Genomic DNA, 57,671 nt, shown 5'->3' with positions numbered 1-57,671 from the left:
GCCTGGATCACGCACGGCGGGATCGCCGACTTCTACACGGTCATGGCCCGGACGGGGGAGGAGGGGCCGCGCGGCATCACCGCCTTCCTGGTCCCGGGTGACGCCGAGGGCCTGAGCGGCGCGATGCCCGAGAAGAAGATGGGGATGAAGGGCTCACCCACCGCGCAGGTGCACCTCGACGGGGTCCGTGTCCCGGACGAGCGGCGCATCGGCGAGGAGGGCCAGGGCTTCGCGATCGCCCTGTCCGCGCTCGACTCCGGCCGACTCGGCATCGCCGCCTGCGCGATCGGCCTCGCCCAGGCGGCGCTGGACGAGGCGGTCGCGTATGCCACCGGGCGGCAGCAGTTCGGGCGGCCCATCGCCGACTTCCAGGGGCTGCGCTTCATGCTCGCCGACATGGCGACCCAGATCGAGGCGGGTCGGGCCCTGTATCTGGCGGCGGCGCGGCTGCGCGACGCGGGGCGGCCGTTCGCCAAGCAGGCGGCCATGGCCAAGCTGCACTGCACGGACACCGCGATGAAGGTGACCACGGACGCCGTCCAGGTCCTCGGCGGCTACGGCTACACAGCGGACTTCCCGGTGGAGCGCTATATGCGCGAGGCCAAGGTGCTGCAGATCGTCGAGGGCACCAACCAGATCCAGCGCATGGTCATCGCCCGTCACCTTGCGGGTCCTGAAACGCGCTGAACTGCCCTCTGGTGACCTGCGGGGCCGCCAGCCTGATCCACTCCGGGTCGTGGCGGCCCGGCAGGGTGCGGCCCCGGTCGGCCCAGGCGCGCATCAGATCGCGGTAGATCGGCGGGTCCTGCAGATGCGGCGGCACCGGCAGGGCCGTTCCTGCGGGTGGCGGAACGAACACGCGGCGCTGACGCCCGATCACGGAATAGGTGGGGGTCATACCAGGGCAACGCGGAGGTAGGCGGACAGGTCACCCATCCGCGGAATCGAGCGTGCGTTCCCGGACGTCCGGCTCCCTCTCTGGCCTCCGCCAGCTGTCTGACGTACCGTCAGCCCAGCCGTCTCCAGGGAGGTTTGGCGTGGCCGACGACCGCCCCGTACCACTCGACGAATACCCCGTGCACCAGGTCCCGCTGTCCATGAAGCACATGGCGACCGGGGACCGGAACGCCTACGACCGCTGCATCTTCCACGTCCTCGACCACGAGGGGCGCGCCCTGCTCGTCGTGGGCCTCGGGGTCTACCCCAACCTCGGCGTGATCGACGCATACGCGACCATGCGGACCGGGGACGCCCTGCACGCCGTGCGTGCCTCGGACGCCCTCGGCGAGGACCGCATGCGGCTCGCCGTCGGCCCGCTCAGGATCGAGGTCGAGGAGCCGCTGCGGCGGCTGCGGCTGGTGGGTGACGACGACCTGTTGTCGTACGACCTCACCTGGACCGCCGCCTTCCCCGCCCTGTGGGAACCCCACCACCTTCAGCGCCGCGGCGAGCGGCTCACCCTCGAAGGGCGCCGTTTCGTCCAGGCGGGCGGTGTGGAGGGCGTGATCCGCGCCGCGGGTGAGGAGTTCCGGGTCACCGCCGACGGGTGGACCGGCACCCGCGACCGCAGCTGGGGCGTGCGGCCCATACCGGGGGAGGAGGGCGGCCGCCTCGCGGTGGAGCATCCGACCGAGGGCTTCCACTGGGTGTGGTGCCCGGTGCGCTTCGAGGACCGCTTCCTCATGGTCATCGTCCAGGAGGACGCCGACGGCTACCGCTCCCTGAACGACGCCACCCTGGTCCGCCCCGGCCACCGCGACCGCCAACTCGGCTGGCCCCAGCCGGAGATCACCTACCGCTCCGGCACCCGCCACCCGGACCGCGCCCTCATCCACCTCGGCGACCTGCGCAAACCGCAGGAACTGGAGGTCGAGATCCTCACCTCCTCGCCGCTCGCGATCGGCGCCGGATACCCGCCCGCCGACGACTGGCAGCACGGCACCTGGCGTGGCCGCGGCTGGACGGACCGCCGTACCTACGACCTGACCCAGCCGCACGCCCCGGCCGCCTACGGGGTCACCGACCATGCCGCCCGCTTCCGGCTGGACGGCCGGACGGGCCACGGCATCTTCGAGCACGGCTCGTTCGGGCGGCATGATCCGAGCGGGTTCACGGACTTCACTTCGGTCGCACCATAGGCGGTATGTGACATGGCACCCACTGCACCCCGCCCCCGCACCACCACCCGGGACCCGGAGGAGCTCGCCCGCCGCCTCACCGCCTGGCTCTCGACCCGGCTGCCCGGCGCCAAGGCGGCCGGCGTCACCGTCCCCGAATCCAACGGCATGTCCAGCGAGACCCTGCTCTTCGACATCGAGCACCCCGAACCGCCCGTGCGCCGCTGCGCGTTGAGACTCGCGGCGGACCCGGCGGCGTACACCGTCTTCCCGGTGTACGACATGCCGCGCCAGTACCGCACGATGCGCGTCGTGGCGGAGCACTCGGACCTGCCCGTGCCCAAGGTGCTGTGGCTGGAGGAGGATCCCGGGCCGCTCGGGGCACCCTTCTTCGTGATGGAGCGCGTCGAGGGCCGCGTGCCGCCCGACGTCATGCCCTACACCTACGAGGGCAACTGGCTGCACGCGGCGAGCGACGCCGAGCGCGGGCACCTGGAGGCGGCCTCCATCGGGCTGCTGGCCCGACTCCACGACCAAGTGCCGCCGAAGGCCGCCGAGTTCCTCGCACTTCCCGGCGAGGGCGACGCCCTGCGCCGCCATGTCGCCGCCCAACGCGCCTACTACGACTGGGTCGTCGAAGGACGCGCCCGCTCACCCCTCATCGAGGCCGCGTTCGACCGACTGGAGGCACTCTGGCCGAGCGATCCGGGCACACCGGTGCTCAACTGGGGCGACGCACGCATCGGGAACGTCGTCTACGACGGCTTCGAGCCCGCCGCCGTCCTCGACTGGGAGATGGCTGCCCTGGCCCCGCGCGAGGTCGACCTCGGCTGGACCGTCTATCTGCACCGCTTCTTCCAGGACCTCACGGTCGCCTTCGGCCAGCCGGGGCTGCCGGACTTCCTGCGCCGCGACCGGATCGAGGCCCGTTACGCCGAACTCACCGGCCACACACCGCGCGACATGGACTTCCACACCGTGTACGCCGCGCTGCGGCACGCGATCGTCATGCTGCGGGTCGCCTACCGGCAGGTGCACTTCGGGGAGGCAGCCGTTCCGGCGGATCCGGACACACTGATCCTGCACCACGGCAGCCTGCGGGCCATGGTGCAGGGCAGCTACTGGAATTGAGCGAGGCGGTTCAGGCGGCCTGACGGCGCATCGCCGGCACCCGCATCGGGCGCGAGCCCGGTCCGCCGACGTGCGAGAACGGCTGCGTCCGCCAGTCGAGCCCCTGAGGGAGCGTCAACAGGAGGGCGGTGCCCTGCTCCTGGGGCTCGGCCGACTCGTCCGCGGAGCGGGCCTCGGCCGCCCGGCGGCCGGTGCCGGCGCAGACCGTGAGGCCGAACGGGTTCCACGGCGAGGCGCACAGCGCGTGCTCCGGCAGGACCTGCTCGTCCGCCAGCAGGGCGATGGGCTGCGCACAGTCCGGGCAGATCACCCGGTACATCTCGAAGGTGTCGTACGCGTCGAGTTCGTCCTCGAAGGCGTCGGGTTCGACGCCCTCCGGCTCGGGCTCGACGACCGCCTGGAGCCGCTTGGGTGCGGTACGACCAGGGCGCTTAAGACTCTGCATGGGTTCTCCCCCTCGGGTGGGCCGTTCGGGCACTGCGGCCTCGACCACAGCAAGCACTTCCCGCCCCATGTCGGCGGTAATCACGGGAGCATCACGGAGACGTCTCGGCGGCTGTGTCCTTCGTCACATGCCGCCCGCAGGTGCCCGGCGCGGACGATTTGTCCCCCGGACGGCTCACGGACCGCTCTCGGGCACATCACAAAGCGGGTATGACCTGGACTGCTCAGGTATCCGAGGAGATCAAGCGCACTGTAGGTTCTTGCCTCATGGAGGAGCTGGACCGTCAAATCGTGCAGCTGCTCGTCAAGGACGGGCGGATGAGCTACACAGACCTGGGCAAGGCCACGGGCCTGTCCACGTCGGCCGTGCACCAGCGGGTGCGGCGGCTTGAACAGCGTGGCGTCATCCGCGGCTATGCCGCGGTGGTCGACCCCGAGGCCGTCGGGCTGCCCATGACCGCGTTCATCTCGGTCAAACCCTTCGACCCCAGCGCCCCCGACGACATCTCGGACCGCCTGGCCGGGGTCCCCGAGATCGAGGCCTGCCACAGCGTCGCGGGCGACGAGAACTACATCCTCAAGGTGCGCGTGGCCACCCCGCACGAACTGGAGGAGCTGCTGGCGCGGCTGCGCACGCTGGCGGGCGTCTCGACGCGTACGACGGTGGTCCTTTCCACGCCCTACGAGGCGCGGCCGCCGCGGATCTGACCGGTCCTACGGGCAGGACGGCCGGGCCGGGGCCGACCTGCGTACCGGAGGGCCCCGGTGAGGCGCGAGACTGTTCCCCATGAATGAGCGCAGCCCCGAGCCGAACACCGTCCTGCTCCGCCGCGGAGAGGTCCACAGCCCCGCCGACCCCTTCGCGACCGCGATGGTCGTGGAGCGCGGCCAGGTCGCCTGGGTCGGCTCGGAGGGCGCCGCGGACGCCTTCGCGGACGGTGTCGACGAGGTGGTCGACCTGGACGGCGCCCTCGTCACCCCGGCCTTCACCGACGCCCATGTGCACACCACCTCCACCGGCCTCGCGCTCACCGGCCTCGACCTGTCCGACGCGCCCTCCCTGGAGGCCGCCCTCGCCCTGGTACGGGACTTCGCGGCGGCCCGCCCGCAGGACAAGGTGCTGCTCGGGCACGGCTGGGACGCCGCCCGATGGCCCGGCGGCCGGCCCCCGACGCGCGCGGAACTCGACGAGGCCGCCGGAGGCCGTCCCCTTTATCTCTCCCGCATCGACGTCCACTCGGCGGTCGTCACCACGGCCCTGCTCGACCTGGCCCGCGGTGTCGCCGCGGCGGACGGCCCGCTGACCTCCGACGCCCACCACGCCGTACGCGCCGCGGCGTTCGCAGCCGTGACGCCGGCCCAGCGCACCGAGGCTCAGCGCACCGCGCTCGCGCATGCCGCCTCCCTCGGTATCGGCTCGGTCCACGAGTGCGCGGGACCCGAGATCTCCTCCGAGGACGACTTCACCGGACTGCTCCGGCTCGCGGCCGAGGAGGGGGGACCGCGAGTGGTCGGATACTGGGCGGAACGGGCCGAAGAAGGGGTGGAGAAGGCACACGAGCTCGGTGCTGCGGGCGCCGCCGGTGACCTCTTCGTCGACGGCGCCCTCGGCTCGCACACCGCCTGTCTGCACACGCCGTACACCGACGCCGACCACACGGGCACCGCCTACCTGGATGCCGCCGCGGTGGCCGCCCATGTGGTGGCCTGCACCGAGGCGGGCCTCCAGGCGGGCTTCCACGCGATCGGCGACGCGGCCGTGACCACGGTCGTCGACGGTGTGCGCGCCGCCGCCGAGAAGGTCGGCCTGGCCCGCGTCCGCGCCGCCCGCCACCGTGTCGAGCACGCTGAGATGCTCACCGCCGAGACGATCGCGGCCTTCGCCGAGCTGGGCCTGACCGCCTCCGTGCAGCCCGCCTTCGACGCGCTGTGGGGCGGCGCGGACGGCATGTACGCGCAGCGCCTGGGTGCGGACCGGGCCCGCACCCTGAACCCCTTCGCGGCCCTGCTCAGGGCGGGCGTCCCGCTCGCGTTCGGCTCCGACAGCCCGGTCACGCCGCTCGACCCGTGGGGCACGGTCCGCGCCGCCGCCTTCCACCGCACGCCCGAGCACCGTGTCTCCGTGCGGGCCGCGTTCACGGCTCACACCCGCGGTGGCTGGCGGGCGATCGGGCGGGACGACGCGGGCGTCCTGGTGCCCGGCGTGCCCGCGGACTACGCCGTGTGGCGCACCGACGAGCTGGTGGTCCAGGCTCCCGACGACCGGGTCGCCCGCTGGTCCACCGACCCCCGCTCCGGCACCCCCGGCCTGCCCGACCTCAGCCCCGGCCGCGACCTGCCGGTCTGTCTGCGCAGCGTGGTCGGCGGGCGGACGGTGTTCGTACGGCCGGGCGAGTGATCTCCCGGGGTGGCGCGGCGCCGATCGACGCCCCCGGCGGTGTCGCACGACCTGCGTATCCTCCGCCCTGACCAGGGCATTGATGCAGAATGCGCAGGTCAAACGGCTGTTGACAGCCGATGGCAGGGGGCCGGTAGGTTCGGCCGAGTCCACCACCGGACGCCCGACCGGGGAACTTCCGCGCACTCGTCGCAGCGCCGCTGGGTCAGGGACGGTGTGCCGCACCGGGGCACCGCCACTGGGAGCCAGGCTCAGCGCCCGCGCCGCGACGGGAGGAGAGTTCCGGCCGGTCGGGGAGGTGTGACCCGGGTGGGGCCCGGGCTCAGTAGACAACGGCTTTCGGTCGACCCGCAGCCAGCGGGCCCCAGGTCGGCCCGAAGGGCGCCGGGCCCCCATCCGTAGATCCGCGAACCTGCCCAAAGACGCGCTCTTACCCCGCTCTTGTGGAATCGACACCACTATACGAACGTCCTGTCACGTCATCGCAGGCCGTGGCCACTATGGTGGACATCTGCGTACGGAGACGAAGGGGCAGCAGTGAACGACGGCGACGGGACCCTCACGGCAAAGGCCCAGGGGGGGCAGTTCGGCCCGCTCGGCACGGCCTTGGTGATCATTCCGACCTACAACGAGGCGGAGAACATCAAGTCGATCGTCGGTCGGGTGCGGAAGGCGGTCCCCGAGGCTCACGTCCTCGTGGCCGACGACAACAGCCCCGACGGCACCGGCAAGCTCGCGGACGAACTGGCCGTCGAGGACGACCACGTCCAGGTGCTGCACCGCAAGGGCAAGGAGGGCCTCGGCGCTGCGTACCTCGCGGGCTTCCGCTGGGGCCTGGACAACGGCTACGGCGTCCTGGTCGAGATGGACGCCGACGGCTCCCACCAGCCCGAGGAACTGCCCCGGCTGCTCACCGCGCTCAAGAGCGCCGACCTGGTCCTCGGCTCCCGCTGGGTGCCCGGCGGCCGGGTGGTGAACTGGCCCAAGAGCCGCGAGTTCATCTCCCGCGGCGGCAGCCTCTACTCCCGCCTCGCCCTCGGCCTGCCGCTGCGCGACATCACCGGCGGCTACCGCGCCTTCCGTCGCGAGACCCTCGAAGGCCTCGGCCTCGACCAGGTGGTTTCCCAGGGCTACTGCTTCCAGGTCGACCTGGCCCGCCGCGCGGTCAAGGCCGGCTACCACGTCGTCGAGGTGCCCATCACCTTCGTCGAGCGTGAACTGGGCGACTCCAAGATGAGCCGCGACATCCTCGTCGAGGCCCTGTGGAGGGTCACGGCGTGGGGCGTGGGCGAGCGGGTCGCCAAGATCACGGGCCGCGGCAAGAAGGCCTGACCGTCGTCCCTGCGCACAGGACCCGCAAGCGGTCTCGCAGGCACGGTTGATCATTCGCTTATGCCGCACTGAGCCGGGCCCAGGCACACTGGACGCATGACGACAGGTGCTCCGACCCCCACGCATCCGACCCGGCCCCGGCGCTCCCGGCTGCGGACCTTCCTTCCGCTCGGCGTCGCGGCCTGGGCGGTGCTGGAGATCTGGCTGCTGACCGTGGTCGCGGGCGCGTCGAGCGGGTTGACCGTGTTCCTGCTGCTGCTCGCGGGCTTCGTGTTCGGAGCTGCGGTGATCAAGAAGGCGGGTCGGCGCGCCTTCCAGAACCTCAACGAGACGCTGCAGCGCGGCGGCACCCCACAGGGCGGTGGCGGCAACGGCCTGCTGATGCTCGGCGGCCTGCTCCTGATGATCCCCGGTCTGATCTCGGACGCGGTGGGTCTGCTTCTGCTGATCCCCCCGGTCCAGAAGGCCCTGAGCCGCTTCACCGAGCGCACCCTCGACCGCAAGCTGCGCGCGGCCGGTCCCGGCAGCTTCGGTGACGCCTTCCAGCAGGCCCGCATCCACCGCCCCGACGGCAAGGTCGTCCAGGGCGAGGTCATCAGGGACGAGCGGGATGGCGACGTCCCACAGGGCCCGCGACCGCCGCTGACCCACTGAGACCGCGGCAGGACACACGACTGCGGGCGTCCACGTGAGACCACGTGGACGCCCGCAGTCGCTTGCGTGCGTAGTTGGTCCGCCCGACCCCGGCAGGACTAGGCCGACTTGCGGCTGTCCCGCGGGTGAACCGCGATGTTCATCGCGCCCGAACGGAGAACGGCCAGGCGCTCCTCGAGGACCTCTTCGAGTTCCTCGCGGGTGCGCCGCTCCATCAGCATGTCCCAATGCGTACGCGCGGGCTTGGCCTTCTTTTCCTCAGGGCCGTCGCCGTCAACGAGGAGTGCCTGGGCCCCGCAGACCTTGCACTCCCACTCCGGCGGAATTTCCGCCTCGACCGAGAAGGGCATCTCGAACCGGTGCCCCTTCTCGCATGCGTACTCCACGGCCTGGCGCGGGGCCAGGTCGATGCCGCGGTCCGTCTCGTAGCTGGTCACCACGAGGCGCGTGCCGCGAAGAGCTCGCTCACTCATGAATCGTGCCTCCCGGGCTTGTCGCCCACAGGACAGGTGTCGCTGTCGTCGTCATCCGGTCAACGTCCGGTCGGCGGTAAAGATTCCCGTTGCGTGTCCCGTTCCGGGTCATGCGTCGCCGTCGTAGCCGCCCCTTGTTGTACCCACCAGCGCCCGGTTTGTCACATCTACTAGCAGATGTCACCCAGCGTTTCGGCATCTTTGACGCGCAGTAACGGTACGCCTGGCAGGCCAAACGCGTACACTACAGCCCTTTCGCCGTGAGTGCTAAATCCTCTCGGGAACCGGATTGCCCGCAACCAGGATCGCCTGCCGCACCGGAACCCTTGCGAGCAGGGCAAACCCGATGACGAAGAAGGCCACGAGCGAGATGATCGCGTCGCGATAACTTCCGGTCAGCTGGTAGGTGATCCCGAACAGAAGGGGTCCAAGCCAACTCATGCCCCGGTCGCTCATCTCGTACGCCGAGAAGTACTCGGCCTCCTTGCCGGGCGGGACCAGATGCGAGAACAGGGAGCGGGACAGGGCCTGGCTGCCGCCCAGCACGAGGCCGATCCCGGCCGCCAGCACGAAGAACCACACCGGCGCCCCGGCCGGCAGGAAGTACCCGGCCGCCAAAGTCACCGTCCATGCCACCAGCGAGCCGAGGATGGTGCGCTTGGCTCCGTACGTCCGGGCCAGCCTTCCCATCCCCAGCGCGCCCGCCACCGCCAGCACCTGGACCATCAGCACGGCTGTGATGAGCGTGGACTGGCTCAGGCCCAGCTCCTGAGAGCCGTACACCGACGCCTGGGAGATCACCGTCTGGATGCCGTCGTTGTAGATGAGATAGGCGAGCAGGAAGCCCAGGGTGAGCGGTTTGCCACGCATGTCCCGGACGGTGGACGCCAGCTGCCGCCAGCCGTGCACCGCGGGCGCCGAGGACGTCGTACGGCGATCGCGCAGCCGCTTCAGCGGTATGAGGGTGAAGGCGCCCCACCACAGGCCCGCGGAGGCCAGGCAGATGCGGACCGCCGTCGACTCGGAGACGCCGAAGGAGTCGTGCCCGGTGAACAGCACCAGGTTCACGATCAGCATCGAGGAGCCGGCCGCGTAGCCGAAGGCCCAGCCGCGCGAGGAGACCCGGTCGCGATCCTCGGGCGGCGCGATCTGTGGCAGATAGGAGTTGTAGACGACCATCGAGACGGCCACGGACGAGTTGGCGACGATCAGCAGGAGGCCGCCCAGAAGGTAGCGGTCCCCGGACAGGAAGAACAGGCCCGTGGTGGCCGTCGCGCCCACGTAGGCGCAGGCGGCGAGCAGCGGCTTCTTCCGTCCCGTGCGGTCGGCGGCCGCGCCCACCAGTGGCATCACGAGGATCGACACGATCACCGACGCGGAGACGCAGTACGCGAAGAACGATCCGGCGCGCACCGGTATGCCCAGCGGATGCACGAATCCGTCCGTGTCCGCCGCCGACTTGGCCACCGCCGTCAGATAGGGGCCCAGGAACACGGTGAGCACGCTCGTCGAGTAGACGGAGCAGGCCCAGTCGTAGAAGTACCAGCCGCGCTGCTCGCGCTGCCGGTCGATGACGTCCGTACGCACGGTGTCGGCGCTCACCCGTGCCCTCGCTTCCCCGCTGAAGTGCCGTGCGAAGGCTCGGGGCGGGGGCCGGGTGCTCAGGACCAGACGCCGCGTTCTTCCATGACCTTGCGCAACGTGTCGATGTGATCGGTCATGATGCCATCGACTCCCAGGTCCAGGAGCCGGTGCATGCGGTCGGGCTCGTTGATGGTCCACACGTGCACCTGCAGCCCGCGCGCGTGGGCCGCGCGGACGAAGCGGTGGTCGACGACCTGGATGCCGGACTGCGCCTCGGGCACCTGCGCGGCGACCGCGGAGGCGCGCAGTGCGGCCGGCACGCCCCAGGAGCGCAGCCGCAGGTTCAGCACGCCACGCGTGCCGTACGACGTCGCCAGGCGCGGACCGGCCAGCCGCTGGGCACGTACCACGCGTGCCTCGGAGAAGGAGCCGACGCAGATCCGGTCCCACGCGCGCGTGCGCTCGATCAGGTCCAGGAAGGGGTGGAGGGAGGACTCCGCCTTCAGGTCGACGTTCCAGCGCACCTCGGGGAAGGTCTCCAGTAGCTCCTCGAAGAGCGGCACCGGCTCCTTGCCCGCCACGCGCGCGTGGCTCACGTCCTTCCACGGCAGGTCGGCTATGCGCCCGGCGCCGTCCGTCACCCGGTCCAGGGTCGAGTCGTGGAAGGCGACCAGCTTGCCGTCCGCCGTGGTGTGGACGTCGGTCTCGATGTAGCGGTAGCCCGCCCCCACTGCCCGCCGGAACTGCAGCACGGTGTTCTCCAGGCCTTCCGCGGCCCCGCCCCGGTGGGCGAAGGCGATCGGGCCGGGATGGTCGAGATAGGGGTGGCGTATCCGCGTGGTCACCGTCGAAGTATGGCCCTGCGGGGTTGCCCTTCGGCAACGACCGTGCTGCTGCCGGATGCCGACGGGACGTCGAACACCCGCAGGAAGAGCTGGGCGAGCGGGCCGATCGACACCGCGTAGAGGACCGTGCCGATGCCGACGGTGCCGCCGAGGGTGAAGCCCGTGGCGACGACCGCCACCTCGATCGCCGTCCGCATCAGACGGATCGAGCGGCCGGTACGCCGGTGCAGGCCCGTCATCAGCCCGTCCCGCGGGCCCGGCCCGAAACGGGCGGAGATGTAGAGCCCGGTGGCCACGCCGTTGAGCAGGATGCCGGCCAACAGGAGAGGGATCCGTACGGCCAGGGAGTGCACGGCCGGGACGAGGGCGAGCGTGCCGTCCATGGCGAGGCCGACCACGAAGACGTTGGAGACCGTGCCGAGGCCCGGGCGCTGGCGCAGCGGGATCCACAGCAGCAGCACCGCCGCGCCCACGACGATCGACACGACACCGATGGTCAGGCCGGTGAGCCTGGCCAGGCCCTGGTGCAGCACCCCCCAGGGTTCGAGTCCCAGGCCCGCCTCCACGAGGAGTGCGGAACTCACGCCGTAGAGCGCGAGGCCGACGTAGAGCTGGATCAACCGTCGCCCGAGACGGTTCTTCGTGGACAAGAGGTGCCCCCCTGTGGTCGCAGTGGCCTGGTTCGTGACACCCTGTGGCTTAGGTGGAAACTTCATCCATGGCCAATCCGGGGAAGGTGGACTGATTTCCATGGCGACGTGGACTTCGGCGATGGGGGCCTCGCAGCTCGCCCGGCTGCTCAACTCCCAGCAGGACCGCCCGGCCGGGCCCGGCACCCGCCGCCCGCCCGCCTACCGTGCCCTGGCCGACGGCATCCGGCTGCTGGTGCTGGAGGGCCGCGTTCCGGTGGCCGCCAGGCTGCCCGCCGAGCGGGAGCTGGCCCTGGCCCTGTCCGTCAGCCGTACGACGGTCGCGGCGGCCTACGAGGCGCTGCGCACCGAGGGGTTCCTGGAGTCCCGGCGCGGCGCGGGCAGCTGGACCGCCGTACCGGCCGGAAACCCGCTCCCCGCGCGCGGCCTGGAGCCCCTGCCGCCGGAGGCCCTGGGGTCGATGATCGACCTGGGGACCGCGGCGCTCCCCGCGCCGGAGCCATGGCTGACCCGCGCCGTCCAGGGCGCCCTGGAGGAACTTCCGCCGTACGCCCACACGCACGGTGACTATCCGGCTGGGTTGCCCGCGCTGCGCTCGATGATCGCCGACCGGTACACCGCGCGCGGGATCCCGACGATGCCCGAGCAGATCATGGTGACGACGGGAGCCATGGGGGCGATCGACGCCATCTGTCACCTCTTCGCGGGCCGGGGCGAGCGCGTCGCCGTCGAGTCGCCGTCGTACGCCAACATCCTCCAGCTGATGCGTGAGGCGGGGGCACGGCTGGTGCCCGTGGCGATGGCCGAGGGCCTGGCCGGCTGGGACCTGGACCGCTGGCGGCAGGTACTGCGCGATGCTGCACCCCGGATCGCGTACATCGTCGCCGACTTCCACAATCCGACCGGCGCACTCGCCGACGACGACCAGCGGCGTCAGCTCGTGGAGGCGGCCAGGTCGGCGGGGACGGTGCTGATCGCCGACGAGACGATGAGCGAGCTGTGGCTGGACGAAGGCGTCGAGATGCCGCGGCCCGTGTGCGGCTTCGACCCGGCCGGGTCCACGGTGATCACCGTCGGATCGGCCAGCAAGGCCTTCTGGGCGGGGATGCGCATCGGCTGGGTGCGCGCGGCACCGGATGTGATCCGCAGCCTGGTCGCCGCGCGCGCGTACGCCGATCTGGGCACCCCCGTGCTGGAGCAGCTCGCCGTGAACTGGCTGTTCAGCACGGGAGGCTGGGAGGAGGCCGTGGAGGTCCGGCGCAGCCAGGCCCGGGAGAACAGGGACGCGCTGGTCGCCGCGGTGCGGCGGGAGCTGCCCGACTGGGGGTTCGAGGTCCCGAGCGGCGGACTGACGCTGTGGGTGCGGACCGGGGGTCTGTCGGGCTCCCGGCTCGCGGAGGTGGGGGAGCGGGTCGGGGTGCGGGTGCCGTCCGGGCCGCGCTTCGGGGTGGACGGTGCCTTCGAGGGGTATGTGCGGCTGCCGTTCACCGTGGGCGGTGCGCTGGCCGACGAGGCGGCGATGCGGCTGGCTGCGGCGGTTCGGTTGGTGCAGAGCGGGGCGTCGGGGGGCGGGGAGTCGCCACGGACGTTCGTGGCGTAGCTGCGGGCTGGGTGCCGTTCTCCAGGGCTGCGGCATCCGGCGGCGGAACCTACTGCGCCTCCGCCGCCATGGCGTCCGCGGGCACCGGCTCTGCCTCGGCCGGCTCCTCGTCGATGGGCACGGCCTCGACCGGCACGGCCTCGACCGGCACGGTCTCGAACGGCTTGGCCTCGGCGGACTCCTGGTCGGCCGGCGTGGTCCGCGGCGGCAGCAGCGCCAGTACCGCCTTGCGGTGCGCGTCGCTCGCCGTGTCGTCGTACGGGTCCGGAGTCGACGGCACCTGAAGCCGGTGCACCGGGCCCGTGCCGAGACGGGCGTAGCCGCGGCCGGGCGGGACCTCGGCGGCCGGAGTGGTGGACGGCAGGGCACCGAGGACCCCTGACAGCTGCTCCGCCGTGGCGGGGCCCAGCACGACACGCGCGCGCGTGTGCTGCCGTACGTCGTCGCTCAGCGTTTCGGCGTGGTCGAACTGCTCCCCCACCACCACCGTCACATTCACCGCCCGGCCGTGCCGGAGCGGGACCTGGAGCAGGGACTGCGGGTCCTCACGGCCGTCCGCGGCGGCGAGATGGGTGAAGGCGCTCGGGCGGTCCAGGAGGAGCCACAGGGGACGCTTGGTGTCCTCCGGCGGTGGCTGTCCGGCCTGACGGGCGCGGTTCGCGGCGATCAGACGGCGCTCCGTCTCGAGGGCGGCCCACTCGAGGCTCGTCAGCGCCCCGGTCAGGCCGCACTCGACGGCCAGGACACCGTCCCGGCCAGTCAGGCACGCGTACTCGCCGGTGCCGCCCTCGACGATCACGACGTCGCCGTGCTGGAGCGCCTGCACAGCGATGGAGCGGAGCAGGGTCGAGGTGCCGCTGCCGGGCTGGCCCATGATCAGCAGGTGCGGTTCGGTGGAGCGGATGCCGGTGCGCCAGACGACCGGCGGAACGTCACGTCTGTGCTCTCCGTAGGTGAGGGGAAGCGTGCGCTGGACCTGGGTGGGGTCCGTGAAGCCGAGGACCGTCTCGCCCGGCGCCGTGACGAATCGCTGGGCGGCGATGTCGGTGGGCAGTGGGGGCAGCACCGTGACGGTCAGCTCGTTGCCCTCTTCCTCCCATGCGAAGTGGTATTCGCGGCCGCGCCCCGACTTGGCGTGCAGCAGCTGTTCGATCCGCGCGCGGGACTCGGCCTCGCCGTCGGTGAAGTACGCCGGGTAGCGGATCTGGAGCCGGGTGACACGACCCGACTCGTCGAACTCGTACGCGGGGAAGGCCTTCTCCCACTCGCCGCCGTGGGCGTACAGCGGCGAGGGGTCCTCGGCGATCGAGAAGTACGGGATCAGGGCCTCGTACAGCGACTTGAGGCGCTGCACCTGGGACTCGTCCGGCCCTTCGGGCGCCGCGGGCCGGCGGTCCCGGCCGTGCAGGGCTGCCGCCGTCATCAGGCCGATGACGGCGAGCAGGGGGCCGTACGGCACGAGTGCCACGACCAGGATCACGGAGGCCGCCAGGAACAGCAGCGGCCCACGCCGGTCCTTCGGGGTGTCGGCCCACCTGTGCCGCCCGGCCGCCGCCAGTCGGCGCAGACCTCGGGTGATCGTGATCAGCGGGTGGAGGACGTCGGTGGCGCTGTCGGCCGCCGTCCGCGCCAGCTCCCGGCTCCGGGCGATCTGCATCCGGGCGATCTGCGCGTTGTCCTTGCTCAGGATGCGGGGGAGGGGGCGCCGGGCCACTGCATTCTCCTGGTGGTGCGTGCGTGCGTGCGTGCGGGAGGGCGGCGTCAGAACTTGATGCCGCCGAGGAGACTCGCGAGGCTCTCGCCGCCGGCCTTGATGCTCGGGGCGATCGCCGTGCTCGCGAGGTAGAAGCCGAACAGGGCCGAGACCAGCATGTGCGAGGCCTTCAGGCCGTCCTTGCGGAAGAAGAGGAAGACGATGATGCCGAGCAGGACCACGCCGGAGATGGACAGGATCATTTTTTTCTCCTGGTTCACGGGGACAGTCACCATGAGTACTTCCAGGATCACAGCATGTATCCATAGTATTAAAGGTGCAAATGGATGAATCTCGGCAGATTTCCCTCAAGTGGTCGAGCCGGCTCGGGCCGGCCGGCCCGAACCCCCGTGGCCTGCCTGGTCTGTGGTGATCTTTACCTCCGGCGCACCGGGTCATGTACCGCGGAAGCCAGTACCCTGGCGATTCACCTGAACGGTTGTATTGAGAGGCGGTCCGGCCGATGACAGAAGCCCCCGACCCCGAGGTCGTGGAGCTGGCGACCAAGATCTTCGATCTGGCCCGGCAGGGGCAGACCGAGGCGCTCGTGGCGTACGTCGACGCGGGTGTTCCGGCCAACCTCACCAACGACCGTGGTGACTCGCTCGTGATGCTCGCCGCCTACCACGGACACGCGGACGCGGTACGCGCCCTGCTCGCCCGGGGTGCGGAGGGCGACCGGATCAACGACCGGGGCCAGACCCCGCTCGCCGGGGCCGTCTTCAAGGGCGAGACGGACGTCATCAAGGCCCTCCTGGAGGGCGGTGCCGATCCGGCCGCGGGCACCCCGTCGGCCGTCGACACGGCGCGGATGTTCGGCAAGACGGAACTGCTCGAGTTGTTCGGCGCACACTGATCCGAACGTTCTGACCAGCAAAAACACAGAAAACGGGGGAGGCGGTACAGGGCCGCCGAAATTTCGGTCGCGGCAGGTCGAAGTGCCGAGTCATCATGACGTCGTGATTCACGGACGCGATGGCTGGGCAGGTGTTGCCGCACCGCGCGGGCCGTGATGCGGTCCGCGAGGGCCACTGACGAGAGGCAGAGGAAGATGGTCTACAGCAAGCAAGAGACGGCGGGCGCCCCGACGTTGTGTCACGCGGCCAGGTAATGCGTGTTCCCCGGTTGCGTCGACGCTTGATGTGAGGCTGTTTCCCATGTTCGATCCGGTCATAGCGCCCAGCGGTACGCTGCTCGGCCTGCTCCAGCGGGGCCGCGGCGACGGCACACTGCACGCGCTCACCGCCCCGCGCGCCGAGGCGCTCGCGGCGCTGAACCACTGTGTGCTGCGCGACCCCCGCCACGACTGGCAGGTGGAGAACCGCTCCCTCTACTACGCCCGTCTCTACCTCGACCTGAACGGCGAGCTGGACGAGGTCGAAGCGCACCTCTTCGACGTCGAGGACGTCTTCGACACCGAGGAGTCCCGTACGGGACTGGCCCTCGCCGTCCTCGGCCACCTCGCCTCCTACGGCAGGCGGGACGCGCTCGCACTGCTGCGCAGGTACGCCGCCTCCGGCTCCAACTGGGCCTGGGCCCTCGACGAGCTGGCGCTGCGCGACGACGACGCCGGCCTACGGGCCCTCGCGGCTCCCGTGCTGGCCCGCTTCGCCACCGACGCCGAGGGCGAGGCCGAACTGGCCGCCGTCGTGCGTGACGCCTTCGAGCCCCGGCCGTGGCGGCTGTGGGCGGAGGATCCGCGCGAATCGATCGCCACGCGTGTGCGTGCCGCTCAGGAGACCGGCTGTTTCGACCGCTGGCAACGCCAGATGCGACCGTCCGGGCCCCGCCCGGGGTGGAGCGTGCAGGCCGTGTTCGAGTGGGCCCAACAGGGCATCGAACGGGGCGCCGCGCTGCACGTCCCGGCCGCCCGCTGCCTCACAGCCGTTGCCGGCCCCGAGGACCGGCCCGAGATCGTGCAGGCCGCCAAGGAGGGCACCGACGGAGCCCGCTGCACCGCGCTGCGCTATCTCGCCGACAGCAATGATCCCGATGCCCTCGACCTGATCGAGCAGGCCGTGCTCACCGGCTCACCGGCCGTCGTGGAGGCCGGCGTCGACGCCTTCGAACGGATGCGCAGCGTCGCCGCCGTCGACCGGGCCCGCGGCTGGGCCCACCGGCCCGACCCCCTCGGCGCCGCAGCCGGCCGTATGCTCGCCTGCCGCGGGGGAACCGGGGACAAGGATCTCGTCCTGGGGGCGTTGCGTGAGGCCGTACGGGGCGAGGGGCCGGACGCCCCCACCCTGTGGACCCTGGTCGACGGCACCGGCCGGCTCGGCATCGCCTGCGCCGCCCCCGTACTGCGCCATGTCTATCGCGAAACCGCCTCCTCCCATCTCCGCGGCCGGGCCGCCCGCGCCCTGGCCGCCACCGACCCCTCCTTCCCCGCAGGCTTCGCCGTCGAATGCCTCTGGGACTGTGAGGAGACCACCCGCGAAATCGCCGCCCGGCACGCCGAGACCGGCGACGCACGGGTCGTCGAACAGCTCCGCCGGCTCGCCGCCGACCCCGCCGAGGAAGCCGAAGTGCAGACCGCCGTACGAAGTCGGATCGCACCCGAGGGGCCCGCTGTCTGAGCCGGTCACAGACGGGCCCCCGGGCCGCTGCAGGGCCACTGGATGAACAGCGGGTGACCCGCGGGTCAGGGGGTCATGGACACGGCCTGACCTGCTCGGGTGTGCACAGTAACGCTCACGGGACGTTCATCGTTCGCAAAGATCCACGTTGACGCGACCACGTCCAGCACGGCGACAACACGGGTATGCGTGTCGTCATAGTGACCGAATCCTTTCCCCCCGACGTGAACGGCGTGGCCCACTGCGCGCTCCAGACCGCCCGGCACCTCGTAGATCGCGGTCACCTTCCGCTCGTCGTCGCCCCGGCCGGCACCGCTCTTGCCGTCCGGGCCGGGACCGGGCCCGACGCCCAGGCGCCGTGCCCCGTCGTCCGTGTCCCCTCCCTCCCCCTCCCCGGCTATCCCCAGGTCCGTGTCGCCCTGCCCAGCCGCCGCCTGGCCGCGGCCGTCATGGAGCACCGGGCCGACATCGTCCACCTGGCCAGCCCCTTCGTCCTCGGCGTCCGCGGCATGGCGGTCGCCGCACGGCTCGGCGTCCCGGCCGTGGCCGTCTACCAGACGGATCTGGCCGGATACGCCCGTACCTACATGGGCGCCGGCGAGGCCGCGGCCTGGCGGCGCATTCGCTCCGTCCACTCCGCCGCCGACCTCACCCTCGCCCCCTCCAGCGCCTCGATGCACGACCTGAAGACCCACGACGTGCCCCGGGTCAAGCTCTGGCAGCGCGGCGTGGACACCGTCCGTTTCCGCCCGCACCTGCGCGACGAGGCCCTGCGCCGCGAACTCGCCCCGAACGGTGAGCTGATCGTCGGCTACGTCGGCCGGCTCGCACCCGAGAAGCACATCGAGCTCCTGGCCGGCGTCTGCGGCCTCGACGGAGTGAAGGTCGTGGTCGTCGGCGACGGCCCGAGCCAGCCGAGCCTCGCCGAGGCGCTGCCGGGCGCGGTCTTCCTCGGCCGCCGCACCGGCGACGAACTCGCCCGGATCTACGCCTCGCTGGACGTCTTCGCGCACACCGGCCCCTTCGAGACCTTCTGCCAGACCGTGCAGGAGGCCATGGCGAGCGGCGTCCCCGTCGTCGCGCCCGCCGCCGGCGGCCCCCTCGACCTGGTCGCCCACGGGCGCACCGGGCTGCTGGTCCCGCCCCACGACGCGGACGCCGTACGGGACGCCGTGCAGTCCCTGGCCGCAGACCCGGAGCGGCGGATCACCTTCGGCGCCACCGCGCGCGCCACCGTCGAGGGACGCACCTGGGCCGCCGTGGGCGACCAGCTGATCGGACACTACGCCGACGTGCTCGCCGCGCGGCAGAAGACGGTGGTGGCGGCATGACCTCCCTGCGAATCGTGCGACTCGCCAACTTTGTCGCCCCCTCCTCCGGAGGTCTGCGCACCGCCCTGCGGGAACTCGGCAAGGGCTTCCAGGCCGCAGGGCACGAGCCCGTGCTCATCGTCCCCGGCGAACGCGCCGACGACCGCGACACCGAGCAGGGACGCGTCATCACCCTGCCCGGGCCGCTGCTGCCCGGCACGGGCGGATACCGCGTGCTCACCGACAAGCGGCGCGTGGCCCGGCTCCTGGAGGAGCTGGCACCCGACCGTCTGGAGGTCTCCGACCGTACGACCCTGCGGTGGACCGGCAAGTGGGCGCGGCGCGCCCGCATCCCCGCCGTGATGGTCTCCCACGAGACCGCCGACGGCGTCCTGCGCACCTGGGGACTGCCGGAGGGGGCGGCCCGTCGCGCCGCCGACGCCCTCAACGTGCGTACGGCGCACACGTACGCGCGCGTGGTGTGCACCACGGAGTTCGCCGAGCGGGAGTTCGTGCGGATCGGCGCCCGCAATGTCGTACGGGCCCCGCTGGGCGTCGACCTGGTCGAGCGGCATCCCGTGCTGCGCGACCCGGGGCTGCGGGCACGCTACGCGCGCGTGGCCGAGTCGCTGCTCGTGACATGCACCCGGCTGTCCGTCGAGAAGCGGCCCGGAACGGCGCTGGACGCCCTTGAGGCACTGCTGCGGCGGGGCCGGCGGGCGGTGTTGGTGGTGGCCGGGGACGGGCCGCTGCGGCCGCGGCTCGAACAGCGGGCGCGGGAGCGCGGGCTGCCGGTCACCTTCCTCGGGCACGTCTCCGACCGCGGCGCTCTCGGCGCCCTCCAGGCCTCCGCCGACGTGTGCCTGGCACCCGGGCCCGCCGAGACCTTCGGGCTCGCCGCGCTGGAGGCGATGGCCTGCGGAACGCCCGTGGTGGTGAGCACATCGTCCGCGCTGCCCGAGGTGATCGGATCCGCCGGAGCCGTCGCGGCGGACCACGGGGAGGCCTTCGCGGACGCCGTCGACATGCTGCTCGGACTCCCCGAGCGGGAGCGGCGCGAGATGGCACGCGCGCGTGCGGAGTGCTTCGGGTGGAACACGGCGGTGGACGCGTTTCTCGCCGCGCACGACGCGCCGGTACCGGTGCGTCGTGCCGTGCCCGGAGGCGTGGCATGAGACCGGTGCGTTTCGTCGCCCTCGGGGACTCGCTGACCGAGGGCGTGGGCGATCCCGTCGCCGACGGGTGGCGCGGCTGGGCCGCGCTGCTCGCCGGCGGGCTCGCCGAGGAGCCCGTGGAGTTCACCAACCTCGCCGTCAGCGGCGCCCAGACCCGGGAGGTGCTGGAGCAGCAGACGCCGGCCGGGCTCGCCCTGCAGCCGGACGTGGTGTCCGTGGTCATCGGTGTCAACGACACCCTGCGCTGCACCTTCGACATCCACGCCGTGGCCGAACGGCTCGACAAGGTGTACGCCGCCTTCACCGAGCAGGGGGCGACCCTGCTCACGGCCTGTCTGCCCGATCCCGGCTCGATGCTCGGCCTGCCCGGCTCCCTGGCCCGTCCGCTGGCACGGCGGCAACGGGCGGTCAACCGGGTGGTCCACGCCCTCTCCGACCGCTACGGGGCAGTCCATCTGCACGCGGCCGAGGAAGCCTGGATCACCGACCGCGCGATGTGGAGCGCGGACCGGCTGCATCCGGGCGAGCAGGGGCATCGGCAGCTGGCCGTGCGCTTCCACTCGCTGCTTGTGGAAGCGGCCCGTGCGGCGGGCCCTGCGCCTTCGCCCGAGCCGGAGTTTCCCGTGCCCACGCGGTCGGCGAGCCTGTTGTGGCTGGCCACGGCGGGTACGGCGTGGGTGGCACGGCGGTGCACCGACCTGCTGCCGCAGCTGCTGACTCTCGCCGCCGACGAGATGCGGCACCGGGTGCGGGGGACCAGTGCGCGGCTGGATCTGCGGGCCGCCGCGGCGGTTTCGGCAGCCTTGGCTGCGGTTTCCGTTGTGGAGCAGCCGGATGCGGCGTAGCGCTGCGCGCAGCGGCCGGGGGAATTGGAGGTCGGTGGGTCTCTGCGGGTCCGAAGTCGCTGGTCGCGCAGTTCCTCGCGCCCCTAAGGGCGTTGCTGTGTGCGTGTCCTCATGAAGCGGACCGGTGTGCCCGGTGCTGCTTGGGCTGCGGCAGGCAGGTCTTGTGGGTGGACGACCGCGATCACCGGATAGCCCCCAGTGGTCGGATGATCGGCCAGGAACACGACCGGTCTGCCGTCCGGCGGGACCTGGATCGCGCCCAGCACCATGCCCTCGCTGGGAAGTTCACCCGGTACGGCCCGTTCCAGTGCGGGGCCTTCCGTGCGCAGGCCGATGCGGTTGCTCGCGGCGGACACGCGGTACGGGCGGGCCGTGAACGTGCGCAAGGCCTCCGGTGTGAACCAGTCGTCGCGCGGTCCCAGCGCCACCCGTAGGACGAGTTCGGCCGGAGGTGCGGGCTGCGGAGCGACGTCCACGCGCGCGTGGACGTGTTTCGGCATCCCCAGGGGCAACACCGTGCCGTCCGTGAGAGGTGCGGGGCCGAGGCCGGACAGCAGATCCGTCGAGCGGCTGCCGAGTACCGGCTCGACGGTGATGCCGCCCGAGACGGCCACGTAGCTGCGTACTCCGGAGACGACGGTGCCGACCTCCAGGAGCGCACCCGCGGGCACGCACACCGGTGCTCCCCAGGCGGCCGGCCGACCGTCCACCGTGACCGGGCAGGGGGCGCCGCCGACCGCGACCGTGGCCGTCGAACGCGGCCGCAGGGCACACCCGTTGACCGTGGTCTCCAGGACGGCCGCCTCGGGCGGGTTGCCGACCAGTCGGTTGACGAGCGCCGCCGCCGGGGCGTCGAGCGCACCGGAGCGGGGCACGCCGAGGTGGGCATGGCCGGGGCGTCCCCGGTCCTGCACGGTGGTGAGCGCTCCGGCTCGCACGACGACGAGTGCGCGGTCCGTCACGGGCACCCCACCGGGACGAAGCGCACGCGCGTGCCGGGCGACAGCAGCGCGGCCGGCTCGCGCGCGTGGTCCCACAGCACGGTGTCCGTGCGCCCGATCAGCTGCCAGCCGCCCGGCGACGAGCGCGGGTACACGCCCGTGTACGGGCCCGCCATCGCCACCGAACCCGCCGGGACGGCCGTGCGCGGGGTGGCCCGGCGCGGGACGTCGTACACCGGCGGCAGGCCGGTGAGGTAGCCGAAGCCCGGGGCGAACCCGCAGAAGGCGACGCTGAATTCGGTGGCCGCGTGGATACGGGCCACTTCCCGCTCGCCGACGCCCCAGTGGGCGGCGACGTCGGCCAGGTCGGGACCGTCGTAGCGCACCGGGATGTCCACGACCGCCTGTTCGCGAGGGGGAGCCGGGGGCACCTCGGAGGCGGTCAGTTCGGAAGCCAGACGGACCGGGTCGTCGAGGCCGTCGAGCAGGACGGTGCGGGCCGCGGGGACGATCTCGCGCACCGTGAGCAGGCCCTCCGCGCGGCGTCGCAGCAGCTCCGCGTGCAGGGCCTGTGCCTCGTCCCCGGAGGACACCTCGACGAGCAGGGCGCTGTCCCCGACGGGCAGCGTCCTCATGCGAAGGCCTCCACCCGGATCCCGGACTCCTGCAGGCGTTCCCGGACCCGCCGGGCCAGCTCGACGGCGCCCGGCGTGTCCCCGTGCAGGCACAGCGAACGCGCGCGTACGTCGACGCGCGCCCCGGAGTGCGAGGTGACCGCGCCGAAGCGGGCCAGGCCCACCGAGCGCTCCACCACGGCCTCCGGGTCGGTGACCACGGCGCCGTCGTGGCCGCGCGGCACGAGCGTTCCCTGCGGGGTGTACGCACGGTCCGCGAAGGCCTCCGTGACGGTCGGCAGCCCCGCCTTGTCGGCGAGCTCCAGCAGCCGCGAGCCGGGCAGGCCGAGCACGGGCAGCGACGCGTCGGCGAGCCGTACGCCGTCCACGACCGCACCGGCCTGCTCCGCGTCGTGCACGACGCGGTTGTAGAGCGCGCCGTGCGGCTTGACGTACGACACGCGCGTGCCCGCCGCGCGCGCGAAGACCTCCAGGGCGCCGATCTGGTAGGCCACCTCGGCCGCGAGTTCAGCGGGCGGCACGTCCATCGCGCGGCGCCCGAACCCCGCAAGATCCCGGTAGGAGACCTGGGCGCCGATCCGGACGCCGCGCTCGGCCGCCAGTTCGCACACCCGCCGCATGGTGGCTGCGTCCCCGGCGTGGAAGCCGCAGGCCACGTTGGCGCTGGTGACGACGGACAGCAGTTGCTCGTCGTCGGTCAGCTGCCAGCGGCCGAAGCCCTCGCCGAGGTCGGCGTTCAGATCGATCGAGGTCATGGTCCTTCGTGTTTCTCTCAGGCCACGCGGTACTGCTCGTCGCGGGCGTCGGTCAGGAACATCTGGCCGGGTGCATGGGTGATGGCGAAGGGTGGGAGCGAGGCCATCACGGCCGCCTGCGGGGTCACTCCGCAGGCCCAGAACACCGGGATGTCGTCCGGTTCGAGGTCCACCGGGTCGCCGAAGTCGGGGCGGCCGAGGTCGTCGATGCCCAGCCCCGAAGGGCTGCCGCAGTGTACGGGGCTGCCGTGCACCGCCGGGAGCAGACTGCTCTCCCGGATCGCCGCCGCCAGGTGCTGCGGCGGCACCGGCCGCATGGACACCACCAGCGGTCCGTGCAGCCGCCCCGCCGGACGGCACTGACGGCTCGTCACATACATCGGGACGTTGCGGCCCTGCTCGACGTGGCGGATCGGCACGCCCGCCTCGGTCAGCGCCCACTCGAAAGTGAAGCTGCAGCCGATCAGGAACGACACCAGGTCCTCGCGCCAGTGCGCACGGACGTCCGTCGGCTCGTCCACCAGCGCGCCGTCCTGCCACACCCGGTAGCGCGGCAGATCGGTGCGCAGGTCCGCGCCGTCCGCCAGGATCGTCGTGACGGAGCCGGCGTCGGTGACGTCGAGCACCGGGCAGGGTTTGGGGTTGCGCTGGCAGAACAGCAGCATGTCGTACGCCCAGTCGGCCGGCACCGAGATCAGGTTGACCTGGGTGTGTCCGGGCGCCACCCCCGCGGTGGGTCCGCTCAGTCCTTCCCGGAAGCGGGCCCGGGCGGCTTTCGGACTCCACGCGTGCGCGTGCTCGTCGATGACGGTCACAGGGCGGTCTTCCGTACGGTTCACGCGAGCTCCTTCCCACGGGTCTCCGGCAGCCCCAGCAGCGCCAGCGCCGCGAGGCCGTAGCCGATCGCACCGAACACCAGCGCGCCGCCCACACCCCAGCTGTCGGCCAGGAAGCCCACGGCCGTGGGGAAGACGGCGCCCACGGCGCGCCCGGTGTTGTACGTGAAGCCCTGTCCCGTGCCCCGTACCGCCGTCGGGTACAGCTCGCTCAGGTAGGAGCCGAAGCCGCTGAAGATCGCCGACATGCAGAACCCGAGGGGGAAACCGAGCACCAGGAGCAGGGTGTTGGCGCCGTGCGGGATGTTCGCGTACGCCAGGATGCACACAGCCGACAGCAGGGCGAACAGCCAGATGTTGCGCCTGCGGCCCAGCAGGTCGGTGAGGTAGCCGCCGGTCAGATAGCCCAGGAAGGCGCCGGAGATCAGGAACGTCAGATAGCCGCCGGTGCCGACGACCGACAGGCCCCGGTCGGTCTTGAGATACGTAGGTACCCAGGTGGCGAGCGTGTAGTAGCCGCCCTGGACGCCGGTGGACAGGAGCCCGGCGAAGACGGTGGTGCGGAGCAGACCGGGTTTGAAGATCGCGGTGAACGAGCCCTTCTGTGTGCTCCGTTCGCGAACGGCCGCCGCCTCCGGGGCGTCGTGCACCCGACGGCGCATCCAGATCACCAGCAGTGCGGGCAGCGCGCCGGTCCAGAACATGATGCGCCAGGCCAGATCGGCGCCGGCGAACGAGAAGACCAGGGTGTACACGATCGCGGCCAGCGCCCAGCCCACGGCCCACGAACTCTGGACGGCGCCGAGGGTACGGCCCCGGTGCCTGGCGCTCGCGTACTCCGCGACGAGGATCGCGCCGACCGCCCACTCACCGCCGAAACCGAGGCCCTGCAGAGCGCGGAAGACCAGCAGCGTCTCGTAGTTGGGCGCGAAGCCGCAGGCCACGGTGAAGACCGCATAGGTGATCACGGTGATCATCAGTGCCCTGACCCGGCCGACCCGGTCCGCCACCACGCCCGCGACGGCGCCGCCCACCGCGGAGACCACGAGGGTGACCGTCGTGAACAGACCCGTCTGGCCGGTGTCCAGGCCGAAGTACGCGGCCAGCGCGACCATGCTCAGGGGCAGTGTGAAGTAGTCGTACGAGTCCAGGGCATAGCCGCCGAACGCGCCTGCGAAGGCACGGCGGCCGCGCGGGCCGAGGGCGCTCAGCCAGCCCAACGCGCCGTCATCGGGGGCGTTTTCTTCTGTTCCGGACTGTTTGGTCAGGGCCTGGGGTGGTGGGGTCGTACTCACGGGCACCTCGCAGTGGGAGGACGAAGGGTGCTTCAGAAATGAGCCGTGCCGTGCAGGAGGAGCGGTCGGCGCCCGGGGTGAAAAGCGGCGCCGTGCGTAGCAAGGTAGAGGATCGTTGAACGATCCTTCAATACCCACGTTGTTTCGTTCTTGTATCTGCGATTGAATTCCGGGCATGGCAGAGCAGCTGACAGGACTGGCCGACGACCGGGCTCTCCTGGGGCGCACCAGCACCGCCGAGCGCGTCTCGGACATCCTCAGGGGCCGCATCGCCGAGGGGTTCTTCCCACCCGGCACCCGGCTGTCGGAGGACAGCATCGGGGGCGCGCTCGGAGTCTCGCGCAACACACTGCGCGAGGCGTTCCGGCTGCTCACCCACGAACGTCTGCTCGTGCACGAGCTGAACCGGGGCGTCTTCGTCCGAGTCCTGACCGTCGAGGACGTCGAGGACATCTACCGCACCCGGCGCCTCGTCGAGTGCGCCGTCGTCCGCGGGCTCGGCGAGCCGCCGTACGGCCTGGAAGCGCTCGCCGAGGTCGTCGCGGAGGGGCAGCGGGCGGCGCGCGAGGGTGACTGGAAAGGCGTGGGTACCGCCAACATCCACTTCCACCGGGAGCTGGTGGCCCTCGCCGGCAGCGCCCGCACCGACGAGCTGATGCGCAGCGTCTTCGCCGAACTGCGCCTGGCCTTCCACATCGTGGACGACCCCAAAGCCCTGCACGACCCGTACCTGGCCCGCAACCGGCAGATTCTGCACGCCCTGCAGGCGGGGGACCGGCCGGCGGCCGAGAAGCTGCTGGAGGTCTACCTCGACGACTCGCTCGAGCGGGTCGTCGAGGTGTACCGGCGGCGGGTCGGGGAGGACGGTTAGCGGGACGCAGGAGTGCCGGGCCCACGGGTGTGGCGACCGTGACGCCTGGTCGCATCTGAGTCGTTTGGGTCGATGTCAGACCGAGGACCTAGTCTGTGCACCGTGACTTCGCCTGCTTCGACGGACAGCGTTCCGCCCCAGCTCAGCGCGGGGCCGCGCCCCGCACCGGGCCCGGCCGCCGACGAGGGGCTGGCGCGGCGCCTGCGCGCGCTCGCCTGCACCGCGCCGCTGCACGACCTCGACGCACGCAAGGCCAACCTCGCCGGCGAGTACTCGGTGTACGGCATGGCGGAGGTGGCGCTGGCCGCCATCGACCTGGTCACCCTGAACATGGACTTCGACACGGGCGCCGACCACGACCAGATAGTCGCCCGGCTCATCCCGCGCATCGCCGCCCAGGCCCCGCAGCGGCCCGTCGCCGAGCACGAGCGCGTGGCCCGCTGGGTCCTGGAGAACCTGATCAACGTCGGCAGCGTCGACCGCGGCTTCCGCGCCGTCTACGGCACGTTCACGAGCGACGGCAGCTATGTCCGCCGTGACTACGACTTCAAACTGATCGAGGAGGTGCCGGGCCCCGGCGGCACCGTCTACCTCCGTACCACGGACGAGGCGGTCAACGTCCTGGTCGGCGCCCTGGACACGGACGTCACCAGCGCGCAGATCGCCGCCGAGGTCAAGCTGGAGGTCCTGATCAACCGGGGCCGCCTCGCCGACGCCCAGCTCGCCGCCGAACAGGCCCGCTACCGGACGGTGCAGTACTCGGAAACCCTGCGCAGAGCCCTGGACGCGACCCGGCGCAACGTCCGGGCGGTGGACTGGCTCAACTCCGTGCCCGACATGATCGCCGAGGCACTGGACCACGTCGCCGACCGCTACCGGCACGAGAACGCGATCCTCACCAACATCCGCAAGGCCCGCGACGAGACCGAGGACCCCGAGCACAAGCGGCGCGCGGCCGAGCTCGTCGACATCGTCAAGGACTGCATCCGCAGGCACACCCAGCTGCAGTCCCGCCTCCTGGAGGCCGGGCCCCTGTTCCGCGCCGAGCAGGACCGGCAGGCGTTCGCGACCCCCATGACGTCGTCCGGGATCGACCTGTACGGGCACCTCGTCGCCCCCGTGCTGCCCTTGCCGCTGGAACAGGCGGTCCGGGTCACGGACGCCTTCTTCGCCCGCGGTACCGGACTGCGCACGCCGGTGTCCGTGCGGGTGGGTGACCTCGTCGACATACTGCTGACGCCGCCGGTGGAGCGGGAGCACCTGGGCGCGGAGATGCCCGAGCCGGATCTGATCGCGACGCCGGACGACAGCCGGTTCAGCGAGGAGCAGCTGGCCGCGGCGACGGAGCTGCTGGACCTGCCCGCCGACGCGCCGCGCCGGTTGTCGGGGTTGCTGGCCGAGGCCCGGAGACGGGATCCCGAACTGCCCTATCTGGTGGCCCTGTTGGCGGTGCACGCGGCCAGCCCGGCGGTCGGCACGGCATACCGCCAGGGCGAGGAGAAGCTGCTGTTCGCCGTGGACGACGGGACGGAGTTGGACGATCCGGAGTTCGGCGGCGCCGATCTCATCGTCGGCACGGCCCTGCTGGACGCGGCGGGCATGGCGGCGGACCGGACGGAAGCAGCATGAGCGAGCAGGAACGCGACAAGGAGCCCGAGCAGTGAGTGAGCACGTCGAGTGGAGTGAAACGGAGGCCCCGGCCCCGCCCGTGACCGCCGCCGTCACGCCCGCCGACGCCGCCGACGCGGCGCGGCTCGTCGCGTTCGGGCTGCAGCCCAAGCTGCAGCCCGCGCGGGACCAGGAGTACGCCGAGCTGCTGCGCCGCTACCGCGAGGACCCCCCGTTCGCGCGGCTCGCGGACGCCGTGGCCGCCGGCCTCGGGCTGGTGGTGCTGGAGGTGTCCCCACGCGCGGGGATGGCCGTGACGGCCGCCGAGGACTCCGTGTTCGCCGTCCGCATGGGTGACTACGCGCGTCGTACGTCCGCCGACGGCGGCGACCGCTTCCTGCACGGACTGGCCCATCTCGCCCTCGCCGCCATGGCGTTCCCGCGCCCCGAGGACCTCGCCGACGACGGATACATCGGGCGCGTGACGGTCAACGGCGTCGACGCGTTCGTACGGCAGGCCTGCCGCCGTCTGGAGGAGCGCGCCGAGGAACTCGGCGACAACACCGACCCGGCCACCGACGCACCCGGCCTCGAGGCCGCGTGGCGGATCTGGGCGAGACGCAGCGCGGCCGGTGCCACCAAGGACGCGCGCAGGCTCGCCGGTTCGACCACCGGCATCGTCGGCAAGGCGGCCGCGTTCCTCACCGACTCCGGATTCCTGCAGCGCACCGGCGACGACAACGGCGGCACGTACCGCACGACTTCCCGCTACCAGCTCCAGGTGCGCGACATGGCGGGCAGCGCCGCGATGGCCGAGCTGCTGGAGCTGGGCGTGGTCCCGGTGACCGACGGCACCCCGACGCTGCTGCCGCCCGAGAACACCGACGACCTGGAGCTGGCGGCCGACGCCGGGCTGCCGTTCCACGCGCCGTCGCACTCCTGAACCTCCCCGACCTGCCGAAGACTTACGAGAGTCCGCCATGTACGAGCTGTCCCGGGTCCGCCTCTACTCCATCGGTCCAGCCGGTGCGCGCTACGCCGACACCGTGCTCGACCTGCGGGGCGTGGGCGAGCCCGTGCCCGACCCCGCGCCGACCCAGGCGGAGTTCTTCGAGGAGGAGCCCGTCGGCCCGCCGCGCCGCCCCGCGCCCGCCGGCGTGCTCTTCCTGGAGAACGGCGGCGGCAAGTCGGTGCTGCTGAAGCTGATCTTCTCGGTGATGCTGCCGGGGCACCGCAACACCCTCGGCGGCGCCAGCTCCGGCGTGCTGCGCAAGTTCCTCCTCGCCGACGACTGCGGGCACGTCGCCCTGGAGTGGCAGCACACGCTGACCGGCGAATGCGTCGTCGTCGGCAAGGTCAGTGAGTGGCGCGGACGGCAAGTGTCCAACGACCCGCGGAAGTTCGCCGAGGCCTGGTACTCCTTCCGGCCCGGCCCCGGACTGTCCCTGGACAACCTGCCCGTCGCCGAGGCCACCGCCGTACGGCCGGCCGTCGAGGGGCAGTCGGGCGCGCAGGGCCGCCGGCGCACCATGAAGGGCTTCCGGGACGCCCTCACCGAGGCGGGCAAGGCGTATCCGCACCTGGAGGTGCACTGGGAGGAGATCCACGACCGGTGGATCGAGCATCTCGGCGACCTCGGTCTCGACCCCGAACTCTTCCGCTACCAGCGGGAGATGAACGCCGACGAGGGCGAGGCGGCCGGCCTCTTCGCGGTCAAGAAGGACTCCGACTTCACCGACCTGCTGCTGCGCGCCGTGACCGACACCCGGGACACCGACGGGCTCGCCGACCTGGTCAGCGGCTTCGGCAACAAGCTCGGCCGCCGGGCCGAGCTGATCGCCGAACGGGATTTCACCGCCGGGTCGGTGGATCTGCTCGGACGGATCGTCGAGGCCGCCGAGGCCCGGGCACGCGCGCGTGACATCCACACCGGCGCCGAGCGCCGTACTCGCACGCTGGCGCGTCGGCTGTCGGCGCGGGGCGTGCAGGAGCGGGTGCGGGCCGTCGACCTCGCCCAGCGGGTCACCGCCGCCGCGTACGCGGTCACGCACTCCGAGGCGGCCCGCGAGCGCAGCGCACTGATCGCCGCCGAACTCGCCTACCGGAACGCCTCCTTGGCGCTCGCCGCCGCCGAGAAGTCCGCCGCCGGGCAGAAACGCGAACTCGCCGACGCGCGCACCCTGCACTCCGCGTGGCAGGCCGCCGAGGCGGTGCTGCGCCACCGCGCCGCCGCCGACCGCGTCGCGCGCGTGGCCGCCGCCATCCAGGAGGCCGAACGGGACGCGGCGCCCGCGCTCGCCGCCCGGGCCAAGGCCGCCGTGGATCTCGTACGGGCCCTGCACGCGGCCGCGGAGAGCGCCGAGAGCCGCGCCGACGAGGAGGAGGAGCGGTCCGCCGCGCTGCAGGAGGTCGGCGAAGCCGCCTACCGGGACTCGACCGCCGCCGCCACCGAGGCGCAGCGGGCCCGCAGCGAGATCGGACATCTGCGCCAGCGCCTCACCGAGGTCGAGCAGGAGACCGCCGAGGCGGTCCGCGCGGGATGGCTCGACGACAGCGCACCCGACGCCGACCCGGCCCGCGCCGCTCTCGCGGCCAGCGACGCCGAGAAAACGGCGGTCGCTGCCTGGGACACCGCACGTGAGGCCTCGCACAAGGCGACGGAGCACGCGCGCGAGGCGGCCTCCGCCGAGTCCCGCGCCGAGCTGACCGCAGCCCGCGCGGCGGACGCGGCGGCGGCGACGCAGCGGTCGTACGAGGCCGAGCGCCGCATCGCACAGGCACTGGCGGCCGAGGAGCGACTGGCGGAGCTGCTGAACCTGTCAGGCAAGGACGCCCGGCCATCGGTCCCGGACGCACGCCCGTCGGTCCCGCACCCCCGCCACGAAACGGACAGCGACGAAGCCGCCCTCACCCCCGAGGAACTCGACCGCTTCGCCGACGAACTGCGCGAACTGCTCGACGACTCCGTGTCCTTTGCCGAGCGGCAGCTCTTCGAGCTGCGGACCGCCGCGGCCGACGACGCTCGGATCCTCGGCGCGCTCGGTGACGGCGGGCTGCTGCCGCCCGGACCGGATGTGCTGGCCACCGTGGAGTTCCTGGGTGAGCACGGCATCCCGGCCCTGCCCGGCTGGCGCTATCTCGCCCAGGCCGTGGACCCCGCCGACCACGCGCGCGTGCTGGCGGCGCGGCCGGAGCTGGTCGACGGCGTGATCATCACCGATCCCGACACACACGCCCGTGCCCGCGAGGCCCTCAGCGAGGCGGCGCTGCTGCCGCGGTCCGCCGTGGCCGTCGGTACGGCCGCCGCCCTGCTCGCCCCCACCCCGGCCGCCGACTCGGGTGACGGCAACGTATTCCTCGTACCGCCGAACCCCGCCATGCACGACGAGCATGCCGCGGACGAGGAGCGCCAGGCGCTGCGCGCGCGGGCGACCGAGCGGGACGAGGACATCAGGACGCTCGCCGCACGCCTCGGCAAGGACCGCGAGCTGGCGGCGCGGCTCGCCTCCTGGCGCACCGGCTGCCCGGCGGGCAGGCTCGTCGAGCTGGCCCGGGCCGCGCACGACGCGCGGGTGTTCGCCGAGGAGGCCGAGGCCGAGCTGACCGAGGCGCGTTCGGCGCGCGCAGAGGCCGACGAGGTCGCCGCCGAGGCCGCACAGCTGCGGGACGAGCGGCAGGAGGCGGCGCAGAAGGCCCGGCGCGCGGCCGATGCCCTCGCCGGTCTCGCTTTCCGGCTGCGCGAGCGGGCCGGCTGGCAGGTCAAACTGCGCGAACTGGCCGACGACGGTGTAGAGGCGGAGGCCCGCGCCCAGGCCTGCCTGGAGCGCGCCCGCGCCGCCGACGAGGACCGCCGCGGCGCTCAGCGCGCCGCCGACGACGCCCGCCGCACCGCACGGGCACTGCGCGCCGAACGCGCGGAGATCGCAGGCGCCCCCGACGACGTGCCCGAGGACGACGCCGCGGCCCCGAAGTCTTCGCTGCCTGCACTCCGTGAGGCCTACCGCACTGCCTCCCAGGTCTACGAGAAGGTCGGCGTCGGCGCCGATCTGCGCGCCGAACAGGCCCGCGCTGAGAGCGACGAGAGCGCGGCCCGCGCCGAGCTGGACCGCCTCAGCAACAAGGTGCGCACCCGCGCGGAGCAGCTGCTGCAGTCGCCGGACGGTTCCGACGGGCCGTCCCGGCAGGCGGCCGCAGCCCGGGCCGAAGAGCTGGTGCAGCTCCTGGAGACCCGGATGTCCACCGCGAGCGAGCAGCTCGGTCGGCTGCGCGGCGAGGCCGAGCGGCACGCGCCCGGGGACGGCGATGCGCACACCGAGCTGCCCGAGGAACTGGAGCCGCGTGACGCCGAGCACGCACAGGCACTGCTGCGCACCGCCACCGCCGAACTCGCCTCCCGCACGGAGGCGTTGAACCAGGCCCGCGAGGCCCACGCCGAGCTCCTGGACGCCCACCGCGCCGCCGAGGACGCGGCCGGCGGGTTCGACGAGATCGCCGCGATGCTCCGCGACCTGCTGCGCGAGCATGCCCTGGACGAGGAGCAGGAAGAGCCGGAGCCGTACCCCGGCAGCCTGGAGGAGGCCCGGCAGTCCGCCGCGGAGGCCCGCCGCTCCCTGCGCGGCTGCGCCGCCGACCTGTCGGCCGCCGAGGCCGCCGTACGCGAGGCGAGCGACGTGCTCGTGCGGCACGCCAACTCGACCCGCTACGAGCAGGTCCGCACCCCGGCGCGGCAGCAGATCCGTGAGCTGCCCGCCTCCGCGCTGCCCGAGCACGCCCAGAAGTGGGCGGACGCGTTCGCGCCCCGACTGCGCGTCCTCACCGACGAGTTGGCGCAGCTGGAGCGGAACCGGGACTCGATCGTGGACCGGCTGCGTGGGCTCGTGGAGTCGGCGCTGGCGACACTGCGGTCCGCCCAGCGGCTGTCGCGGCTGCCGGAGGGGCTGGGGGAGTGGTCCGGGCAGGAGTTCCTGCGCATCCGCTTCGAGGAGCCCGACCAGGCCACGCTCACCGAGCGGCTCGGCGAGGTCATCGACGAGGCCACCCGGGCGGCCGTGAAGAAGAACTCCGACCTGCGACGCGACGGCATGTCCCTGCTGCTGCGCGGCGTGGGCGCGGCACTCCAGCCCAAGGGCGTCGCCGTCGAGATCCTCAAGCCGGACGCCGTGCTGCGTGCCGAGCGAGTGCCCGTCGGACAGATGGGCGACGTGTTCTCCGGTGGCCAGCTGCTCACCGCGGCCATCGCCCTGTACTGCACGATGGCCGCGCTGCGCTCGAACGACCGGGGCCGCGACAAGCACCGCCACGCGGGCACGTTGTTCCTGGACAACCCCATCGGCCGTGCCAACGCGACCTATCTGCTGGAGCTGCAGCGGGCCGTGTCGGATGCGCTGGGTGTCCAACTCCTCTACACCACCGGCCTGTTCGACACGACGGCGCTCGCGGAGTTCCCGCTGGTGATCCGGCTGCGCAACGATGCCGACCTGCGCGCCGGCCTGAAGTACATCAGCGTGGAGGAACACCTCCGCCCCGGACTGCCGCAGCAGCCTCAGGCGGAGGAGGCGGTGCACAGCGAGATCACCGCGACCCGGATGTTCAAACGCCCCGCACCTGCAAACCGCTGAGGGCGGGCGACCGCGTCGGCCCTCAGCTCGCTCAGGGATGCGACAACTGCCCTGTGCCACCCCGCCGCTGTATTCGCCGCTGAGACCGCTCCGCAGCCCGTGCCTGCCGACGTGCCCTTCGCCGCTCGCGCCGCAGGGCGCGGGCGGTGCTGCTCGGGACCGACACCACGCCATTGCGCTGGTTCCACACCTGGCGGGTCACCCAGACGTCGAGCGCAGCCCACGTCGCCGCCACGGTGCTGGCCACGCTGCTGAGGACCATGGGGAAGGCCAGCCATGATCCGGCCAGCGTGCACAGGAACGCGACCATCGCCTGGATCAGCGTCACGGCGATGATCAGCACCGCCCGCACCGCGGCCGTACGCACCGGATCGGGCATACGGCGCCGCCGCGCGGGCTCCTCGACCCACAAAGGCCGGTACTGCGGCTGCTCTTCAGCCGCGGCGCGCCCAACGGGGCCGGCCCCGCCGTCGCGTGCCGGAATGTCGTGATCCGGTGCCTCGGGGCTCCGCTGCGCCTTCAGGTGCGCCGCATCGCCCGCCGTGGGCGCCTCGTACCGCTCCGCTGTGCCCATCAACGTGTCACTCCCCACCGCCAGCAGACCCCCGTCCGTGTCCGAACAACACGGCTCCCCAGTGGCTGCCCGGCTTGCGCTGTTTTACGCCGCCCGGTTGCGGGATGCGGCTCGTGTGGCTGATTCCGCCCCCATTTCCCGAAGAGAAGGACGAACGACGCGCTGCGAAGATTCCCAGAAAACGAAAAATTCTGGCCAACTGACCGCCCATACCGACCGGATCCGTATGGGTGGTCTCCGCGCGAACGCGGGCGGCAATCTCCCGCAATGCCCGGACAACTCCCCATCTCGCCGAGCCAGTGCGGAAGTTCAGCCTCCGGACGGGTCTTCGAGTTAACCGTGCGTCGGTAGTAGGCTCGCGCCGTTTGTTGACGCACATGTGTACCCCCGGCCGGAGGGGGTCGAGCTGGGGGAGGCCATGCGCTTTCGCGGGAAGTCGATCCGCCGGAAGATCGTGGCGCTGCTTCTCGTGCCGCTGGTGTCCCTCACCGCGATCTGGGGATTCGCCACGGTGCTCACGGGACGGGCGGTCACTCAGCTGTTCCAGGTGTCCACGGCCGTCAAGGACATGGGCTATCCCATCGAGGACACCGTCCGCGTCCTCCAGCAGGAACGCCGACAGACCCTCGTCTATCTCGCCGACCCGCGGGCTTCCGACGCGCTCGCCGCGCTCCGCACCACCCGCCGCGCCTCCGACGAGGCCATCGCCAAGGTCCGCAAGAATGCAAACGACCCCGACGTCCGCGACGGATTGAACGCGGGCGACGACGAACGCCTCACCGCCGTCCTGGACGCCTTCAACGGCGTCGACTCCCTGCGCACCAGCGTCGAGCAGGGCACGATGACCCGCGCCGAGGCCCTCCACCTCTACAACCGCCTTGTGGATCCCTGCTACGCCTTCCTGGCCGCCGTCGACGCGGTCGACAACGTGGAGATCGACCGCGAGGCCCGCGCCCTCGTCAACATCACCCGCGCCCGCGAACTCCTCTCCCGGGAGGACGCCCTGCTCGGCTCCTCCCTGGTCGTCGGCACGCTCACCCGCGAGGAGGTCCGCGAGGTCTCCGACCTGGTCGCGCAGCGCACCCAGTTGTACGACATCAGCCTGCCGGTGCTGCCGTCGGCCGAGCGTGCACGCTACGACCGGTTCTGGAAGAACGCCGCCACTGCCCCGCTGCGCTCGGCCGAGCAGTCCGTCATCGACGCCGGCGCCGGTACGCCCCGTTCGGTCGGCGCCAAGAGCTGGGACGCCGACGCGGACAGCGTCCTGACCGCACTGGCCAGCCTCGACGACCAGGCCGGCGACCGCCTGCAGGACCGGGTGCAACCGGTCGCGATGAACGTCATCGTCAAGGCGGCAGTCGCCGGAGTCCTGGGCCTGGTTGCCGTTGTCCTCTCGCTCGTTGTCTCGGCGCGCATCGGCCGCACTCTCATCCGCGACCTGCGTCAACTGCGTCTGGAGGCCCACGAGGCGTCCGGTGTGCGGCTGCCGAGCGTCATGCGGCGCCTGTCCGCGGGCGAACAGGTCGACGTGGAGACCGAGGTTCCCCGCCTGGAGTACGACAAGAACGAGATCGGAGAGGTCGGCCAGGCCCTCAACACCCTGCAGCGTGCCGCTGTTGAGGCAGCCGTCAAACAGGCCGAACTGCGGGCCGGGGTCTCCGAAGTCTTCGTCAACCTCGCCCGCCGCAGCCAGGTCCTGCTGCACAAGCAGCTCACCCTGCTCGACACGATGGAACGCCGGACCGAGGACACGGACGAACTCGCCGACCTGTTCCGCCTCGACCATCTGACCACCCGTATGCGGCGGCACGCCGAGGGTCTCGTGATCCTCTCCGGCGCCGCCCCCTCCCGGCAGTGGCGCAAGCCCGTCCAGCTCATGGACGTCGTCCGGGCCGCCGTTGCCGAAGTCGAGGACTACGAACGCATCGAGGTCCGCCGCCTGCCGCGGATCGCCGTCACCGGCCCGGCCGTCGCCGACCTGACCCATCTCGTGGCGGAACTCCTGGAGAACGCCACGGTGTTCTCTCCGCCGCACACGGCCGTCCAGGTCCTGGGCGAGCGCGTCGCCAACGGCTTCACCCTGGAGATCCACGACCGCGGCCTCGGCATGGCGGCCGACGCCCTTCTGGACGCCAACCTCCGGCTCGCCGAGACACCGGAGTTCGAGCTGTCCGACACCGACCGCCTCGGACTGTTCGTGGTCAGCCGGCTCGCCCAGCGGCAGAACGTCCGAGTCTCCCTGCAGCCGTCCCCGTACGGCGGCACCACCGCGGTGCTGTTCGTCCCCGACGCGCTGCTGACGGACGACGTGCCGGACACCAACGGCATCGGTTTCCGTCTCGACCGGCCTCACCACTCGAAGGAGGCCGAACTGGAGGAGCGGCCGGGCAACGCACTCTCCCGGACGCCGGCGCAGCTTCCCGGTCTGCCCGCCGGGCTCCTGGACGGCCCGGTCGAGCTGGAGGCACCGGTCGACCTCGACGCCATCGAGGACTTCCCCGGGGCGCTCGACGACGCGGACAGCGAACGCGGCGGGCTCTTCCGCCCGCGCCGCTCCATCGCGCTCGCACAGGACGAGACCACTGGCGGCAGCGGCGGATCGCTCCATGGCGAGCCCGAGCTCCGTGAACCGGCCCGCGATGACGCCGACGACGACATGGGCGCGCCCGTGCCGCTGCCCCGCCGCCGCACGCCCAAGCTGGTCAGCTCGCACGGACGCCCGGTCACCGAGCAGCGGTCGTGGCGCGAGGACCCTGCCGACGAGCCGCCGACGGGTTCGGGGCGCCCCGAACCGGAAGCCCCCGCACCATTGCCGTCCCGCCGCCGGGGCGAACAGCCGCCGACCGGGCGGGGCCCGGGCAGGTCCGACGAGGACTCCGCGCCTCCGCTGCCGACCCGCCGGCGCGGTGCCTCACCGCTGCGCCCGGGCACCGGCGGTGCCGACCGGCCTGCCGAGCGCCCCGCATCCGCGGCACCCGAGCCAGGAGGCCGCGGCGGCAGCCCGCAGCCCCCCACCCTTCCCGTGCGCAGCCGCCCCACCGCGATCGCACCGGGCGGCCAAGACCCCGTCGGACCGCGCCCCGGCACCGCATCGCAGGAGACAGGCCCCGGCGCGGGCCCGCTGCCCCGGCGCGTACGGCAGGCCAACCTGGCTCCCCAGCTCAAGCAGAGCGCCCAGCGGCGCACGGAGGACGGCCCGGAGCTCGTGGAGCGGGACGCCGACGAGGTACGCAGCCGTATGGCGTCGCTCCAGCGCGGCTGGCAGCGCGGCCGTGACGAGAACGCCGCGGGCGACGACGCCCACAGCGGCACAGCACCACAACGAACGACAAAGGGGGACGGTCGATGACCGCACCGAAGGCGAGCGGCCACACCGACACCGGCAAGACCGGGGAGCTCAACTGGCTCCTGGACGACCTGGTGGATCGTGTCGCGAGCATCCGCAAAGCCCTCGTGCTCTCCGGCGACGGCCTGCCGACGGGCGTGTCCAAGGACCTGACCCGGGAGGACAGCGAGCACCTCGCCGCCGTTGCCTCCGGATTCCACAGCCTGGCCAAGGGGGTGGGCCGGCACTTCGAGGCCGGCAACGTCCGGCAGACCGTCGTCGAGCTGGACGACGCCTTTCTCTTCGTGACGGCCGCCGGCGACGGCAGCTGCCTGGCCGTCCTTTCGGACGCCGACTCCGACGTCGGCCAGGTCGCCTATGAGATGACGCTCCTCGTCAAGAGGGTCGGTGTGCATCTGGGGGCCGCTCCGCGCACCGATCTGCCCGCAGGCGGGTAGTGGGATGTCATGAGCGCTGACGGTCAGGGAAGAAGCCACTGGTTCGACGACGAAGCCGGTCCGGTCGTCCGTCCGTACGCGATGACGCGCGGCCGCACCACCAGTGCGGGCCAGCACCGCCTCGACCTGATCGCGGTGGTCGTCACGGAGCCTCATGCGGACGATCCGGACGCCGACGCGACACTGTCCCCGGAACACGTGGACATCGTCGATATGTGCCGTGACGCCCCCCAGTCGGTCGCCGAGCTCGCCGCCGGACTCGATCTGCCGATCGGAGTGGTGCGCGTCCTCGTCGGTGACCTCGTCGCCGGGGAATTCGTCCATGTGACGCGGCCGGTGCCCCCTGCCGAACTGCCCGACGAGAGTATTCTGCGCGACGTGATCAACGGCCTCCGGGCACTGTGAGAGGCGCGGGAGCGGGGTACTGACGTGACAGGCTGGCAGTTCTGGGTCGACCGCGGCGGCACGTTCACCGACATCGTCGCGCGGCGCCCGGACGGCCGCCTGCTGACGCACAAGCTGCTGTCGGAGAACCCGGCGCGATACTCCGACGCGGCGGTCGCGGGCGTACGCGAACTGCTGGACGGCTCCCAGGACCGCATCGAGGCCGTCCGGATGGGGACGACGGTCGCCACCAACGCGCTGCTGGAACGCAAGGGCGAACGCACACTGCTCGTCGTCACCCGGGGCTTCCGTGACGCGCTGCGCATCGCCTACCAGAACCGTCCGCACATCTTCGCCCGCCGCATCGACCTCCCCGAACTGCTCCACGAGCGGGTCGTGGAGGTCGACGAGCGCATCGCCGCGGACGGCACCGTCCTGCGCGCCCCCGACCTGGACACCCTGCTCGGCCCCCTCCAGGAGGCGTACGACGACGGCATCCGCGCCGTGGCCGTCGTCTGCATGCACAGCCATCTGCACCCCGCCCACGAGCAGGCCGTGGGGGAGCTGGCCGCACGTGTCGGATTTCCGCAGATCTCGCTGTCCAGTGAGGTCAGCCCGCTGATGAAGCTCGTGCCGCGCGGGGACACCGCGGTCGTCGACGCCTACCTGTCGCCCGTACTGCGCCGCTACGTCCAGCACGTCGCCGACGAACTCCGCGGCGTACGGCTGATGTTCATGCAGTCCAACGGCGGGCTCGCCGAAGCCGGGCAGTTCCGCGGCAAGGACGCCATCCTCTCCGGACCGGCCGGAGGCATCGTCGGCATGGCCCGGATGTCGCAGCTGGCCGGCTTCGACCGCGTCATCGGTTTCGACATGGGCGGCACCTCCACCGACGTCTCGCACTACGCGGGCGAGTACGAGCGCGTCTTCACCACACAGATCGCCGGCGTGCGGCTGCGCGCGCCGATGCTGGACATTCACACCGTCGCAGCCGGTGGCGGCTCGATCCTCCACTTCGACGGCTCCCGCTACCGCGTAGGGCCGGACTCGGCGGGCGCGGACCCGGGGCCCGCCTGCTACCGCGGCGGCGGCCCGCTCGCCGTCACCGACGCCAATGTCATGCTGGGGCGGATCCAACCCGCCCACTTCCCCAGGGTGTTCGGCCCGGACGGCGACAAGCCCCTGGACGCGGCCCTCGTCCGCGGCCGCTTCACCTCTCTCGCCCGCGAGATCCGCACCAGGACCGGGGACGACCGCACCCCCGAGCAGGTCGCCGAGGGCTACCTGCAGATCGCCGTCGCCAACATCGCCAACGCCGTCAAGCGGATCTCCGTCCAGAAGGGCCACGACGTCACCCGCTACGCCCTCACCACGTTCGGCGGTGCGGGCGGCCAGCACGCGTGCAAGGTCGCAGACTCGCTCGGCATCCGCACCGTGCTCGTACCGCCCATGGCGGGTGTCCTGTCCGCACTCGGCATCGGACTCGCCGACACCACCGCCATGCGCGAACAGTCCGTGGAAGCACCCCTGGAGCCCGCGTCGATGCCCGCCGTCCTCAAGACGGCCGACGACCTGGAGGGAGCGGCCCGCACGGAACTCCTCGCCGAGGACGTCCTCGAGGACCGCGTCCGGGTCACCCGCCGTGCACAGCTGCGCTACGACGGCACGGACACCACCCTCACCGTGGAGCTGACCGAGCTCGACACGATGCGTCACACTTTCGAAGAACGTCATCGCGCCACGTACTCCTTCACGCTCGACCGCCCGATCGTCGTCGAAGCCCTCTCCGTCGAAGCCACCGGCATCACAGAACCCCCCGATCTCTCTGTCCTCGCCCCGTACCAAACCCGGGCAGGCGGCTCGGCCACGCCCGAGACCGTCCGCCTCCACAGCGGCGGCGCCTGGCGCGACGTCCCCCTCCACCGCCGCGAGGACTTGCCTCCCGGCGAAACCGTCACCGGCCCCGCGATCATCACCGAGGCCAGTGCGACGACCGTCGTCGACGACGGCTGGCAGGCCGTGGCACGAGACGACGGGCATCTGGTCATGGAACGCGCGGCGATTACGGAGAGTTCCGACCTCGACACAAAAGCTGATCCGGTTCTCCTCGAGGTCTTCAACAACCTCTTCATGTCGATCGCCGAACAGATGGGCGCCCGGCTGGAGTCCACGGCCCAGTCCGTCAACATCAAGGAGCGACTCGACTTCTCCTGCGCCCTCTTCGACCCGGACGGAAGCCTGGTGGCCAACGCGCCGCACATCCCCGTCCACCTGGGCTCGATGGGCACCAGCGTCAAGGAGGTCATCCGGCGCCGGGGCACCTCGATGCGGCCGGGCGACACATACGCCGTCAACGACCCGTACCACGGTGGCACCCACCTGCCGGACGTCACGGTGATCACCCCGGTCTTCAGCACGCAGGGTGACCGAATCCTCTTCTACGTCGCCTCCCGTGGCCACCACGCCGAGATCGGCGGCATCGCCCCGGGCTCCATGCCCGCGAACAGCCGCACCATCGACGAGGAAGGCATCCTCTTCGACAACTGGCTCCTCGCCGAGAACGGCCGCTTCCGCGAGGAGGAGACCCTCGGCCTGCTCACCGGGGCGCCCTACCCCTCCCGCAACCCAAGGACCAACCTCGCCGACCTGCGCGCCCAGATCGCCGCCAACCAGAAGGGCGTCGACGAAGTCGCCCGTATGATCGAGAACTTCGGCCTCGACGTGGTGCAGGCCTACATGAAGCACGTCCAGGACAACGCCGAGGAGGCCGTGCGACGGGTCGTCGACGCCCTGGACGACGGGGAGTACGCCTACGAGACCGACTCGGGTGCCGTCATCCGCGTACGCGTGCGCGTGGACCGTGAAAACCGCCGCGCGACCGTCGACTTCACCGGTACCTCTCCCCAGCTGGCGAGCAACTTCAACGCCCCCTTCGCCGTGGTCAACGCGGCCGTCCTGTACGTGTTCCGCACCCTTGTCGCCGACGACATCCCGCTCAACGACGGTTGTCTGCGCCCCCTCGACATCGTCGTCCCGCCCGGCTCCATGCTCGCGCCGGAGCCGCCGGCCGCAGTGGTCGCAGGCAACGTCGAGACCTCCCAGGCCATCACAGGCGCCCTCTACGCCGCTCTCGGCGTCCAGGCCGAAGGCTCCGGGACCATGAACAACGTCACCTTCGGCAACGAGCGGCACCAGTACTACGAGACCGTGGCCTCCGGCTCCGGCGCGGGCGAGGGCTTCCCCGGCGCGCCCGTCGTGCAGACCCACATGACCAACTCGCGGCTCACCGACCCCGAGGTCCTGGAGTGGCGGCTGCCCGTGCAACTCGACGAGTTCGCCGTCCGGTACGGCAGTGGCGGCCCCGGCCGCTGGCCCGGCGGGGACGGCGCGGTGCGCCGCATCCGCTTCCACGAGCCCATGACGGTCTCCACGCTGTCCCAGCACCGCAGGGTCCCGCCGTACGGCATGGCGGGCGGCAAGCCCGGTGCTCTGGGCGCCAACCGGGTGGAGCATGCGGATGGCACGGTCACCCCGCTCGCCGGAAGCGACTCGGCCGAGGTCGGCCCCGGCGACGTACTCGTCATCGAAACCCCCGGCGGCGGAGGCTACGGGCCGCCGTCGTCCCACCCCCAGCAAGCAGGAGAAGAGATCGATGATCTTCGGGCGTTCTGAGCGCGGGAAGCCTCCGGTCGAGCCCGTCACGCTCAAGATCCTGGTGGCCGGCGGCTTCGGCGTGGGCAAGACCACCCTCGTCGGCGCGGTCAGCGAGATCAGGCCGCTGCGCACCGAGGAACTGCTCACCGAGGTCGGACGGCCCGTCGACGACACGAGCGGCGTGGAGAGCAAGCACACCACCACCGTGGCCATGGACTTCGGCCGCATCACCCTCCGTGAGGACCTGGTGCTGTACCTGTTCGGCACGCCCGGGCAGGAACGGTTCTGGTTCATGTGGGACGAGCTCTCCGAGGGCGCCCTCGGAGCCGTCGTGCTGGCCGACACCCGGCGCCTGGAGGACTGCTTCGCCGCCGTCGACTACTTCGAGCGGCGCTCCATACCCTTCCTCGTCGGCGTCAACTGCTTCGAGGGCTCGGCCCGTTACCCGGCCGACCACGTCCGCCAGGCCCTCGACCTGGACGAGGACGTACCGCTCGTGTTGTGCGACGCCCGCGACCGCGAGTCCGTCAAGGAGGTCCTCATCGGCGTGGTCCAGCACGCCATGGCGTACGCGGCCGACCGCCGCCAGACCATTACCACCTGAACCGAGTGCGCGGCCCGTACCCCCGCCGACCGGGGTACGGGCCGCAGCCAAGGGCTCACGCACGCACGCGTGGGCCTAATTCTCGCCTTCCTCCTCCCAGCCGAAGCTCTTCTCCACGGCCTTGCGCCAGTTGTGGTACTGGCGGTCCCGTACGGAGGCCTCCATGGCGGGCGTCCACTCGACGTCCTTCTGCCAGTGGGACTTCAGCTCGTCGAGGTCGTTCCACACGCCGGTGGCGAGCCCGGCCGCGTACGCGGCGCCGAGACAGGTGGTCTCGGAGACCTTCGGGCGGACCACCGGAACGTCGAGCACGTCCGCCTGGTGCTGCATGAGCAGGTTGTTCTTGGTCATGCCGCCGTCCACCTTCAGGGTGGTGATGTGCACCCCGGAGTCCTGGTACATGGCGTCCACGACCTCGCGCGTCTGCCAGCTCGTCGCTTCGAGCACGGCCCGGGCCAGGTGGGCCTTGGTGACGTAGCGAGTCAGGCCGGTGATGACACCGCGCGCGTCGGAGCGCCAGTACGGCGCGAACAGGCCCGAGAAGGCCGGCACGATGTACGCTCCGCCGTTGTCCTCGACACTCGCCGCCAGGGGCTCGATCTCGTCGGCGGTACGGATGATGCCCAGCTGGTCGCGGAACCATTGCACAAGGGCACCCGTTATGGCTATGGACCCCTCCAGGCAGTAGACCGGCGCCTCGCTGCCGATCTTGTAGCCCATGGTCGTCAGCAGCCCGCTCTTCGACGCCACCGGCCGGTTTCCGGTGTTCAGCAGCAGGAAGCTGCCCGTGCCGTAGGTGTTCTTCGCCGTGCCCACGTCATAGCAGGCCTGCCCGAACACGGCCGCCTGCTGGTCGCCGAGGGCCGAGGCGACCGGCACCCCGGCCAGCTGGCCCACGGCGGTGCCGTACACCTCGGCCGAAGACCTGATCTCGGGGAGGACGGCTTCGGGGATGTTCATCGCGGAGAGGATGGACGGGTCCCACTGGAGGGTTTCCAGGTTCATCAGCATGGTGCGCCCGGCGTTGGTGACGTCCGTGACGTGCTGTCCGCCGTCGGTGCCGCCCGTCAGGTTCCAGATGAGCCAGGAGTCGATGGTGCCGAAGGCGATCTCGCCGTTCTCGGCGCGGGTCCTGAGCCCGGGCACGTTGTCCAGCAGCCAGGCGGCCTTGGGACCGGAGAAGTAGGTGGCCAGCGGCAGTCCGGTCTGCTCGCGGAAACGGTCCTGCCCGTCCGAGCCGCCGAGCTGGTTGGTCAGCGCCGCGGTGCGGGTGTCCTGCCACACGATGGCGTTGTGCACGGGCTTGCCCGTCGCGCGGTCCCACAGGACCGTGGTCTCGCGCTGGTTGGTGATGCCGAGCGCGCTGAGCTGGTCGGCGCGCAGCCCGGCTTTGGCGATCGCTCCGGCGACCACCGCCTGCACCTTGGACCAGATCTCCGTGGCGTCGTGCTCCACCCAGCCCGGCTTGGGGAAGATCTGGCGGTGTTCGCGCTGGTCGACAGCGACGATCGCACCGTCCTGGTTGAACACGATGCAGCGGCTGGAGGTGGTGCCCTGGTCGATAGCGGCGACGAACTTGTCCGTCATGACGTCCCCTTCGTCGTTCCTTCAGAAGGCTGCTTTGAATCAGAGGGCTGCTGTGCCGATGAGCCCGGAAAGCACCCCGCCGATCAGCGGTCCGACTACCGGGTTCCACGTGCCGCGGCCTTCGCCGTGGGTGTCTGTGCTGCTCATGGCGGCTCCTAGGCCCTGTCCCGGGGTGATCGACCCCGGTTCCTCGGTGCAGGGTGCGTTTCCCGTGGCGACTTCAGCCGAAGCAGGGAAGCTCCCGCGCCCCGTCCGGCATCCGTGACGAGCGTGCCGTCGCAGCCGGATCGCCCGTGGGGGAACGGGCCTGTTCTTCAGGCGGGGCCCGCGCGGCGCGTGCCTGGATACACCGTGTATGTACGGCGATGTCGACTGACACCGGAAGTGTTCACCGGCGCCAACAGAGCGTCAAGGTCGCCGACGGCAACGGTGACAGCCGCCGTTGTGGCCGAGCGAAGGGGTGACGGTCGGTCGGTTACGACGATCAGCCTAGGCCGGGTTCCGCCACCGCGCACCCGGCCTGGGCGGACGCCGTCCCCGAGCCACGCCGGATCTCGTGGCCCGGCAGATCCGCCCGGCCCAGCACCCAACTCGCTCCGTGCAGTGATTTCGCAGCCTTCTTCAGCGGCGCCAGACACGCGGCGGCCTGCCGGTGGTCCGTCACACTGCCCGGCGGGCATACGACTGTGGCCAGGGACAACGTGACCGGACGCCCGCCGGCCGACCAGGGCGCGTCCAGCACCGAGGCGGCCAGCGGATCCAGCCACTCCGGTTCGGCGAGCACCAGGAAGTCGTCCCCACCGATGTGGCCGACGCGAGTGTTCCCGGACGCCGCATGTTGCAGCGCCCGCCCCACCGAGCGGATCAGCTCGTCCCCTGCCGCGAACCCGGCCCCGTCGTTGACCTGCTTGAAGTGGTCCACGTCCAGCCAGCTCAGCGCGAACGGCCGGCCCTCAGCGATGCGGCGGTCCACCTCGCCGGTGATCGCGTCCGAGCCGGGCAGCCGGGTGAGCGGATTGAGCCCGGCCGCCTCCTCGACCCGGGTCTCGGCCAGTGCCCGCACGAGGTCCGCGAGCCGTACGACACCCACGCACCGCCCGGACCGGTCCACCACCGCCACATCGTCCGAGGTGCGGCCACGGTCGCCGACGGCCACCACGTCCAGGACCTCCCAGGCGGTGGCGTCGACGCCCACCGTCCGCGGGGCATCCCCGAGCTTGGCGGCGGGCCGGTCGGCGTACAGCGCATGTCCGTAGCGCCCCGACATCGACAGCAGGAAGCGTGAGCGGTGCACGGACCGGACGGGCAGCCCGTGCGCGTCCACGAGCAGCACGCCCGAGACCTCGGGAGACCCGGTCAGCAGTGCCCGTACCTGACCGGCCGAGGCGGTGGCGGGCAGCAGCGCGGCGGGCCGTACGAATTCCAGCACCGAAGGTCCCGACCTCGGGACTGCCACGGCGCCGGGGGAGCGGGGCGGAACGTATACGTCCGCCGCGGGCAGCCGGGCCGGCGGCGCGAACAGCTGGCCCTGGGCCAGCTGGGCACCGGCCGAGACCGCTGCCGCGCACTGCAGTTCCGTCTCGACTCCCTCGACGGACAGGAGCGCTCCCAACTGCTCGCACAGCGTCCGCATCGCCTTGACGGCCGCCGGCCGCGCCAGCAGCGACGCATCAAGTTTCACCAGGTCGGGCCCCATGTCGGTGAGCAGCCGCAGGGGTACGTCCCCGTCCCCGATGCCGTCGGCACTGATCCGGAAGCCCTGCGCCCGCAGCGCGCTCACCGCCTCCAGCAGGGCCTGCTGCGGGACATGCGTGTACGGCGGCCCGATGTCGATCGTCACCTCCCACGGCAGCCGTCCCGCCTCCCGCACGGCGGTGTGCAGCGGGGTGAGGCCGCCGAGGTCGGCCAGGGTGCCCGCGAACACGTTGACGTGCAGGGGCAGCAGCGTCTCCTTGCGAGCGGCCGCCCGGACCGCCAACACCGCCAGCCGGCCGTCGAGTTCGGGGTCTCGACGGGCCTCTGCCAGGATGTCGCCGGTCTCCGGGCGGGCGAGTATCTCCAGCCCTGCGACCCCTCCGGTGGTCAGGTTGACCACGGGCTGGAAGGCGAAGCGGAGAGTATCCGTCCAGGAGTGCACGGGAGCATGATGGCTCTGCCGGCGCACGCCCAGGCCCAGTTCATGAGACGTTCACGCAGCATTCCTGGCCGATCACGCAGAGTGCGAGAAAGGGCTTGCCCCGCGGTCTACCGCAGTGCGACGACGGCGGACCCGTGTCCGAACAGTCCTTGGTTCGCCGTGATGCCCACCCGCGCCCCCGTGACCTGCCGCTCACCGGCCCCCTGCCTCAACTGCCAGGTAAGCTCGCACACTTGGGCTATCGCCTGAGCGGGAACCGCCTCTCCGAAGGAAGCCAGCCCACCGCTCACGTTCACCGGTATTCGCCCGCCCAGGGCCGTCGCTCCCTCCCGCAGCAGCTTTGCGCCCTCTCCCTGCCCGCACAGCCCCAGGTCCTCGTACCACTGCAGCTCCAGGGCGGTGGACAGGTCGTAGACCTCCGCGAGGGAGAGGTCCTCGGGGCCGAGGCCCGCCTCCTCGTAGGCCGCCCGCGCGATCGACGCGCGGAACGTGTCGGCGGCAGGCTCCACCGCCACTGCGGAGTCCGTCGCGATGTCCGGCAGATCCAGGACCGTGTTGGGGTAACGCGGTGTCACCGTGGACACGGCCCGGATCCGCACCGGCCGGCTCACTCCGTGTCGATGCGCGAAGTCCATGCTCGACAGCACCAGAGCCGCGCCCCCGTCCGACGTCGCGCAGATGTCGAGCAGCCGCAGCGGATCGGCGACCACCGCCGAGGCGGCGACCTCCTCGGCGGTGACCCGCTTGCGGTAGCGCGCATTGGGATTGAGCGCCCCCAGGGCCGAGTTCTTCACCTTGACCTGGGCGAAGTCCTCCACGGTGTCGCCGTGCACGGCCATGCGGCGGCGCGCGTACAGCCCGAAGTAGGTCGGATTCGTCGCCCCCAGTACCCGGAAACGCAGCCAGTCCGGATCGTCCGGCCGGTCGCCTCCGGCCGGCCGGAAGAACCCCTTGGGCGCCGCGTCGGCGCCCACGACGAGGACCACGTCCGCGAGACCCGAAAGTATCTGTGCCCGCGCGGTGTTGACGGCCTGCGCCCCGGACGCGCACGCCGCGTACACACTCGTCACTCTGGCCCCCTGCCAGCCCAGGGCCTTCGCGAAGGTCGCGCCGGCCACATAGCCGGGATAGCCACCCCGCACGGTGTCGGCGCCGACGACCGAGCCGATGTCCCGCCACTCCAGCCCGGCGTCGGCCAGCGCCGCACGCGCCGCCGCAGTCCCGTACTCGACGAAGCTGCGTCCCCACTTGCCCCACGGGTGCATGCCCGCGCCGAGCACCGCCACCTCACCTGTCATGCCCTCACCCCCGTCGGCCGCCAGTGCCAGGTCGTCCAGATCGTCTCTGCGTCCTCATGGAGCACCCCCGGGACGACCTCCACCTCCATGCCCACCGTCAGATCGGCGACGGTGACCCCGGGAGCTCCCTGTCCCAGTACCACGATCCGCTCGGACTCCAGCTCCACAGCGATCAACGCGTACGGCTCCCAAGGGAGTTCCGCACTGGTCACATAGGGTGACGGTGGCCGGTACCGGCTGTCGGTGTACGACCAGATGCGCCCGCGCCGCGACAGGGCCACCTCCTCCAGATCTCCGCCGGGGCACCCGGGATTGCGGCAGTGGGCGTCCTCACGCGGGAAGAAGACCGAGGCGCACACCATGCAGCGCGTGCCGAGGAGCCTGAAACCGTTTCCGTCGCCGGTGAACCAACTGTCGACCACGGGTGTGCGTGTACGCGACACAGCCCCTCCCCACTACAGAATCTGACGGTACGTCAGAAGTCTGTCACGGGCGCCCGGGAATGGGCAGGGCTCCGTTCCGGCCGTCCCCCGGCACATCGGGGTGAACTGCATCCGATCGCTTCCCGAGAGGAACACCTACCTGATAAATGCAGGAGACATGACACGTCTCTCCAGTGCAGTACGCGGTCTGATCGCCGCACTCGCCGCCGTGCTGGCCGTGACCGCCGCCTCCGCCCCCACCCGGGCCGCGACGGAGCCAAAGGCGCCGAAGGACTTCGTGGCCCTGAGAACCGTGGACCCGACGATCATCCAGGAGATGCGCTACTTCACCCCGCACAACTTCGTCGGCGAGCGCATCGACGGCTACCAGCAGCCGATCTGCCTCCTCACCCGGCCGGCCGCCGAAGCACTCCACAAGGCCCAGCTGAGGCTGTTGCGCAAGGGCTACACCCTCAAGGTCTACGACTGCTACCGGCCGCAGCGTGCCGTGAACCACTTCGTGCGCTGGGCCGAGGACCTCGGCGACCAGGCGATGAAGAACGAGTTCTACCCGAACGTCGACAAGACTCGCCTGTTCGAGGACGGTTACATCGCGGAGAAATCCGGCCACAGCCGCGGCTCGACCATGGACCTCACCATCGTGAAGCTACCCGCACAACCCACCCGGCCCTACCACCCGGGATTGCCCCTGGTGCCCTGCTACGCCCCCAAGGACGAGCGCTTCCCCGACAACTCCGTCGACATGGGCACCGGGTTCGACTGCTTCGACACCCTCGCCCACACGCTCGACCCGCGTATCCAGGGCGAACAGCGCGCCAACAGGCTGCTCCTCAAGACCACCATGGAGGGGCTCGGATTTGTGAACCTTGCCGAGGAGTGGTGGCACTACACGTACAAGCCCGAGCCCTACCCGGACACCTACTTCGACTTCCCCGTCTCCTGGAAATCGCTCACCAGCGGCCACTGAGCCGCCCCCCGAAAGACGCCCATCAGTTGATCGGATACATTCCGCTTCGTGTCCGAAACTCATGCCTCCACCCCCAACTCCGCTCTCGACTCCCACTGTTCGAGCTGTGGAGCGCCCTACGGAGAGGGCGTCTCCGGCTGGCCCCGCACCTGCCCGGCCTGCCACGCGGTGGCCTACCGCAACCCCCTGCCGGTGGCCATCGCGCTCCAGCCCGTGTACGACACGAAGGGCACCGCCCTGGTCGTCATCACCCGAACCGTCCCTCCCGCGCGCGGAGGCATCGCGTTGCCCGGTGGTTACATCGACGACCGCGAGGACTGGCGGCAGGCCGTCGTCCGCGAGCTCAGGGAAGAGACCGGCATCGACGCAGCCGGGCGTGACGTGCGGCTCGTCGATGCCATGAGCTCACCCGATGGGCACCTGCTGCTGTTCGGGCTCCTCCCGGAGCGCCCGGCCGAAGGCCTCCCGCAGTCCGCGGCCACCGACGAGACGGAGGGCTGGCACCTCCTGCGCAGGCCGGAGGAGCTCGCCTTCCCCCTGCACACGCTCGCCGCACGGGCTTGGTTCGAGGGCCGGTACGTCTGAGTCAGCCCTCCTTCAGACCTCGCACACGCACCGGGTGGGGCGGCTCGCTCGTGCCGCCTTCGCCCTGCCACTCGACGATGAGCCGCCGTCTCGTCCAACGGACGACGTAGCGCTCCAGTTCCGGCTCGTCCCATCCGTCACCCGCGTCCTGCACCACCAGTCCGCCCCCGCTGCGTCCCCGTGCGGGCGCCCAGACCTCCAGCTCCAGCCCGCCGTCGTCCCCGCGCCCGGGGACGACGGCACCCGCCCGCGCGAGCACCGGAATCCGCGACAGGGGGGCGTCGAGGAGCACCTGCGCCGGCCCCTCGTACACCTGCTCCGTCACCGTGTCGTACCAGCGCCCCCGAGGCAGCTGCACCGCCCGTCGGTCCGCGCCCGGGTCGAGTACCGGCGCGACCAGCAGAGAGTCGCCCAGCAGGAACGCGTCCTCGCAGTCGCGCAGCGCACGGTCCTCGGGCGCCGCCCACCACAGCGGCCGGACATAGGGCGCTCCGGTGCGCCGGGCCAGATGCGCGAGCGTCATGAAGTAAGGCAGCAGCCGACGGCGTTCGACCAGTGCCACGCGTGCATGCTCCAGCACTTCGGCGCCGAACTCCCAGGGCTCCCGGCGCCCCGCCCGCAGGCTCGCGTGCGTGCGGAACAGCGGCAGATACGCGCCCAGTTGGAGCCAGCGCAGATACAGCTCCGGCGACGGGCTGCCGTCGAAGCCGCCCACGTCCGGCCCCGAATACGGCACTCCGCACAGCCCCAGCCCCATGACCAGCGACAGTGAGGCGCGCAGCCCGGGCCAGCCCGTGGCCACGTCACCGGACCACGTTCCCCCGTAGCGCTGCAGCCCGGCCCAACCGGAACGCGAGAAGATGAACGGCCGTTCCTCGGGAGTCAGTTCGCGCAGCCCCTCGTAGGCAGCCCTGGCCATGCACAGCGCGTAGACGTTGTGCGCCTCCCGATGGTCTCCGCCCCGTCCTTCCAGCGAGTGCCTGGCCGAACGCGGCAGCGTCGACTCCCCGAAGGCGGCGAAGGAGGTGGGCTCGTTCATGTCGTGCCAGAAACCCGAGAACCCCTGGGCGAGCCGCTCCTCGTACAGACCGCCCCACCACTCACGCACGCGCGCGTGCGTGAAATCCGGGAAGACCGCCTCCCCGGGCCACACGACCCCGCGCACGAGCCGCCCCGAAGCGTCCCGCACGAACGCGTCCACGGCGGCCCCGCTGTCATACACCGCGTTGCCCTCCGCGGCCTTGACCGCAGGGTCGACGATCGACACCAGCCGGATCCCGTCCCGGCGCAGTTCCTCGGCCAGCACCGGCAGCTTCGGAAAGCGCTCGTGGTCGACCGTGAACACCTGGTGCTCGTCGTAGTGGTCGATGTCCAGATGGACGGCGTCGAGCGGCAGCCCGCGCTCCTGGTAGCCCGAGACGATCCGCCGCACCTCCTGCTCACTGCCGAAGCCCCAGCGCGCGTGGTGATGACCCAGCGCCCACGCGGGCGGAAGCGCAGGCGCGCCCGTCAGCGACGCCCAGGTGAGCAGTACGCGCGCGGGGGTGCCCACGACCACCCAGCAGCGCAGCGGACCACCGTCCATCCGCAGCTCGCACGTCCCCGCCCGGTCGTGCCCGGAACCGGCGCCCTCCTCGCCCTCCCGCAGGGTCACCGTGCCGTCCCACGAGGTGTCGTGGAACACCAGATGCGTCGCCGCGTCGGCCACCACCAGCTGCACCGGCATAGTGAGGTACAGCGGATCCTCGCCGGGACCGAACGCGCGCCCCGGGTCCGTATTCCACAGGCGGTACGTTCCTTTGCGCAGCCGCGGGCCCGACGCCCGGCCGCCGAGTCCGAAGAACCGCGCGTCCGCAGCCACCTCCGAGCGCTGCATCCAGCGTGCGGTACCACCCCCGACCGGCTCCCACCACCGGGGCGGCAGATCACGACGCAGGGGCACGCCTCCGGGCGTGAGCACCTCGACCGCGCCGTGCCGCGAGACGACGACCGTCACCCGCTCGGCCACGACCCGCCAGCCGCCGTCCTTGTCCGGCTCCAGGACCGCCCGGGGATCCGGCTCCGGACAGCGACCCGCGAGCGCGTACGACGGCTCGGGAGAGGCCCCGTCCCAGCCCCAGAAGACCGCGCCGTTCACCGCGACGAAGATGCGCAGCTCGGACCGACTGAACCGGACGATGCCACCGCCCGGACCGGGCTCCACCTCCTGCACGGGCCCGGGCACCCGCGCGCGCTCGGCACCCCGCGACGGCAGCGCGGAGGCGTCGGCACGCCTCCTGCGCCACGCCGCCCTCACGGTACGCAACCCCTGGGCCGACTTCACCGAACCGACCACCCTTATCGAACGCACCAGGTCACGACCGTCCATGCTGCTCACCCTGCCATTGACCGCCCCACGCGCGCGTGTCGTTCAACTGCCGTTCACCCGTGCCGGGACCACATCTTCACGACGCCGACTATGTGGGGCGCGCCCTGGTGCAGAAGTCGATCACATGGCATCGTCCGTGTCAGCCGCGTCACGCGCACACCCCAGCTCGTGCGCGACCGACGCATACGACGCGCACAGTCCGGGAGCCGCCCCATGTCGACCGTGAACCCCCAGCCGCTCTGGCAGCCAGATCCGGAACGCATCGCCCAGGCGCAGGTCACGAAGTTCCAGGCCTGGGCGGCCGAGCAGCACGGCGCTCCTGCCGAGGGCGGCTACGCGGCACTGCACCGCTGGTCCGTCGACGAACTGGACACGTTCTGGAAAGCCGTCACCCAGTGGTTCGACGTACGGTTTTCGACACCCTACGCGCGCGTACTCGGCGACCGCTCGATGCCGGGCGCGCAGTGGTTCCCCGGGGCGACTCTCAACTACGCCGAGCACGCCCTGCGCGCGGCCGCCACCCGCGCGGACGAACCGGCCCTCCTGCACGTCGACGAGACACACGAGCCGCGCCCGGTGACCTGGTCCGAGCTGCGCCGCCAGGTCGGCTCCCTGGCCGCCGAGCTGCGCGCCCTCGGCGTAGGCCCCGGAGACCGCGTCAGCGGCTACCTCCCGAACATCCCGCAGGCCGTCGTCGCCCTCCTCGCCACGGCCGCCGTAGGCGGCGTCTGGACCTCCTGCGCCCCCGACTTCGGCGCCCGCAGCGTCCTGGACCGCTTCCAGCAGGTCGAACCGGTCGTCCTGTTCGCCGTCGACGGCTACCGCTACGGCGGCAAGGAGCACGACCGGCGCGACATCGTCGCCGAGCTGCGCCACGAACTGCCCACGCTGCGTGCCGTCGTCCACATCCCCCTTCTCGGGACGGAGCCCCCCGCAGGTGCTCTGGACTGGTCCGCCCTGACCGGCGCGGACGTGGAACCGGTCTTCGAGCAGGTGCCCTTCGACCACCCCCTCTGGGTGCTCTACTCCTCGGGTACGACCGGCCTGCCCAAGGCGATCGTCCAGTCCCAGGGCGGCATCCTGATCGAGCACCTCAAACAGCTCGGCCTGCACTGCGACCTCGGCCCGGAGGACCGTTTCTTCTGGTACACCTCGACCGGCTGGATGATGTGGAACTTCCTCGTCTCCGGCCTCCTCACCGGAACGACGATCGTGCTCTACGACGGCAGCCCCGGCTTCCCGGACACGGGCGCCCAATGGCGCATCGCCGAACGGACCGGAGCCACCCTGTACGGCACCTCGGCGGCGTACGTCATGGCCTGCCGCAAGGCCGGCGTCCACCCGGCCCGCGACTTCGACCTCTCCAAGGTGCAGTGCGTCGCCACGACCGGATCCCCGCTGCCGCCCGACGGCTTCCGCTGGCTGCACGACGAGGTGCGCGACGACCTGTGGATCGCATCCGTCAGCGGCGGCACGGACGTGTGCTCCTGCTTCGCAGGAGCAGTACCGACCCTCCCGGTGTACATCGGAGAGCTCCAGGCGCCCGGCCTCGGCACCGACCTGCAGTCCTGGGACCCGACCGGCAAGCCAGTGATCGACGAGGTCGGCGAGCTCGTGGTCACCAACCCCATGCCGTCGATGCCGATCCACTTCTGGAACGACCCCGACGGCAGCCGCTACCACGACAGCTACTTCGACACCTACCCCGGTGTATGGCGCCACGGCGACTGGATCACGGTCACCTCCCGCGGCTCCGTCGTCATCCACGGCCGCTCCGACTCCACCCTGAACCGCCAGGGCGTGCGCATGGGGTCGGCCGACATCTACGAAGCCGTCGAGCGCATCCCAGAGATCAGGGAATCCCTCGTCATCGGCATCGAACAGCCCGACGGCGGCTACTGGATGCCCCTCTTCGTGCACCTTGTTCCCGGCGCCACCCTTGACGACGCCCTTCTGGCCCGCATCAAGCAGACCATCCGCGAACAGCTCTCACCGCGCCACGTCCCCGACGAGATCATCGAGGCCCCCGGCATTCCGCACACCCTCACCGGAAAGCGCATCGAGGTCCCCGTCAAGCGCCTCCTCCAGGGCACCCCGCTGGAAAAGGCCGTCAATCCGGGCTCCATCGACAACCTGGATCTGCTGCACTTCTACGAGGACCTCGCCCGCAAACGGGCCTGACAGGGGCGGCTCAACCGCCGTAGGTGGCCTCGGACTCGCCGAGCACGGCAGCGAAGTCCGAGGCCAGCCGCGCCGCGTCGGCCGGCTCCAGCTCGGCCACGGAGATCCGCACCCCCGGGGGTGACGACGACCGGAACCGGGCTCCGGCGGCAACCCACCAGCCGTACGAGCGCAGCCCGTTCACCACGGCCGACTCGTCGCGCACGGGCACCCACAGGTTCATCCCGCTGGCCCCACACGCCGGAATGCCACGATCGTCCAACTCTCGCAGGAGTGCGCCGCGGCGCTCTTCGTACGTCTCCTGGGCACGCGCCACCAACGCGCGCGTGGCGGCGTCGGTCAGCAACCCGTGCACGGTCTCCTGGAGGAGATGACTGACCCAGCCGGAGGTCAGCAGCAATCGCCCGTCGTGCCGGGCCAGGGTGGTCGGGTCACACGCAGCTGCCGCCCACCGCAGATCGGTCCCGAGGAACTTGCTCACCGTGCGCACATGCACCCATCGCGGCAACCCGCTTCCGGCCAGCGAGTGCAGCGGTGCGGCGGCGACAGCGGACGCGTGGTCGTTCTCGACGACCAGTAGGTCCGGCTCGCCCTGGAGCACGTCCACGAGCGCGTCCCGGCGGGCCACGGAGAAGAAGCCGCCGTACGGATTCTGCGCCCGAGGACTGCACACCACAGCCCGCACACCCGCCCGCAGCGCCCCGTGCAGGGCCTCGGGCCGCACACCCTCGTCGTCCACGGCCACCGGCACGATGCGCAGCCCCAAAGCCGTGACCAGATCCAGCAGATGGTGATACCCGGGGTCCTCCATCGCCACGGCGTCGCCGGGCCGCAACTCCACGGACAACAGCCGCCCGATCAGATCCAGCGCCCCATGCGCGAAGGTCACATGTTCCACGGGCACCCCGTCGGCCCCCATCCAGCCACGCGCGGCCTCCTCCAGCCGCGCCAGCCTCGGCGTCGAACGGTGCGACCGGGCGCCGGGGGACAGCCGTGACGGCGGTACGAGAGCGGGCAGCAGCGCGGGATCCGGGTGTCCGCCGGACAAGTCCCGCAGACCCTGCGGGACCCTGGGCGGCCGCCGTGACGACACGGCGGGAGCCGGCGCCACCACGGTCCCGCCCCGCCCGCGTGTGACGACGATGCCTCTCCCGCGCAGCTCCTTGTAGGCGGTCGCGACGGTGCCGGGACTGACCCCGAGGTCGTCCGCGAGCCGTCGCACGGGAGGCAGCGCGGCCTCGGGCCGCAACGAGCCCTCCGCCACGGCCCGTTCGACGGACGCCGCAATTCCCTTGGCCGTCGTACCAGAGATCCCATATTGTGTTGCCACGTTGGAAATTATGTACCAGTACATAATTGGAGGCAAGGGGGAGCAGTGCATCCGATGCGCCGCGCAGCCGCATGGTTGAGCCGCATACCAGGAGGGCGCGACGGACGCGGAATGCTCGCCATCGCCCTCGTCGACCGCGTCGGCAGCGGCTTGTGGGCCTCCGTGTCGGCCCTGTACTTCACCTACGTCTCGGGCCTCTCCGTCACCCAGGTCGGCACGCTCGCCGCTGCGGCCGGAGCCATCGGCATCGCCGGAGCGCCCCTCGGGGGCCGCATTGCCGACCGATTCCCGCTCACCCGCGTTCTGCTCGCCGTCCAACTCCTGCGCGCACTGGCCTCCCTGGCGCTCCTGACCACGAACGACTACGCCCTACTCCTCGCCTTTTCCGCGGTCGGCAGCCTCGGAGACCGCGCGGCAAGCGTCCTCACCAGGCTCTATGCCACGCGCGTGGCAGGACCCGACCGCGTCCGATACCAGGCCGTCCACCGCACCATCGCCAACGCGGGCTGGGCCCTGGGCGGCCTCGCCGCCGCGGCGGCCCTGGCCCTCGGCACCACTACCGCCTACCAGTGGCTCCTCGCCGGCGACGCCCTCTCCTTCCTCGCCTCCGCCCTCCTCACCCTGCGCTGCGGCGAGCCCCCGTCCGCCTCCCGCACCGTCACCACCTCGAAGACGCCGGCACCCGGGACGAAACCGGCAGGCACAAACCCCTGGCGCGACCGCACCTACCTCGCCTACGTCGCCACCGAAACCGTTCTCTTCCTCGACGACGCCGTCTTCAAGGTCGGCCTACCCCTGTGGACCGCACACGCGGTCAACGCACCGCACGGCCTTGCGCCCCTGCTACTGGTCCTCAACAACGTCATGGTGGTGGCCCTCCAGGTCCCCCTGGCCCGTTTCGGGACCACCACTGCGGCCGCCCGCGCGCTTCTCCTCCCGCTGTCAGCCGTCGTCACTCTCGGCGGCATCGCCATGGCGCTCTCTGCCACCAGGGAAACCGGCACCGCGACCCTGCTCCTCACGGCCTCGGCCGCCGCCTTCACCCTGGGTGAGATGCTCCACGCCACCATCTGCTGGGAACTCTCCGTCGCCCTCGCCCCCGGCGCCGCGCAGGGCGCCTACCTCGGTGTGCACGGCCTGGCCCAGTCCGCCCAACGCAGCGTCGGGCCACTGGCCGTCACCGCGGCCGTCACCACCGGCGCGGCCGGCTGGCTGGCCTTCGGCGCCGTCGTCGGCCTGACCAGCCTGTTTCAGCACCGCCTGGTCCGCGATCGCCTCGCTCGGACGCCGTTGTCAGTGCCGACGATTACTGTGAGTGAGCATTGATCGACCGTGCACAGGGGGAAAGATGACGCACACCAACGACCAGACCATGCGACGCGACCTGCGCCGCGAAATTGCAGGCACCATCGGCCTGCTGACCGACGAGCACGACTTCCGCGCCATGCGGCGCTACCGCAGCTTCACCTTCGACAACCACACGAGCTACCTCCAACAGGTCGAGGCGCTCCTCAAGATTCGCGCCTCCCAAGGCAGCCACACCACGGTGGCCCTCTTCGACCCGCTGGAGTACGCAGAATTCTGCGCGGACACGGGCCTGGACCCCGACGTCCAGTCCAGTCGCACCCGCTTCACCGCTGAACTGGCCACCACAGGCCCCGTGCTTCCCTACGAGGGGCAGCCCCTGGCCGACCTGGTCCCCGCCCTTGTCGACGAAGCCGTCCGGCAGGCCACCTGGGAGTACGCGTCCACACTCCTCGCCCGCCTCGGCGCCTGCGCCTCTTGCGGCGAGGACATCGGCCGCGCCGCCTTCACACGCGCCTCCCATCTTCTCGTCCGCATCCTCGACACGGCAGGGGCAGGGAACCGCCACCTCGTCTGCAGTGTCACGGCAACACCCGAGACACTCGTCTCCGTCCTCCATGCAGACGAAGACGACCAGGGCGCCATCCAAGTCGACGAGGCCGAAGCACTCGAATTCACCACAGTCCTGGCCCTCGGCATCGCCACCCGGAGCCCGGGCGGACTCGTCATCCGCACCAGCGCCCCCGGCACAACCGATCGCGTCTACGGCTGGCGTCTGCGCGGAGAAGGCCTCGAACCCCTCACGGCCGGCGAGGTGTTCGACGCCTACTGCACAGACATCGAATCCGGAGACATCATCTCCCCGGAATCGGACGTCGACTACTGCGTACCGCCGGCCCTGGGAGAGGAAGGACGGACACCGGGCCACCGCCACTGAACGCAAGAGGGGCGGGGGGCCCCCGGGGGGGGGGCCCCCCACGAACACCCCGGGCGCAACCACCCCCCCGCGAGAGGGGGGGCGAACC

General features: G+C 71.6%; 47 protein-coding genes (1 of these 47 running past the window's edge). 27 read left to right on the top strand and 20 right to left on the bottom strand.

The window, feature by feature from the left end:
• Positions 1–687, top strand: partial view of an acyl-CoA dehydrogenase family protein gene (locus AB0N07_RS16620; protein ID WP_365835484.1) — the 3' portion only. 486 nt of this gene lie to the left of the window's left edge; the window shows 687 of its 1,173 coding nt (coding positions 487–1,173); its start codon lies off the left edge, out of view; it ends in the stop codon at positions 685–687.
• Here AB0N07_RS16620 and AB0N07_RS16615 read toward each other — a convergent pair.
• Positions 650–898, bottom strand: a complete 249-nt coding sequence (locus AB0N07_RS16615) for a hypothetical protein (protein ID WP_365835482.1) — start codon at positions 896–898, stop codon at positions 650–652. The genes AB0N07_RS16620 and AB0N07_RS16615 overlap by 38 nt on opposite strands.
• A gap of 139 nt (positions 899–1,037) precedes the next feature.
• Here AB0N07_RS16615 and AB0N07_RS16610 point away from each other — a divergent pair, with 139 nt between their 5' ends.
• Complete coding sequence (locus AB0N07_RS16610; protein ID WP_365835480.1) at positions 1,038–2,138, top strand: hypothetical protein; 1,101 nt, start codon at positions 1,038–1,040, stop codon at positions 2,136–2,138.
• Between the two features lie 12 nt (positions 2,139–2,150).
• The gene (locus AB0N07_RS16605) at positions 2,151–3,248 is read left to right on the top strand and encodes a phosphotransferase family protein (protein ID WP_365835478.1); all 1,098 of its coding nucleotides are present in this window, start codon (positions 2,151–2,153) and stop codon (positions 3,246–3,248) included.
• 10 nt (positions 3,249–3,258) lie between these two features.
• Here AB0N07_RS16605 and AB0N07_RS16600 read toward each other — a convergent pair whose 3' ends face one another.
• Positions 3,259–3,693, bottom strand: coding sequence for a hypothetical protein (locus AB0N07_RS16600; RefSeq protein WP_030946714.1), 435 nt, complete (start codon positions 3,691–3,693; stop codon positions 3,259–3,261).
• 266 nt (positions 3,694–3,959) lie between these two features.
• Here AB0N07_RS16600 and AB0N07_RS16595 point away from each other — a divergent pair, with 266 nt between their 5' ends.
• The 4 genes from AB0N07_RS16595 (at position 3,960) to fxsA (ending at position 8,076) form a co-directional block, all read left to right on the top strand.
• Positions 3,960–4,400, top strand: a complete 441-nt coding sequence (locus AB0N07_RS16595) for an Lrp/AsnC family transcriptional regulator (RefSeq protein ID WP_030946711.1) — start codon at positions 3,960–3,962, stop codon at positions 4,398–4,400.
• 79 nt (positions 4,401–4,479) lie between these two features.
• Positions 4,480–6,090, top strand: a complete 1,611-nt coding sequence (locus AB0N07_RS16590) for an amidohydrolase (RefSeq protein ID WP_365835476.1) — start codon at positions 4,480–4,482, stop codon at positions 6,088–6,090.
• A gap of 537 nt (positions 6,091–6,627) precedes the next feature.
• A complete protein-coding gene (locus AB0N07_RS16585) occupies positions 6,628–7,422 on the top strand; it encodes a polyprenol monophosphomannose synthase (protein ID WP_365835473.1) in 795 nt (264 codons plus the stop codon).
• Positions 7,423–7,518: 96 nt separating this feature from the next.
• Positions 7,519–8,076 carry an FxsA family membrane protein gene (gene fxsA, locus AB0N07_RS16580; protein ID WP_365835471.1) on the top strand — a complete coding sequence of 186 codons (558 nt, stop codon included), beginning with the start codon at positions 7,519–7,521 and terminating at the stop codon, positions 8,074–8,076.
• 98 nt (positions 8,077–8,174) lie between these two features.
• Here fxsA and AB0N07_RS16575 read toward each other — a convergent pair whose 3' ends face one another.
• The 4 genes from AB0N07_RS16575 to AB0N07_RS16560 all read right to left on the bottom strand — a co-directional run bounded on the left by AB0N07_RS16575 (position 8,175) and on the right by AB0N07_RS16560 (position 11,628).
• Complete coding sequence (locus tag AB0N07_RS16575) at positions 8,175–8,549, bottom strand: RNA polymerase-binding protein RbpA (protein WP_003977404.1); 375 nt, start codon at positions 8,547–8,549, stop codon at positions 8,175–8,177.
• A 267-nt stretch (positions 8,550–8,816) separates the two neighbouring features.
• Positions 8,817–10,151 carry an MFS transporter gene (locus AB0N07_RS16570; RefSeq protein WP_365835469.1) on the bottom strand — a complete coding sequence of 445 codons (1,335 nt, stop codon included), beginning with the start codon at positions 10,149–10,151 and terminating at the stop codon, positions 8,817–8,819.
• A gap of 59 nt (positions 10,152–10,210) precedes the next feature.
• On the bottom strand, positions 10,211–10,978 hold the full coding sequence (locus tag AB0N07_RS16565) for a glycerophosphodiester phosphodiesterase (protein ID WP_365835467.1): 768 nt from the start codon (positions 10,976–10,978) through the stop codon (positions 10,211–10,213).
• A complete protein-coding gene (locus AB0N07_RS16560; protein ID WP_365835465.1) occupies positions 10,975–11,628 on the bottom strand; it encodes a hypothetical protein in 654 nt (217 codons plus the stop codon). The genes AB0N07_RS16565 and AB0N07_RS16560 overlap by 4 nt, the downstream gene beginning before the upstream one ends.
• A gap of 100 nt (positions 11,629–11,728) precedes the next feature.
• Here AB0N07_RS16560 and AB0N07_RS16555 point away from each other — a divergent pair, with 100 nt between their 5' ends.
• Positions 11,729–13,228, top strand: a complete 1,500-nt coding sequence (locus AB0N07_RS16555) for a PLP-dependent aminotransferase family protein (protein ID WP_365835463.1) — start codon at positions 11,729–11,731, stop codon at positions 13,226–13,228.
• A 49-nt stretch (positions 13,229–13,277) separates the two neighbouring features.
• On the opposite strand, the gene AB0N07_RS16550 is transcribed toward AB0N07_RS16555, so the two are convergent.
• A complete protein-coding gene (locus AB0N07_RS16550) occupies positions 13,278–14,942 on the bottom strand; it encodes an ATP-binding protein (protein WP_365835461.1) in 1,665 nt (554 codons plus the stop codon).
• Positions 14,943–14,989: 47 nt separating this feature from the next.
• Positions 14,990–15,184 (bottom strand): hypothetical protein, encoded by a 195-nt coding sequence (locus AB0N07_RS16545; RefSeq protein ID WP_099934012.1) that lies wholly within the window; start codon positions 15,182–15,184, stop codon positions 14,990–14,992.
• Between the two features lie 260 nt (positions 15,185–15,444).
• Here AB0N07_RS16545 and AB0N07_RS16540 point away from each other — a divergent pair, with 260 nt between their 5' ends.
• The 5 genes from AB0N07_RS16540 (at position 15,445) to AB0N07_RS16520 (ending at position 20,887) form a co-directional block, all read left to right on the top strand.
• Complete coding sequence (locus AB0N07_RS16540) at positions 15,445–15,837, top strand: ankyrin repeat domain-containing protein (RefSeq protein WP_123963814.1); 393 nt, start codon at positions 15,445–15,447, stop codon at positions 15,835–15,837.
• Between the two features lie 301 nt (positions 15,838–16,138).
• A complete protein-coding gene (locus AB0N07_RS16535; protein ID WP_365835459.1) occupies positions 16,139–17,557 on the top strand; it encodes a HEAT repeat domain-containing protein in 1,419 nt (472 codons plus the stop codon).
• A 185-nt stretch (positions 17,558–17,742) separates the two neighbouring features.
• The gene (locus tag AB0N07_RS16530) at positions 17,743–18,888 is read left to right on the top strand and encodes a glycosyltransferase family 1 protein (protein ID WP_365835457.1); all 1,146 of its coding nucleotides are present in this window, start codon (positions 17,743–17,745) and stop codon (positions 18,886–18,888) included.
• Complete coding sequence (locus AB0N07_RS16525) at positions 18,885–20,042, top strand: glycosyltransferase (protein ID WP_365835455.1); 1,158 nt, start codon at positions 18,885–18,887, stop codon at positions 20,040–20,042. Before AB0N07_RS16530 ends, AB0N07_RS16525 begins: the two co-directional genes overlap by 4 nt.
• A complete protein-coding gene (locus tag AB0N07_RS16520) occupies positions 20,039–20,887 on the top strand; it encodes an SGNH/GDSL hydrolase family protein (RefSeq protein WP_365835453.1) in 849 nt (282 codons plus the stop codon). Before AB0N07_RS16525 ends, AB0N07_RS16520 begins: the two co-directional genes overlap by 4 nt.
• 83 nt (positions 20,888–20,970) lie before the next feature.
• Here the strand turns inward: AB0N07_RS16520 and AB0N07_RS16515 are convergent, their stop codons facing one another.
• Genes AB0N07_RS16515 through AB0N07_RS16495 form a run of 5 tightly spaced genes read right to left on the bottom strand, consistent with a single transcriptional unit; the run spans position 20,971 to position 25,349 of the window.
• Complete coding sequence (locus AB0N07_RS16515) at positions 20,971–21,849, bottom strand: biotin-dependent carboxyltransferase family protein (protein ID WP_365835451.1); 879 nt, start codon at positions 21,847–21,849, stop codon at positions 20,971–20,973.
• Positions 21,846–22,463, bottom strand: coding sequence for a 5-oxoprolinase subunit PxpB (gene pxpB / locus AB0N07_RS16510; RefSeq protein WP_365835448.1), 618 nt, complete (start codon positions 22,461–22,463; stop codon positions 21,846–21,848). Before pxpB ends, AB0N07_RS16515 begins: the two co-directional genes overlap by 4 nt.
• Positions 22,460–23,218 carry a 5-oxoprolinase subunit PxpA gene (locus AB0N07_RS16505; protein WP_365835446.1) on the bottom strand — a complete coding sequence of 253 codons (759 nt, stop codon included), beginning with the start codon at positions 23,216–23,218 and terminating at the stop codon, positions 22,460–22,462. Before AB0N07_RS16505 ends, pxpB begins: the two co-directional genes overlap by 4 nt.
• A gap of 17 nt (positions 23,219–23,235) precedes the next feature.
• Complete coding sequence (locus AB0N07_RS16500; RefSeq protein ID WP_365835444.1) at positions 23,236–24,057, bottom strand: putative hydro-lyase; 822 nt, start codon at positions 24,055–24,057, stop codon at positions 23,236–23,238.
• Positions 24,054–25,349 (bottom strand): MFS transporter, encoded by a 1,296-nt coding sequence (locus AB0N07_RS16495; RefSeq protein ID WP_365835442.1) that lies wholly within the window; start codon positions 25,347–25,349, stop codon positions 24,054–24,056. The genes AB0N07_RS16500 and AB0N07_RS16495 overlap by 4 nt, the downstream gene beginning before the upstream one ends.
• Positions 25,350–25,524: 175 nt before the next feature.
• Here AB0N07_RS16495 and AB0N07_RS16490 point away from each other — a divergent pair, with 175 nt between their 5' ends.
• From AB0N07_RS16490 to AB0N07_RS16475, 4 genes are all read left to right on the top strand, one after another.
• A complete protein-coding gene (locus AB0N07_RS16490) occupies positions 25,525–26,220 on the top strand; it encodes a GntR family transcriptional regulator (RefSeq protein WP_365835440.1) in 696 nt (231 codons plus the stop codon).
• A gap of 102 nt (positions 26,221–26,322) precedes the next feature.
• Positions 26,323–27,849 carry a hypothetical protein gene (locus tag AB0N07_RS16485; RefSeq protein WP_365835438.1) on the top strand — a complete coding sequence of 509 codons (1,527 nt, stop codon included), beginning with the start codon at positions 26,323–26,325 and terminating at the stop codon, positions 27,847–27,849.
• 31 nt (positions 27,850–27,880) lie between these two features.
• Positions 27,881–28,771 (top strand): hypothetical protein, encoded by an 891-nt coding sequence (locus tag AB0N07_RS16480; RefSeq protein ID WP_365835436.1) that lies wholly within the window; start codon positions 27,881–27,883, stop codon positions 28,769–28,771.
• A gap of 37 nt (positions 28,772–28,808) precedes the next feature.
• Positions 28,809–33,446 (top strand): hypothetical protein, encoded by a 4,638-nt coding sequence (locus AB0N07_RS16475; protein WP_365835434.1) that lies wholly within the window; start codon positions 28,809–28,811, stop codon positions 33,444–33,446.
• A 31-nt stretch (positions 33,447–33,477) separates the two neighbouring features.
• On the opposite strand, the gene AB0N07_RS16470 is transcribed toward AB0N07_RS16475, so the two are convergent.
• A complete protein-coding gene (locus AB0N07_RS16470; RefSeq protein ID WP_365835432.1) occupies positions 33,478–34,020 on the bottom strand; it encodes a hypothetical protein in 543 nt (180 codons plus the stop codon).
• A 418-nt stretch (positions 34,021–34,438) separates the two neighbouring features.
• Between AB0N07_RS16470 and AB0N07_RS16465 the strand changes: the two genes are divergently transcribed.
• From AB0N07_RS16465 to AB0N07_RS16445, 5 genes are read left to right on the top strand one after another with little or no spacing between them, the layout of a single operon-like run.
• Positions 34,439–37,369, top strand: a complete 2,931-nt coding sequence (locus AB0N07_RS16465; protein WP_365835430.1) for a nitrate- and nitrite sensing domain-containing protein — start codon at positions 34,439–34,441, stop codon at positions 37,367–37,369.
• Entirely contained in the window at positions 37,366–37,803 is a 438-nt protein-coding gene (locus AB0N07_RS16460; protein WP_365835428.1) for a roadblock/LC7 domain-containing protein, read from the top strand. Before AB0N07_RS16465 ends, AB0N07_RS16460 begins: the two co-directional genes overlap by 4 nt.
• Before the next feature lie 9 nt (positions 37,804–37,812).
• The gene (locus AB0N07_RS16455; protein ID WP_365835426.1) at positions 37,813–38,208 is read left to right on the top strand and encodes a DUF742 domain-containing protein; all 396 of its coding nucleotides are present in this window, start codon (positions 37,813–37,815) and stop codon (positions 38,206–38,208) included.
• 24 nt (positions 38,209–38,232) lie between these two features.
• Positions 38,233–41,859 carry a hydantoinase B/oxoprolinase family protein gene (locus AB0N07_RS16450; protein ID WP_365835424.1) on the top strand — a complete coding sequence of 1,209 codons (3,627 nt, stop codon included), beginning with the start codon at positions 38,233–38,235 and terminating at the stop codon, positions 41,857–41,859.
• Positions 41,840–42,445 (top strand): ATP/GTP-binding protein, encoded by a 606-nt coding sequence (locus AB0N07_RS16445; protein WP_365835422.1) that lies wholly within the window; start codon positions 41,840–41,842, stop codon positions 42,443–42,445. Before AB0N07_RS16450 ends, AB0N07_RS16445 begins: the two co-directional genes overlap by 20 nt.
• 75 nt (positions 42,446–42,520) lie before the next feature.
• Here the strand turns inward: AB0N07_RS16445 and glpK are convergent, their stop codons facing one another.
• The 4 genes from glpK to AB0N07_RS16425 form a co-directional block, all read right to left on the bottom strand.
• Complete coding sequence (gene glpK, locus AB0N07_RS16440) at positions 42,521–44,032, bottom strand: glycerol kinase GlpK (RefSeq protein ID WP_365835420.1); 1,512 nt, start codon at positions 44,030–44,032, stop codon at positions 42,521–42,523.
• Positions 44,033–44,516: 484 nt separating this feature from the next.
• Positions 44,517–46,169, bottom strand: coding sequence for a GGDEF domain-containing protein (locus AB0N07_RS16435; protein WP_365835418.1), 1,653 nt, complete (start codon positions 46,167–46,169; stop codon positions 44,517–44,519).
• 107 nt (positions 46,170–46,276) lie between these two features.
• The gene (locus tag AB0N07_RS16430; RefSeq protein WP_365835416.1) at positions 46,277–47,467 is read right to left on the bottom strand and encodes a lipid-transfer protein; all 1,191 of its coding nucleotides are present in this window, start codon (positions 47,465–47,467) and stop codon (positions 46,277–46,279) included.
• Positions 47,464–47,889: a benzoylsuccinyl-CoA thiolase gene (locus tag AB0N07_RS16425; protein WP_365835588.1), complete on the bottom strand. Its 426-nt coding sequence runs from the start codon at positions 47,887–47,889 to the stop codon at positions 47,464–47,466. The genes AB0N07_RS16430 and AB0N07_RS16425 overlap by 4 nt, the downstream gene beginning before the upstream one ends.
• A 178-nt stretch (positions 47,890–48,067) precedes the next feature.
• Between AB0N07_RS16425 and AB0N07_RS16420 the strand changes: the two genes are divergently transcribed.
• Both AB0N07_RS16420 and AB0N07_RS16415 read left to right on the top strand, forming a co-directional pair.
• Entirely contained in the window at positions 48,068–48,877 is an 810-nt protein-coding gene (locus AB0N07_RS16420) for a M15 family metallopeptidase (protein WP_365835414.1), read from the top strand.
• A 48-nt stretch (positions 48,878–48,925) separates the two neighbouring features.
• Complete coding sequence (locus AB0N07_RS16415; protein WP_365835412.1) at positions 48,926–49,462, top strand: NUDIX domain-containing protein; 537 nt, start codon at positions 48,926–48,928, stop codon at positions 49,460–49,462.
• A 1-nt stretch (position 49,463) separates the two neighbouring features.
• Here AB0N07_RS16415 and AB0N07_RS16410 read toward each other — a convergent pair whose 3' ends face one another.
• Entirely contained in the window at positions 49,464–51,830 is a 2,367-nt protein-coding gene (locus AB0N07_RS16410) for a TIM-barrel domain-containing protein (RefSeq protein WP_365835410.1), read from the bottom strand.
• 213 nt (positions 51,831–52,043) lie between these two features.
• Here AB0N07_RS16410 and AB0N07_RS16405 point away from each other — a divergent pair, with 213 nt between their 5' ends.
• Entirely contained in the window at positions 52,044–54,011 is a 1,968-nt protein-coding gene (locus AB0N07_RS16405; protein ID WP_365835408.1) for an acetoacetate--CoA ligase, read from the top strand.
• A 10-nt stretch (positions 54,012–54,021) separates the two neighbouring features.
• On the opposite strand, the gene AB0N07_RS16400 is transcribed toward AB0N07_RS16405, so the two are convergent.
• Complete coding sequence (locus AB0N07_RS16400; protein WP_365835406.1) at positions 54,022–55,341, bottom strand: aminotransferase class I/II-fold pyridoxal phosphate-dependent enzyme; 1,320 nt, start codon at positions 55,339–55,341, stop codon at positions 54,022–54,024.
• A 111-nt stretch (positions 55,342–55,452) separates the two neighbouring features.
• Between AB0N07_RS16400 and AB0N07_RS16395 the strand changes: the two genes are divergently transcribed.
• Together AB0N07_RS16395 and AB0N07_RS16390 are read left to right on the top strand one after the other, a co-directional pair.
• On the top strand, positions 55,453–56,667 hold the full coding sequence (locus tag AB0N07_RS16395) for an MFS transporter (protein WP_365835404.1): 1,215 nt from the start codon (positions 55,453–55,455) through the stop codon (positions 56,665–56,667).
• A gap of 22 nt (positions 56,668–56,689) precedes the next feature.
• On the top strand, positions 56,690–57,583 hold the full coding sequence (locus AB0N07_RS16390; RefSeq protein ID WP_365835402.1) for a hypothetical protein: 894 nt from the start codon (positions 56,690–56,692) through the stop codon (positions 57,581–57,583).
• Positions 57,584–57,671 lie beyond the last annotated feature (88 nt).

The organism is Streptomyces sp. NPDC051172 (genome assembly GCF_040682555.1).
GTDB lineage: Bacteria > Actinomycetota > Actinomycetes > Streptomycetales > Streptomycetaceae > Streptomyces.
Note: the sequence above shows the minus strand (reverse complement) of the source record. Positions and strands in the feature narration are given on the sequence as shown.

Coding starts and splice junctions, on each gene's coding strand:
- AB0N07_RS16390 (WP_365835402.1), top strand. CDS start 56,690: ATGACGCACACCAACGACCAGACCATGCGACGCGACCTGCGCCGCGAA.
- AB0N07_RS16405 (WP_365835408.1), top strand. CDS start 52,044: ATGTCGACCGTGAACCCCCAGCCGCTCTGGCAGCCAGATCCGGAACGC.
- AB0N07_RS16615 (WP_365835482.1), bottom strand. CDS start 898: ATGACCCCCACCTATTCCGTGATCGGGCGTCAGCGCCGCGTGTTCGTT.
- AB0N07_RS16555 (WP_365835463.1), top strand. CDS start 11,729: ATGGCGACGTGGACTTCGGCGATGGGGGCCTCGCAGCTCGCCCGGCTG.
- AB0N07_RS16460 (WP_365835428.1), top strand. CDS start 37,366: ATGACCGCACCGAAGGCGAGCGGCCACACCGACACCGGCAAGACCGGG.
- AB0N07_RS16595 (WP_030946711.1), top strand. CDS start 3,960: ATGGAGGAGCTGGACCGTCAAATCGTGCAGCTGCTCGTCAAGGACGGG.
- AB0N07_RS16525 (WP_365835455.1), top strand. CDS start 18,885: ATGACCTCCCTGCGAATCGTGCGACTCGCCAACTTTGTCGCCCCCTCC.
- AB0N07_RS16430 (WP_365835416.1), bottom strand. CDS start 47,467: ATGACAGGTGAGGTGGCGGTGCTCGGCGCGGGCATGCACCCGTGGGGC.
- AB0N07_RS16530 (WP_365835457.1), top strand. CDS start 17,743: ATGCGTGTCGTCATAGTGACCGAATCCTTTCCCCCCGACGTGAACGGC.
- AB0N07_RS16575 (WP_003977404.1), bottom strand. CDS start 8,549: ATGAGTGAGCGAGCTCTTCGCGGCACGCGCCTCGTGGTGACCAGCTAC.
- AB0N07_RS16475 (WP_365835434.1), top strand. CDS start 28,809: ATGTACGAGCTGTCCCGGGTCCGCCTCTACTCCATCGGTCCAGCCGGT.
- AB0N07_RS16535 (WP_365835459.1), top strand. CDS start 16,139: ATGTTCGATCCGGTCATAGCGCCCAGCGGTACGCTGCTCGGCCTGCTC.
- AB0N07_RS16445 (WP_365835422.1), top strand. CDS start 41,840: ATGATCTTCGGGCGTTCTGAGCGCGGGAAGCCTCCGGTCGAGCCCGTC.
- AB0N07_RS16490 (WP_365835440.1), top strand. CDS start 25,525: ATGGCAGAGCAGCTGACAGGACTGGCCGACGACCGGGCTCTCCTGGGG.
- AB0N07_RS16410 (WP_365835410.1), bottom strand. CDS start 51,830: ATGGACGGTCGTGACCTGGTGCGTTCGATAAGGGTGGTCGGTTCGGTG.
- AB0N07_RS16590 (WP_365835476.1), top strand. CDS start 4,480: ATGAATGAGCGCAGCCCCGAGCCGAACACCGTCCTGCTCCGCCGCGGA.
- AB0N07_RS16455 (WP_365835426.1), top strand. CDS start 37,813: ATGAGCGCTGACGGTCAGGGAAGAAGCCACTGGTTCGACGACGAAGCC.
- AB0N07_RS16545 (WP_099934012.1), bottom strand. CDS start 15,184: ATGATCCTGTCCATCTCCGGCGTGGTCCTGCTCGGCATCATCGTCTTC.
- AB0N07_RS16520 (WP_365835453.1), top strand. CDS start 20,039: ATGAGACCGGTGCGTTTCGTCGCCCTCGGGGACTCGCTGACCGAGGGC.
- AB0N07_RS16465 (WP_365835430.1), top strand. CDS start 34,439: ATGCGCTTTCGCGGGAAGTCGATCCGCCGGAAGATCGTGGCGCTGCTT.
- pxpB (WP_365835448.1), bottom strand. CDS start 22,463: ATGAGGACGCTGCCCGTCGGGGACAGCGCCCTGCTCGTCGAGGTGTCC.
- AB0N07_RS16605 (WP_365835478.1), top strand. CDS start 2,151: ATGGCACCCACTGCACCCCGCCCCCGCACCACCACCCGGGACCCGGAG.
- fxsA (WP_365835471.1), top strand. CDS start 7,519: ATGACGACAGGTGCTCCGACCCCCACGCATCCGACCCGGCCCCGGCGC.
- AB0N07_RS16470 (WP_365835432.1), bottom strand. CDS start 34,020: ATGGGCACAGCGGAGCGGTACGAGGCGCCCACGGCGGGCGATGCGGCG.
- AB0N07_RS16505 (WP_365835446.1), bottom strand. CDS start 23,218: ATGACCTCGATCGATCTGAACGCCGACCTCGGCGAGGGCTTCGGCCGC.
- AB0N07_RS16600 (WP_030946714.1), bottom strand. CDS start 3,693: ATGCAGAGTCTTAAGCGCCCTGGTCGTACCGCACCCAAGCGGCTCCAG.
- AB0N07_RS16420 (WP_365835414.1), top strand. CDS start 48,068: ATGACACGTCTCTCCAGTGCAGTACGCGGTCTGATCGCCGCACTCGCC.
- glpK (WP_365835420.1), bottom strand. CDS start 44,032: ATGACGGACAAGTTCGTCGCCGCTATCGACCAGGGCACCACCTCCAGC.
- AB0N07_RS16540 (WP_123963814.1), top strand. CDS start 15,445: ATGACAGAAGCCCCCGACCCCGAGGTCGTGGAGCTGGCGACCAAGATC.
- AB0N07_RS16395 (WP_365835404.1), top strand. CDS start 55,453: ATGCTCGCCATCGCCCTCGTCGACCGCGTCGGCAGCGGCTTGTGGGCC.